The organism is Arthrobacter sp. MMS24-T111 (assembly GCF_054888995.1).
Genome location: NZ_JBTZRO010000001.1, coordinates 1538545 through 1594724, shown reverse-complemented (window position 1 = coordinate 1594724; position 56180 = coordinate 1538545). Strand labels below are relative to the sequence as shown.

At 66.9% G+C, this 56180-nt stretch carries 50 protein-coding genes, 5 pseudogenes and 3 riboswitches (2 of these 58 only partly in view); of the genes and pseudogenes, 26 read left to right on the top strand and 29 right to left on the bottom strand.

All coding sequences use genetic code 11. The features are described from left to right. A pseudogene (locus ACX5I6_RS07415) lies at positions 1-693 on the bottom strand (HNH endonuclease signature motif containing protein); it reaches 788 nt to the left of the window's first position. 171 nt (positions 694-864) lie between these two features. On the opposite strand from ACX5I6_RS07415, the gene ACX5I6_RS07410 reads away from it, so the two are divergent. Then, the gene (locus ACX5I6_RS07410) at positions 865-2355 is read left to right on the top strand and encodes an amino acid permease (protein ID WP_461840029.1); all 1491 of its coding nucleotides are present in this window, start codon (positions 865-867) and stop codon (positions 2353-2355) included. Between the two features lie 81 nt (positions 2356-2436). On the opposite strand, the gene ACX5I6_RS07405 is transcribed toward ACX5I6_RS07410, so the two are convergent. Next, positions 2437-3300 carry an SDR family oxidoreductase gene (locus ACX5I6_RS07405; protein ID WP_461840028.1) on the bottom strand — a complete coding sequence of 288 codons (864 nt, stop codon included), beginning with the start codon at positions 3298-3300 and terminating at the stop codon, positions 2437-2439. Between the two features lie 121 nt (positions 3301-3421). On the opposite strand from ACX5I6_RS07405, the gene ACX5I6_RS07400 reads away from it, so the two are divergent. Together ACX5I6_RS07400 and ACX5I6_RS07395 are read left to right on the top strand one after the other, a co-directional pair. Next, a complete protein-coding gene (locus ACX5I6_RS07400) occupies positions 3422-3799 on the top strand; it encodes a winged helix-turn-helix transcriptional regulator (RefSeq protein WP_461840027.1) in 378 nt (125 codons plus the stop codon). A 213-nt stretch (positions 3800-4012) separates the two neighbouring features. Then, a complete protein-coding gene (locus ACX5I6_RS07395; RefSeq protein ID WP_461840026.1) occupies positions 4013-4276 on the top strand; it encodes a hypothetical protein in 264 nt (87 codons plus the stop codon). A 9-nt stretch (positions 4277-4285) separates the two neighbouring features. On the opposite strand, the gene ACX5I6_RS07390 is transcribed toward ACX5I6_RS07395, so the two are convergent. Further along, on the bottom strand, positions 4286-5035 hold the full coding sequence (locus ACX5I6_RS07390; RefSeq protein WP_461840025.1) for a 3-hydroxybutyrate dehydrogenase: 750 nt from the start codon (positions 5033-5035) through the stop codon (positions 4286-4288). Positions 5036-5083: 48 nt separating this feature from the next. Next, the gene (locus ACX5I6_RS07385; RefSeq protein ID WP_461840024.1) at positions 5084-6463 is read right to left on the bottom strand and encodes an MFS transporter; all 1380 of its coding nucleotides are present in this window, start codon (positions 6461-6463) and stop codon (positions 5084-5086) included. Between the two features lie 127 nt (positions 6464-6590). Between ACX5I6_RS07385 and ACX5I6_RS07380 the strand changes: the two genes are divergently transcribed. Further along, complete coding sequence (locus tag ACX5I6_RS07380; RefSeq protein ID WP_461840023.1) at positions 6591-7487, top strand: LysR family transcriptional regulator; 897 nt, start codon at positions 6591-6593, stop codon at positions 7485-7487. A 1-nt stretch (position 7488) separates the two neighbouring features. Here ACX5I6_RS07380 and ACX5I6_RS07375 read toward each other — a convergent pair. The 3 genes and pseudogenes from ACX5I6_RS07375 to ccmD all read right to left on the bottom strand — a co-directional run bounded on the left by ACX5I6_RS07375 (position 7489) and on the right by ccmD (position 10373). After that, a pseudogene (locus ACX5I6_RS07375) lies at positions 7489-8411 on the bottom strand (spermidine synthase). Between the two features lie 106 nt (positions 8412-8517). Then, positions 8518-9462 carry a sigma-70 family RNA polymerase sigma factor gene (locus tag ACX5I6_RS07370; protein WP_461840022.1) on the bottom strand — a complete coding sequence of 315 codons (945 nt, stop codon included), beginning with the start codon at positions 9460-9462 and terminating at the stop codon, positions 8518-8520. A 161-nt stretch (positions 9463-9623) separates the two neighbouring features. Then, complete coding sequence (gene ccmD / locus ACX5I6_RS07365) at positions 9624-10373, bottom strand: heme exporter protein CcmD (protein ID WP_461840021.1); 750 nt, start codon at positions 10371-10373, stop codon at positions 9624-9626. Between the two features lie 192 nt (positions 10374-10565). Between ccmD and ACX5I6_RS07360 the strand changes: the two genes are divergently transcribed. The 5 genes from ACX5I6_RS07360 to ACX5I6_RS07340 all read left to right on the top strand — a co-directional run bounded on the left by ACX5I6_RS07360 (position 10566) and on the right by ACX5I6_RS07340 (position 14507). Next, positions 10566-11573, top strand: a complete 1008-nt coding sequence (locus tag ACX5I6_RS07360; protein WP_461840020.1) for a hypothetical protein — start codon at positions 10566-10568, stop codon at positions 11571-11573. Next, positions 11573-12004 (top strand): phage holin family protein, encoded by a 432-nt coding sequence (locus ACX5I6_RS07355; RefSeq protein ID WP_461840019.1) that lies wholly within the window; start codon positions 11573-11575, stop codon positions 12002-12004. Before ACX5I6_RS07360 ends, ACX5I6_RS07355 begins: the two co-directional genes overlap by 1 nt. Continuing rightward, positions 12001-12642: a DUF3618 domain-containing protein gene (locus ACX5I6_RS07350; RefSeq protein ID WP_461840018.1), complete on the top strand. Its 642-nt coding sequence runs from the start codon at positions 12001-12003 to the stop codon at positions 12640-12642. The genes ACX5I6_RS07355 and ACX5I6_RS07350 overlap by 4 nt, the downstream gene beginning before the upstream one ends. 110 nt (positions 12643-12752) lie before the next feature. After that, positions 12753-13931, top strand: coding sequence for a YihY/virulence factor BrkB family protein (locus tag ACX5I6_RS07345; protein WP_461840017.1), 1179 nt, complete (start codon positions 12753-12755; stop codon positions 13929-13931). A 318-nt stretch (positions 13932-14249) separates the two neighbouring features. Further along, positions 14250-14507, top strand: a complete 258-nt coding sequence (locus ACX5I6_RS07340) for a hypothetical protein (protein WP_018763046.1) — start codon at positions 14250-14252, stop codon at positions 14505-14507. Positions 14508-14526: 19 nt separating this feature from the next. Here ACX5I6_RS07340 and ACX5I6_RS07335 read toward each other — a convergent pair whose 3' ends face one another. The 5 genes and pseudogenes from ACX5I6_RS07335 to ACX5I6_RS07315 form a co-directional block, all read right to left on the bottom strand. Then, positions 14527-15261, bottom strand: a complete 735-nt coding sequence (locus ACX5I6_RS07335; RefSeq protein ID WP_461840016.1) for a glycosyltransferase family 2 protein — start codon at positions 15259-15261, stop codon at positions 14527-14529. A gap of 44 nt (positions 15262-15305) precedes the next feature. Next, the gene (locus tag ACX5I6_RS07330) at positions 15306-16688 is read right to left on the bottom strand and encodes a PIG-L family deacetylase (RefSeq protein WP_461840015.1); all 1383 of its coding nucleotides are present in this window, start codon (positions 16686-16688) and stop codon (positions 15306-15308) included. Next, a pseudogene (locus ACX5I6_RS07325) lies at positions 16682-17775 on the bottom strand (hypothetical protein). Before ACX5I6_RS07325 ends, ACX5I6_RS07330 begins: the two are co-directional and overlap by 7 nt. Positions 17776-17816: 41 nt before the next feature. After that, positions 17817-18509 carry an O-methyltransferase gene (locus ACX5I6_RS07320; RefSeq protein WP_461840014.1) on the bottom strand — a complete coding sequence of 231 codons (693 nt, stop codon included), beginning with the start codon at positions 18507-18509 and terminating at the stop codon, positions 17817-17819. Positions 18510-18568: 59 nt separating this feature from the next. Beyond that, positions 18569-18892, bottom strand: a complete 324-nt coding sequence (locus ACX5I6_RS07315) for a thiamine-binding protein (RefSeq protein WP_133831177.1) — start codon at positions 18890-18892, stop codon at positions 18569-18571. A gap of 122 nt (positions 18893-19014) precedes the next feature. On the opposite strand from ACX5I6_RS07315, the gene ACX5I6_RS07310 reads away from it, so the two are divergent. Both ACX5I6_RS07310 and ACX5I6_RS07305 read left to right on the top strand, forming a co-directional pair. Continuing rightward, a complete protein-coding gene (locus ACX5I6_RS07310; RefSeq protein ID WP_026264947.1) occupies positions 19015-19632 on the top strand; it encodes a TetR/AcrR family transcriptional regulator in 618 nt (205 codons plus the stop codon). 190 nt (positions 19633-19822) lie between these two features. Further along, on the top strand, positions 19823-20047 hold the full coding sequence (locus tag ACX5I6_RS07305; RefSeq protein ID WP_018763039.1) for a hypothetical protein: 225 nt from the start codon (positions 19823-19825) through the stop codon (positions 20045-20047). A 77-nt stretch (positions 20048-20124) separates the two neighbouring features. Here ACX5I6_RS07305 and ACX5I6_RS07300 read toward each other — a convergent pair whose 3' ends face one another. The 7 genes from ACX5I6_RS07300 to ACX5I6_RS07270 all read right to left on the bottom strand — a co-directional run bounded on the left by ACX5I6_RS07300 (position 20125) and on the right by ACX5I6_RS07270 (position 24865). Beyond that, positions 20125-20469, bottom strand: a complete 345-nt coding sequence (locus tag ACX5I6_RS07300) for a hypothetical protein (RefSeq protein WP_461840013.1) — start codon at positions 20467-20469, stop codon at positions 20125-20127. Positions 20470-20552: 83 nt separating this feature from the next. Next, positions 20553-20810, bottom strand: a complete 258-nt coding sequence (locus ACX5I6_RS07295; RefSeq protein WP_461840012.1) for a hypothetical protein — start codon at positions 20808-20810, stop codon at positions 20553-20555. Positions 20811-20917: 107 nt separating this feature from the next. After that, the gene (locus ACX5I6_RS07290) at positions 20918-21229 is read right to left on the bottom strand and encodes an AzlD domain-containing protein (protein ID WP_461840011.1); all 312 of its coding nucleotides are present in this window, start codon (positions 21227-21229) and stop codon (positions 20918-20920) included. Further along, a complete protein-coding gene (locus ACX5I6_RS07285) occupies positions 21226-22014 on the bottom strand; it encodes an AzlC family ABC transporter permease (protein WP_461841682.1) in 789 nt (262 codons plus the stop codon). Before ACX5I6_RS07285 ends, ACX5I6_RS07290 begins: the two co-directional genes overlap by 4 nt. Beyond that, complete coding sequence (locus ACX5I6_RS07280; protein WP_461841681.1) at positions 22011-22439, bottom strand: DoxX family protein; 429 nt, start codon at positions 22437-22439, stop codon at positions 22011-22013. Before ACX5I6_RS07280 ends, ACX5I6_RS07285 begins: the two co-directional genes overlap by 4 nt. Positions 22440-22626: 187 nt before the next feature. Further along, entirely contained in the window at positions 22627-23958 is a 1332-nt protein-coding gene (locus ACX5I6_RS07275; protein WP_461840010.1) for a CoA transferase, read from the bottom strand. Between the two features lie 7 nt (positions 23959-23965). After that, positions 23966-24865, bottom strand: coding sequence for a glycerophosphodiester phosphodiesterase (locus tag ACX5I6_RS07270; protein WP_461840009.1), 900 nt, complete (start codon positions 24863-24865; stop codon positions 23966-23968). 49 nt (positions 24866-24914) lie between these two features. Between ACX5I6_RS07270 and ACX5I6_RS07265 the strand changes: the two genes are divergently transcribed. Next, complete coding sequence (locus ACX5I6_RS07265) at positions 24915-26276, top strand: DUF445 domain-containing protein (protein ID WP_461840008.1); 1362 nt, start codon at positions 24915-24917, stop codon at positions 26274-26276. 151 nt (positions 26277-26427) lie between these two features. Here ACX5I6_RS07265 and ACX5I6_RS07260 read toward each other — a convergent pair whose 3' ends face one another. The 3 genes from ACX5I6_RS07260 to ACX5I6_RS07250 form a co-directional block, all read right to left on the bottom strand. Beyond that, positions 26428-27177, bottom strand: coding sequence for a LamB/YcsF family protein (locus ACX5I6_RS07260; protein ID WP_461840007.1), 750 nt, complete (start codon positions 27175-27177; stop codon positions 26428-26430). After that, a complete protein-coding gene (locus tag ACX5I6_RS07255; RefSeq protein WP_285247467.1) occupies positions 27161-27964 on the bottom strand; it encodes a hypothetical protein in 804 nt (267 codons plus the stop codon). The genes ACX5I6_RS07260 and ACX5I6_RS07255 overlap by 17 nt, the downstream gene beginning before the upstream one ends. 78 nt (positions 27965-28042) lie before the next feature. After that, a complete protein-coding gene (locus tag ACX5I6_RS07250) occupies positions 28043-29569 on the bottom strand; it encodes an amino acid permease (RefSeq protein WP_461840006.1) in 1527 nt (508 codons plus the stop codon). 48 nt (positions 29570-29617) lie between these two features. After that, positions 29618-29713, bottom strand: a riboswitch (glycine riboswitch). Continuing rightward, a riboswitch (glycine riboswitch) is annotated at positions 29714-29812 on the bottom strand. It abuts the riboswitch before it with no gap. A gap of 291 nt (positions 29813-30103) precedes the next feature. After that, positions 30104-30204: riboswitch (glycine riboswitch) on the top strand. Between the two features lie 158 nt (positions 30205-30362). Here ACX5I6_RS07250 and gcvP point away from each other — a divergent pair. The 6 genes and pseudogenes from gcvP to ACX5I6_RS07220 all read left to right on the top strand — a co-directional run bounded on the left by gcvP (position 30363) and on the right by ACX5I6_RS07220 (position 38622). Next, positions 30363-33244 (top strand): annotated as a pseudogene (gcvP, locus tag ACX5I6_RS07245) (aminomethyl-transferring glycine dehydrogenase). Between the two features lie 5 nt (positions 33245-33249). Continuing rightward, entirely contained in the window at positions 33250-34398 is a 1149-nt protein-coding gene (gene gcvT / locus ACX5I6_RS07240; RefSeq protein ID WP_461840005.1) for a glycine cleavage system aminomethyltransferase GcvT, read from the top strand. A 52-nt stretch (positions 34399-34450) separates the two neighbouring features. Further along, complete coding sequence (gene gcvH, locus ACX5I6_RS07235) at positions 34451-34834, top strand: glycine cleavage system protein GcvH (protein WP_109863887.1); 384 nt, start codon at positions 34451-34453, stop codon at positions 34832-34834. Next, entirely contained in the window at positions 34831-36153 is a 1323-nt protein-coding gene (gene glyA / locus ACX5I6_RS07230) for a serine hydroxymethyltransferase (protein WP_461840004.1), read from the top strand. The genes gcvH and glyA overlap by 4 nt, the downstream gene beginning before the upstream one ends. 75 nt (positions 36154-36228) lie before the next feature. After that, entirely contained in the window at positions 36229-37242 is a 1014-nt protein-coding gene (lipA, locus tag ACX5I6_RS07225) for a lipoyl synthase (RefSeq protein ID WP_461840003.1), read from the top strand. 69 nt (positions 37243-37311) lie between these two features. Beyond that, on the top strand, positions 37312-38622 hold the full coding sequence (locus tag ACX5I6_RS07220) for an MFS transporter (RefSeq protein WP_461840002.1): 1311 nt from the start codon (positions 37312-37314) through the stop codon (positions 38620-38622). Between the two features lie 61 nt (positions 38623-38683). Here the strand turns inward: ACX5I6_RS07220 and ACX5I6_RS07215 are convergent. The 3 genes and pseudogenes from ACX5I6_RS07215 to ACX5I6_RS07205 form a co-directional block, all read right to left on the bottom strand. Next, positions 38684-41030: pseudogene (locus ACX5I6_RS07215) on the bottom strand (glycoside hydrolase family 65 protein). 136 nt (positions 41031-41166) lie between these two features. Further along, a complete protein-coding gene (locus ACX5I6_RS07210; RefSeq protein WP_461840001.1) occupies positions 41167-41904 on the bottom strand; it encodes an HAD family hydrolase in 738 nt (245 codons plus the stop codon). A 195-nt stretch (positions 41905-42099) separates the two neighbouring features. Next, on the bottom strand, positions 42100-42717 hold the full coding sequence (locus tag ACX5I6_RS07205; RefSeq protein WP_461840000.1) for an alpha/beta hydrolase: 618 nt from the start codon (positions 42715-42717) through the stop codon (positions 42100-42102). 173 nt (positions 42718-42890) lie between these two features. On the opposite strand from ACX5I6_RS07205, the gene ACX5I6_RS07200 reads away from it, so the two are divergent. From ACX5I6_RS07200 to ACX5I6_RS07180, 5 genes are all read left to right on the top strand, one after another. Then, entirely contained in the window at positions 42891-43148 is a 258-nt protein-coding gene (locus ACX5I6_RS07200) for a DUF6458 family protein (protein ID WP_285246918.1), read from the top strand. Positions 43149-43374: 226 nt separating this feature from the next. Further along, positions 43375-44181: a DeoR/GlpR family DNA-binding transcription regulator gene (locus ACX5I6_RS07195; protein WP_018763713.1), complete on the top strand. Its 807-nt coding sequence runs from the start codon at positions 43375-43377 to the stop codon at positions 44179-44181. Continuing rightward, a complete protein-coding gene (locus tag ACX5I6_RS07190; protein ID WP_018763714.1) occupies positions 44178-45200 on the top strand; it encodes a 1-phosphofructokinase family hexose kinase in 1023 nt (340 codons plus the stop codon). Before ACX5I6_RS07195 ends, ACX5I6_RS07190 begins: the two co-directional genes overlap by 4 nt. A gap of 2 nt (positions 45201-45202) precedes the next feature. Next, entirely contained in the window at positions 45203-47299 is a 2097-nt protein-coding gene (locus ACX5I6_RS07185) for a PTS fructose transporter subunit IIABC (protein WP_018763715.1), read from the top strand. A gap of 67 nt (positions 47300-47366) precedes the next feature. Continuing rightward, positions 47367-47645 (top strand): HPr family phosphocarrier protein, encoded by a 279-nt coding sequence (locus ACX5I6_RS07180; protein ID WP_285246914.1) that lies wholly within the window; start codon positions 47367-47369, stop codon positions 47643-47645. A gap of 127 nt (positions 47646-47772) precedes the next feature. On the opposite strand, the gene ACX5I6_RS07175 is transcribed toward ACX5I6_RS07180, so the two are convergent. The 3 genes from ACX5I6_RS07175 to ku form a co-directional block, all read right to left on the bottom strand. Next, positions 47773-48204 (bottom strand): SRPBCC domain-containing protein, encoded by a 432-nt coding sequence (locus ACX5I6_RS07175; RefSeq protein ID WP_461839999.1) that lies wholly within the window; start codon positions 48202-48204, stop codon positions 47773-47775. A gap of 2 nt (positions 48205-48206) precedes the next feature. Beyond that, positions 48207-49046 (bottom strand): class I SAM-dependent methyltransferase, encoded by an 840-nt coding sequence (locus ACX5I6_RS07170; protein WP_461839998.1) that lies wholly within the window; start codon positions 49044-49046, stop codon positions 48207-48209. 145 nt (positions 49047-49191) lie between these two features. Continuing rightward, positions 49192-50292, bottom strand: a complete 1101-nt coding sequence (gene ku, locus ACX5I6_RS07165; RefSeq protein ID WP_461839997.1) for a non-homologous end joining protein Ku — start codon at positions 50290-50292, stop codon at positions 49192-49194. 40 nt (positions 50293-50332) lie between these two features. Between ku and ACX5I6_RS07160 the strand changes: the two genes are divergently transcribed. After that, on the top strand, positions 50333-52822 hold the full coding sequence (locus tag ACX5I6_RS07160; RefSeq protein WP_461839996.1) for an ATP-dependent DNA ligase: 2490 nt from the start codon (positions 50333-50335) through the stop codon (positions 52820-52822). 118 nt (positions 52823-52940) lie between these two features. Here ACX5I6_RS07160 and ACX5I6_RS07155 read toward each other — a convergent pair whose 3' ends face one another. Further along, on the bottom strand, positions 52941-53198 hold the full coding sequence (locus ACX5I6_RS07155; RefSeq protein ID WP_461839995.1) for a hypothetical protein: 258 nt from the start codon (positions 53196-53198) through the stop codon (positions 52941-52943). Between the two features lie 433 nt (positions 53199-53631). Between ACX5I6_RS07155 and ACX5I6_RS07150 the strand changes: the two genes are divergently transcribed. Continuing rightward, a complete protein-coding gene (locus tag ACX5I6_RS07150) occupies positions 53632-55218 on the top strand; it encodes an MFS transporter (RefSeq protein WP_461839994.1) in 1587 nt (528 codons plus the stop codon). A 220-nt stretch (positions 55219-55438) separates the two neighbouring features. Then, positions 55439-56180, top strand: the 5' portion of a protein-coding gene (locus tag ACX5I6_RS07145; RefSeq protein ID WP_461839993.1) for an FUSC family protein. Its footprint extends 401 nt past the window's final position; only the first 742 of its 1143 coding nucleotides appear in the window; it begins with the start codon at positions 55439-55441; its stop codon lies off the right edge, out of view.

Sequence of the window (56180 nt, the reverse complement as noted above, 5' to 3'; positions counted from 1 at the left end):
CGGGCAGGTATGCGGACAGCCAGGCCATGCCGTCCCGGTCCGGCCTGTACTCCACCCGCCGTTCTGCCACTCCCTTGGAGTGACGGGCTTCGATACTCCCGGCATGGTGACGCTCCCGCCACGTGCGGGCCTTCACCCTGAACCGGTGCGCCGGCATCTCCCCGGGGGACAGCCCCGCGCCGGATCGGGGGCATCCGGGTCCAGGAAATGCGCCTCCAACGCCGCAGCCCCGTTTACATCCAGGCTCGCCGTCTCATCCGCCATCACCACCGCGTGGCCCCAGGACAGGGTCCCTGCCTGCAGCCCCGCAAGGGTCCGCGGCAACGAGGTAACAACGGCGTGCGAGGTAGCCAGGAATGTCGATGCCGCCCTCGGTCCAACCGCCAGGACGCAGCCAACTTCCGCCGCGACCGCCATCTCATGGGCCTGCACCGGCACGTCGGGCCCCGCAACAGCAGAAGCACTTTCCGCATAAGCGACCGCGGCCTTCGCTTTCAGCCCTGCGATCATGGCCTCCACGGCCCTGACGCCCGCCAGGATGTCGAGGCACCCATCAACTAAGGTGGCCAACGGGTCAGCACACTCCTTCGTGGCGGCAACCGATCCGCGTCCAGCTCTGTCCACCTCGGTGTCCAGCGCGGCAAGGGCAGCCCTGATCTCCTCGAATGCCCTCACCGCCGCCGCTTTCCCCATGACCCAACTATGGCAAGGGGGTACGACATTCAAACCCGGCCAGGTTTCGACTGATCACCTCCCGCACAGTCTGGAACCGAAGACAGCAACCAGCCGTGAGCCTCATCACGATGCCTGCGAAAATGGTCTGCTGGTTAGCGGCTCCCCTCCCAATGACGAGAAGGTATTCGCATGCAACCAGCTCCAACCCCAACCCGGACCGAAACCGCGGCGGAAACGCACAAGCCGGCTGACGCCGTCGGTCGCGTCCTCAACCGCGGCCTGAACGTGCGGCACATCCGCTTCATGGCCCTGGGATCGGCGATCGGCACAGGCCTCTTCTACGGCTCCGCTTCCGCCATCCAGAAAGCCGGACCAGCCGTCCTGCTCGCCTACATCATCGGCGGCGCCGCGGTGTTCATGGTAATGCGCGCCCTCGGCGAGATGGCGGTGAGGCACCCGGTGTCCGGTTCCTTCAGCCAATACGCCGGCCGGTACCTTGGCCCCCTGGCCGGCTTCGTGACCGGCTGGACGTACGTGTTCGAGATGGCCATCGTGGCCATCGCCGACGTCACTGCCTTCAGTATCTACATGGGGTTCTGGTTCCCGCAGGTGGACCGCTGGATCTGGGTCCTGGCCGTCATCTGCTTCCTGGCGGCGTTGAACCTGCTCAGTGTCAAGGTCTTCGGCGAACTCGAATTCTGGTTCTCACTGATCAAGGTCGCCGCCATCATCGCCATGATTGCAGGCGGCGCCGCGATCATCACCTTCGGGTTCCAGGCCGCCGGTTCAACCGTGGCACCGGGCCTTGGCAACCTCGTTGACCACGGCGGCCTGTTCCCGAACGGCTTCGAAGGCCTGCTGGCGTCCTTTGCCGTGGTGATGTTCGCCTTCGGCGGGATCGAGACCCTTGGCATCACCGCCGGTGAAGCGGCCGACCCCAAGAAGGTCATCCCCAAGGCCGTCAACACCGTCCCGGTCCGCGTACTGCTCTTCTACGTCCTGACGCTGGGCGTCCTGATGAGCCTTTTCCCGTGGGACCAGGTGGGCACAGACGGCAGCCCCTTCGTCCAGATCTTCAGCGGCCTGGGCATTCCCGCAGCGCCCCACATCCTCAACGCCGTGGTGATCACCGCCGCACTGTCCGCCATCAACAGCGATATCTTCGGCGCCGGCCGCATCCTCTTCGGACTCTCCAACCAAGGCCACGCACCGGCGGCATTCGGCAAAGTCTCCCGCCACGGCGTCCCCTGGATGACGGTGGTCATGATGGCCGGGATCCTGCTGGTGGGCGTGGTTCTCAACGCGGTCATCCCGGAGGACGTGTTCCTGGTCATCGCGTCGATCGCCACCTTCGCCACGGTGTGGGTGTGGGTGATGATCCTGGCCTCCCACGTGGCAATGGAGCGGGAAATCGCCCGGAAGGGCCTGCCGGAGTCGGAATTCCCCTCACCGTGGTGGCCGGCCGCGTCAGTCCTCACCATTGCCTTCATGGCGCTGGTGATCGCCATTTTGGGCGCTTTCGAGGACACCCGGGTGGCCCTCTACGTGGGTGCCGCCTGGCTTGGCCTGCTGGTCCTGGCCTACCGGCTGTGGGTTAGAGGTGACGGACGACGCCGGGCCCACCTTGAGGACGAAACGTCGCAGCTGCCGGTGGTTGGCACCGCCCGCAACAGCGGGTAGGACGAGCCCACGCGAAAGGTGCCCGGCCCCGCCGGGGCCGGGCACCTTTCGCCGTCCGCTGCCGTACTGCCTTCCGCTGCCTTACGCCGAAGCCGCGGCGGTCCGGACGGCCTGGGCGAGGGACGTCGTCGGGCGTCCAATGAGCCGCCGGAGGTCTCCGGTGCTGACCAGGAGGTCACCGCGGGCGATGCCGAGATCCGAGTCCGCAAGGACCTCGGCGAATGCCTCCGGGACGCCGACGGAGGTGAGCAGGCCGGCGTAGTCCTTGGCGGGGAGGTCGTTGTAGGTGATGGATTTGCCGGTGGCGGAGCTGATCTCGGCGGCGAGGTCAGCCATGCTGAACGCTTCGTCGCCGCCCAGCTCGTACACCTTGCCGGCCTGGTCCTCGGCCACCAGGACCGCCGCGGCGGCATGGGCGTAGTCCACCCGGGCAGCGCCACTGACTTTTCCGTCCCCGGCGCTGCCTGCGACCGCACCCTGGGCGAGGGTACCGGGCAACTGCTCGGTGTAGTTTTCCAGGTACCAGCCGTTGCGGAGCAAGACGAAGGGAATGCCGGACTCGCGCAGGAGGGCCTCCGTGGCCTTGTGCTCCCCGGCCAGCAGCATGCCGGTAGTGTCCGCATTGGCGATGCTCGTGTAGGCCAGCAGCTCCACGCCCTCTGCCCGTGCTGCTTCAATGACGGTGCGGTGCTGTTCGACGCGCTGGCCCACTTCGCTGCCGGAGATCAGCAGCACCCGTGTTGCTCCCTTGAGCGCGGCGGCAACTGACGCCGCGTCGGCGTAGTCCATGGCCTTGACGTTGACACCGCGCGCGGCGAAGTCGGCCAGTTTTTCCACGGAACGTCCGGCGGCCACGATTCCGGTGGCCGGCACCCCACGTTCAAGAAGGGCTTCGATGACGTGCTGGCCCAGCTGTCCGGTGGCGCCTGTAACAACAATGCTCACAATGGATCCTTTCGAAGAATTTCATCTGTCGAAGGGCACAACCATGAGCCATCACGATTACTTCCTCAAAGAGAGTACGCACTTTTAAGTAAGGTACTGACCTTTAGGTAAGCTTGTGGATATGGAAGCTGTTCCGCAGGCCGTACCCCTGCCCCTCGCGTTCGCCGACGGCGTGTTCCCCGCCGGGTGCCCCAGCAGGACCCTGCTGGACCACATCACCAGCAAATGGGGCGTCCTGATCCTGATTGCCCTGTCCGAAGGCGAGCAGCGCTGGAGTGATCTGCGGCGCCGGGCCGAGGGCATCAGCGAGAAGATGCTGGCCCAGACCCTGAAGACCCTTGAGCGGGACGGCCTTGTCAGCAGGAACGCCCAACCGGTCATTCCGCCCCGAGTGGACTACAGCCTCACCGAGCGCGGCTACGAGTTGAGCGGGCTTCTGGTGCCCCTGGTGGCGTGGGCCTTCGAGAACGCGGAGGACATCATCAAAGGAAGCCGCTGATGCTCCGCCGGACTGCGGAGGATGCGCCCGCGCCCACGGCAAGTAGTTCGGCGGGCGCAAGACAAGTACTTGTTACGGGTGTTGCTGATGTGAATAGCGCCTAGCGTAGGCGTACGGTGCCGGCCGGAGCGGGAGGACCATCCTCCGCTGGGAGCGTTCCGCCGACCAACACCGTTAGCAGGCGGCCGGCTGCCGCCTGGAGGAGAGGCTCACATGGCCAAGGGCTACGTACAGGACCTTTCCGGCATGGGCCGGCCCGTCAGCCTGCGCGATGCCGTGGCGACAGTATGGCACCGGGCCACGCGGGCCATCAGCCCACGATGCCCCTACCGGGTGGGCGACACCGTGATTGGCGACGACCCCTTCAGCGGCAGGCGCGAAGGGGTCGTCGTATGGCAGGATCGACGGTCGGTGGGGCTGAAGACCACCCATGGCGTCTTCTTCTACGACCACCGCGTGGTCAAACCGCTGGACTAACGGGGTAACCTACCGGGCAGACCAGCCGCCGTCCATGGTGTAGCTGGCCCCCGTGACCATACCGGCACCGTCCGAGGCCAGCCACGCCACCAGGGACGCCACTTCGTCCGGTTCCACTAAACGCTTGATGGCCGATTCGGTGAGCATCACCTTGGCCAGGACCTCAGACTCGTCGATCCCGTGCACCTGGGCCTGGTCCGCGATCTGCTTCTCCACCAGGGGCGTGCGAACGTAGCCCGGGTTAACGCAGTTGGAGGTGACACCGTGCTCCCCGCCCTCCAGCGCCGTCACCTTGCTCAACCCTTCGAGGCCGTGCTTGGCGGATACGTACGCGCTCTTGAACGGGGAAGCACGGATACCGTGCACCGAGGACACGTTGATGATGCGGCCAAACTTGTTGGCGTACATGTGCGGCAGGGCGGCCCGGACCAGCAGGAACGGCGCCTCCAGCATCAGGCTGATGATCCTGCGGAAGTCCGCCGGGTCAAAGTCCTGGATGGGGCTGATGCGTTGGATTCCCGCGTTGTTCACCAGGATGTCCACATCCAGGCTGAGGGTGGCCAGCGCGTCCACGTCCAGGAGGTCCACGGCCCAGGCGGTGCCGCCCACCTCGTCGGCGAGCTTGGCAGCGGCGGCGGAGTCGACGTCGGCCACCACCACTTTCGCCCCTTGGGCCGCGAGTGCGCGCACGCAGGCGGCACCGATTCCGCTGGCACCGCCGGTGACCAGTGCCTTGCGTCCATTCAACGTGTTATCCATTGCAGTTCTCCTTCATGCGCCCAAAAACGGTCCAGCGGCTCCAGCAGCCTAGCGGCGGCCGGCCGCGAGCAATCCTTCGCGGGTGGCGTCTTTCTTGTCCACGTCCTCCAGGGCGATGCCCTTGGTTTCCTTCAGGCTCAGCACGGCCACAGCGGTGATGGCGCAGGCAATGAGCAGGTAGATGGCCGTCGGCACCCACGAGCCGGTGTCCTTCAGCCACTGGGTGGCCAGGAGCGGCGCCAGCGAGCCGGCGAAGATCGACGTTACCTGCGAACCGAGGGATGCACCGGAGTACCGCATGCGGGTGGGGAACATCTCGGCCATGATGGCAGGCTGTCCGGCGTACATCAGGCCGTGCAGGCACAGGCCGATGGTGACGGCGAGGACGATGACCACGGCGTTGCGGGTGTCGAACATGGGGAAGGCGAAGAACGGCCAGGTGGCCCCGAGGATGGCGCCGGCCAGGTAGACGGGCTTGCGTCCGATCCGGTCCGCCAGGCGGCCGTACTGCGGGATGATCGCGAAGTGGACCACGTGCGCGATCAGCAGTGCCAGCAGCAGCGATGAGGTGTCGTACTTGTGCACGCTCTTGAGGTAGACGATCGCGAAGCTGACCACCAGGTAGTACATGATGTTTTCGGCGAACCGCAGGCCCATGGCCTGGAAGATGCCCTTGGGGTACTTGCGGACAACCTCGAACACTCCGTAGCTGACGGCCTGTTCCTTCTCCACCAGTTCCTTGGCTTCGAGGAAGATGGGTGATTCGCTGACGTTGGTCCGGATGTAGTAGCCCACGAACACGATCACCGCGGAGAGCCAGAAGGCCACGCGCCAACCCCAGCCGAGGAATGCCTCGCTGCTGAGGGTGGTGGACATGATGTAGAGGACCAGGGTGGCCAGCAGGTTGCCCACGGGGACGGCGGCCTGGGGCCAGCTGGACCAGAAGGCGCGGGTCTTGTCCGGGCTGTGTTCGGCCACGAGGAGGACGGCGCCGCCCCACTCACCGCCGAGCGCGAAGCCCTGGATGAACCGCAGCGCCACCAGCAGGGCCGGGGCCAGGTATCCGATGTCGGCGAAACCGGGGAGGCAGCCCATCAGGAACGTGGACACGCCGATGATGACGATCGTCAGCTGCAGCGTGGGCTTGCGGCCGAGCTTGTCGCCGATCTGGCCGAAGACGATGCCACCCAGCGGCCGGGCAATGAAGCCCACCGCGTAGGTCAGGAAGGCTTGGATGATGCCGTCCAGGTCATTGCCGGTGGACGGGAAGAAGTACTTGCCAAAGACCAGGGTGGCGGCGGTGGCGTACAAGAAAAACTCGTACCATTCCACCACTGTGCCCACCATGGAGGCAGCAACGATTTTCTTCAGTCCGGTTCCTTTGGGTGCGTACCTGGCTTCGTTTGCCTGGCTGTGCTCAACGCTCATGGTTCTCCTCAGTGTCCACATTGACACGTGCTGTGATCTCCAGCACAAGTGACTCAGATGAGTATTGCTGCACAAACTTTGCAGTTCAATGCCCAAAGAGGCACCAGGCATGTGCACAATTGCAGATATGAATGCCAATCCCGACGACCTGCTGGTCCTCCTGGCGGTGTCCCGCTCTGCGAAATTCACGACGGCGGCCCAAGCCTTGGGCTTGAACCACACCACCGTCTCGCGCAGGATCGCCGCCCTGGAGAAGTCGCTTGGCGGCCGGGTCCTGTCCCGGGCCGCCGGCGGCTGGGAACTCACCGAACTGGGCGAGCGGGCTGTGCAGGTGGCCGAACAGGTCGAAGAGGTGCTGGGCACGCTGGGACCGGCGGGCCAGGCGCCCGACCCGATTACCGGCGTCGTACGCATGACGGCGACCGACGGCTTCAGCGCCTACATCGCAGCCCCGGCCGTGGCGCGGCTGCGCCGGGACCATCCCGGCCTGAGCGTGGAGGTGGTAACCATGACCCGCCGGGCACTGCAGCAGCGCTCCGGGCTGGACATCGAGGTGGTGGTGGGCGAGCCGCAGGTGCACCGCGCGGAGGCCATCCGGCTGGGCGAATACCGGCTGGGAATGTATGCCTCCCGCACCTACCTTGCAGAGCATGGAACTCCGGCCACCGTGGCCGAACTCAATGAGCATCCCCTGGTCTATTTCGTGGATTCGATGCTCCAGGTGGACGATCTCGATGCGCCGCGGCGGCTGGTGCCGGCCATGCGCGAGGGCCTGACGTCAACCAATGTGTTCGTCCATGTGGAGGCCACCCGGGCAGGCGCCGGGGTGGGATTCCTGCCGTGCTTCATGGGCGATCTCCATGACGACCTGGTCCGGTTGCTGCCTGGCGAAATCGGTGAACTGCTCCCCTACTGGATGGTCCTGCGCCCGGACTCGCTCCGCCGCCCGGCGGTGGCCGCCGTCGTGCAGGCCCTGCGGGAACGGATGGCCGAGCACCGTGGCGCGCTCCTGGGCCGGGGTTAGATCACCGGATGCTTGGCTCAACCGGCTCGTCATGCCGGACCGGCGCACCGGCCGCGAAGGCCCGGACCTGGGCATCGTCCCAGAGATGGGCGGGGACGGCGCCGCCAAGGAGCCGGCGCCGAAGTTGGGGATCGTCGCCGAACGGGACGTCGCTGCCGGCCATCACCATGTTGCCGTAGCGCCGGCCCTTCAGCATGGCGGGGTCGGCGATGATCACCGTGTGTTTGAAGGCAGCGGCGATGGTGGCGGCGTCCTCCCGCGCGTTCTTGAGGTCCGGGGCGTCCCCGAGTTGGCAACGAACAAGCCGCCCGGTGCCAGGACCCGCTTGGCGTGGGCGGTGAATTCGGCGGTGGTGAGCGGCCGCGGGGTGAAGGCCCCGGCAAAGACATCGCGGATGATGAAGTCCCTGGTGTGCTCCGTGAGGGTTTCGGTCACGGCCCGGGCCTCCCCCACGCGGATGCGGAGCAGGGGCGCCTTCGGGAGGTCGAACCAGCCGCGCACGTATTCAGCGAGCTTGCCGTCCAGTTCCACCACCACCTGCCGGGCATCAGGGTAGGCGGCGGCGAAATAGCGTGCCATGGAACACGCACCCCCGCCCAGGTGCAGGCCGCGGAGCTTATGGGCGGTCCCGGCGACGGTGGTGACTCCGGCGGACGGCGGCCATCGGGACTCGATGAGCGCCGCCATCCAGCGCATATATTCAAAGTCCAGGAACAGGGGGTCGGCGAGGTCGATGTGCGAGCTCATGACACCGTTGATCTTCAGCAGCCATCCGGTGGAGTTGTCCTGGTCCGCGATCAGCTCGCAGTCGCCGGTGTCGATGTAGTAGACGCCTTCGACGGGACCGTCCGGCGCGGCGCCCTTGGGCACCTCCACCACGCCTGCGGACCGGCCCCGGCCTCCCGGCTTTCCTCGTTTGGCCATTACCGGCGCCCGCTTTCCCTCATGGTTCAACCCTAGTTGAAGCCGTCGACGCCCGGTCAGCGTGCCTCATGGCGTGAACGCTGCCGCGTGGCCACGCCGGATCCGTTCAACTGGTGCCTGTGCAGCCGAGGCGTCCCCTGCCCGCGACGCCTGGAAGAGCGGTCTTCCTGGGCCGGCGGAACGGAACCACCTGGTTGGCCGAAGAGGCCGTCCGCGCTTCCCGTTCCGTCCTCGCCTTGCGGTCCCCGACCGGACCGTCCATGCCGGCGCCTTCTTCCAGCCGGCGCTGCAATTCCGTCAGCACCCTCGCCAGGCGACGGGAAACCTGCATTTGGGACATACCGAGCCGCTTGCCCAACTGCACCTGCGTTTCCTCGCAAAAATAGCGGCGGTACAGCAGTTCCCGATCCAATTCCGTCAGGTCCTTCATGGCAGCGCGCAGGCCGGCGAGCTCCTCAAGCCTCTCCAGCGGCGTTTCAGGACTGGCCAGCATCTCACCAATGGAGGGGGCCTCGGAGTGGGGACTCACCGCGTCGAGGGAGTCGGGGTGCATGCTGCTGGAGGCCGACATGGCTTCCAGCACGTCCACGGGATCCGTGCCCAGCTCTCCGGCCAATTCGGCCACACTGGGGATCCGGCCCAAGGACTGGGTGAGTTCCGGCTCCGCCCTGAACAGGCGGGTCCTCAAGTCCTGGACCTGGCGTGGGGGGCGGACCACCCATGTCCGGTCGCGGAGATACCTTTTGAGTTCACCGGTGATGGTGGGCGCGGCGTAGGCCGGGAAACTCTCCCCCTTGGCCTCGTCGAATCCGCGGGCGGCTTTCACCAGTCCCAGGTAGGCGACCTGGTTGAGGTCCGCCCGTTCCCTGCCGCGCGCTTCAAACCGTGCGGCCAAGGCCTCGGCGAGGTCCAGGTACCTCAAAACCATGTCGTTTTCGGATGCTCCCTGCGAACGCTCCGAGGCGGCCGGTGGAGATGGCGGATCAGGTGTTTCGGCCTGCTGATGGGACAGGGCAGTGTTCGCGGCCAAGGCGGCAAAGGATTCGGGCATGGGTGCTGTTTCCCTCGGTCTGGTTCCGAAAGCCTGCGGCAAGACTTAGAAGCAGGAAATCATAAGGCTGCTTATAAAACAATCCTTGTCCGCCCGCGCGGGCGTGGGAACGGAAGAAGGAACCTCCTTCCGTTCCCACGCCGCAGCGGAAGCAAACCAGCTTAGAGGCCCGCGTGCGGGTTCTTCACGTCGCGCACATCGCGGTCCGCGTCGTCGTTGGTGTTCCGCCGACCGGCCTCAGTCCGCGGATCCACAGTTGGGGAATCAGGGCGCTCTGCGTCAATGCGCCGCGCATCACTGGACTCCGCGTCAGCGCCCGCAGCGTCGCTGCCCACAGAGTCATGGTGCCGAGTATCAGAGTGCGGCAGGTCGTTGCCCGCAGCGTCACGGTGCCCAGCCCCGGCCTGCGGCAGGTCGTTGCCTACAGTACCGTGGCGCCCAGTTTCGCGATGCACGGCCGGGTCATGCCCGACGTCGGCCGCATTGCCGCCATGGTTGGCAGCCCCGGCCTGTACCTGCCTGTCCCGGCCCGTCTCGTGCACGCCGCGGCGGGTGCCGTCACGGCCGACGTCGGGATCCAACTCGTCCGCCTCGCGGGCGTGGCCGGCAACGTCACTGCGGAGGGACTGCGCTTCCCGGCTGCGTTCCTCGGCTTCCTGCCGCAGCCGGGCCGCGTCCACCTGGGCCTGCTCGGCGTCGGCGCGCGCACGGATGGCCTTGGCTTCCCGTTCGCGGGCGTCGAGTTCCATGTTTTCAGCCTTGCGGCGGATCTCGGCCGCTTTTTCCCGATTCTCCTGGTCCCGTTTCTCCTGCATCGCCTTGCGGCGCCGTCCGCCGGAGAGGAGCAGCACCACAATCAGGGCCACGACGACAACCGCAACCACTACCCATACCCATGGAGCTGTGTCCATGTTTCCCACCACTTCCCACTTCGTTGTGACCGGGCAGGCCAGAGCCATTCCGGCTGACATTTTTACTCGAACGGTTAGAACCCAATTAGCAAGGGTACTTACCTTTCATTAGTAAACATGCTTACTATTTTACGGCCAGTACCGCTGGTTCTTGATCAGCAACCAGCCTTCTTTCTGAAAGGAAGAGCGAAGATGACGGAGAACCAATGGCCCGAGGACACCGCAAACACGGCTCCTCAGGCCCATACAGGAATCCCCGGCGAGCGCCGGCCCGCAACCTTTCCGTCTCCGGCAGCCAGCTATGGCGCTGAGAGCGGAAACGGGTACGCACCCGCCGATTACGAACAAACCCGGACCATGCCGGAGAGTGCCGGCACCGGTTCTGCGTCCTCACGCACCGAAGCTGCCAAGGACGAGGCGGCAGGCGTAGCCAGGACAGCAGCGGGTTCCGCACAGAACGTGGCACAGACTGCCAAGGAAGAGGCAGCCAACGTGGCCTCGGAGGCAAAGTCCAACGCGCAGGACCTGTTGTACCAGGCCAAGTCAGGCCTCACGAGCGAGGCCGCAACGCAGCAGCAGAAGGCTGCGGAAGGCATCCGCAACATTTCCGGCCAGCTGCACAGCATGGCCAGCGCCCCGGACCAGCAAGGCATGGCCAGCGACCTGGTCCGGCAGGCGGCCGAGCGGACATCCTCGATCGCCACTTGGTTGGAGAACCGGGAACCCGGAGACCTCCTGAACGAGGTCCAGCGGTTCGCCCGCAACCGGCCCGGCACGTTCCTGCTCCTCGCCGCCGGAGCCGGCGTCCTCGCCGGACGCCTCACCAGGGGCCTCACAGCGGGTGCCCCGGAGTCACCCGCAGGTACCACCGGCCTTTCCGGCCAGCACGCAGGCACGGCATCCCCGGACCAATACGGCCAGCCGCCGGCCGCCGGTGGAGTAGTGCCTCCGCCGCCAGTCCAGCTGCCCGGTCCGGCCACCACCACGGCCGGATACGACGGCGGCGCGCCGGGCAGCAGCTACCCCGAGTCCATATCGACTGCCAGCGGCCTCGACAGCCCGCAATTGGTGGAGGAACCGTGGTCCGGAAACCAGGTTTCCGATGACGCCCTGCGCGACCGCGAATTGGCCGATGACCCAATGGCGGATGACCTCTTGACCCGGGACCGCTCCAGGGGCGGCCAGGCTGGCGGACTCTGATGAGCAGCTTCATACCTGAGCCGCCGCCAAGCGCAGCGCACGTGAAAGCGGACAACGCCTCCCTCGGGGAGTTGCTCGGCGACGTAACCCGGGACTTGTCCACCCTGATGCGCCAGGAAGTCGATCTGGCCAAGGCTGAACTGAAACAGACCGCCACCCGCGCAGGAAAAGGATCCGGCATGCTGGCCGGCGCCGGGATTGGCGGACACTTTGTCCTGCTTTTCCTTTCCTTGGCCCTGATGTTCGCCCTCGGCGCCGTCATGCCGCTGGGCTGGTCCGCCCTGATCACTGCCGTGGTCTGGGCCATCATTGCAGCTGTCCTGGCCTCCATGGGCCGCAAGGAACTGAAGCAAATCAAGGGCATGCCCCAGACCGGCGAAACCCTTTCTGAGATACCCCCAACCCTTAAACCAGGTGAGGTAAACCGATGAGCGAAAACCCTGACGTCATCCGCGCAGACATCGAAGCCACCCGGGCACGCCTGGGAACAAACGTGGACGCCGTGGCCGACAAAGTCACGCCGTCCAACATCGTCCACCGGCAGACCGACAAGCTCAAGGATGCGGCCACCGGGATGAAGGAGAAAATCATGGGTGCAGCAGACACCGCCACCACCAACGTCCACAACAACGCGGGCGCCGGCGCGCACTCCGCGGCGGACAGCCTGCACCAGGCTGGCGACACCGTCTCGGCGAAGCTTTCCGATGCCGGCCACGCCGTCTCCCAAACCCCGGGCCAGGTGAAGTCAAAGACCGCTGGCAACCCGCTGGCTGCAGGCCTCATCGCGTTCGGGGCCGGACTCCTGGTCTCGTCGCTGATTCCTCCAAGCCAGAAAGAGCGGGAAGCGGCCGATCAGCTCAAGACGGCAGCCCAACCACTGGCCGCCGAACTTACTGACGCCGCTAAAAACATGGCCCAAGACCTCAAGGAGCCGGCACAGGAAGCCATGGAAAACGTCAAGGCCACGGCAACCGACGCCGCCCAGAACGTCAAAGCTGAGGGCCAGCACGCAGCCGACGACGTCAAAGACCGTGCCGCAGATGCGAAGGACACCGTCCAAAGCAGCTGACGCTCCGCTTACCGCGGCTCCCTAAAGGCAACACCTAAGACGACAGGCCGGCACCGCCACCCGCGGGGTCGGCCTGTCGTCTTAGCCCCAAGATCGAGAGGACTCCCTCAATGGCCACTCACAACACGTCCGAGACCAGTACCGCGAAGGCGGGCCAGGCCCCCGATCCGAACGATTCGCGAAAACCCGGGAGCCCCCGGGACTTGGAGAAGCCCTCCTGGAAGTACATCGCCAGGAAGACGTTGCGGGAATTCAGCAAAGACCAGTGCCCGGACCTGGCAGCGGCCCTGACCTACTACTCCGTACTTTCGATCTTTCCGGCGCTGCTGGCGCTGGTATCCCTCCTGGGAATCTTCGGCGACCCGCAAAAGACCACCTCCGCCCTGCTGGATATCGTCCAAGGTTTCGCCCCCGGGCAGACCGTGGAGACGATCCGGCCGGTGGTCCAGGACCTCGCGAGTTCCTCGGCCGCCGGCTTCACCCTTGTCCTGGGCCTCCTCACGGCACTCTGGTCCGCGTCCGGCTACGTCGGTGCCTTCGGCAGGGCCATGAACCGTGTCTACGAAGTCGATGAAGGCCGTGCCTTCGTGAAGCTGCGGGGCACCATGCTCGGCGTCACCGTCGTGAACCTGCTGATCGTCGTCGTCATCGCGGCGATGCTCGTGCTGAGCGGCCCTGTGGCAGAATCCGTCGGGAACCTGATCGGGCTTGGAGGCGCCTTCCTGACGGTGTGGAACATCGCCAAGTGGCCGGTCATGCTGGTGCTGATCACCGTGGCGATCGCCATCCTCTACTACGCCACACCAAACGTGAAACAGCCGAAATTCCGGTGGATGAGCATGGGTTCGGCCATCGCCCTGGTGGTGTTCCTGCTGGCTTCGCTGGCCTTCGGCTTCTACGTGGCGTACTCCAACAGCTACAACAAGACCTACGGCGCCATTGGCGGTGTCATCGTCGCGCTGCTCTGGCTGTGGATCCTGAACATGTCCTTGTTGTTCGGAGCCGAATTCGACGCCGAAGTGGAGCGCGGCCGCGAACTCCAGGCCGGCATCAAGGCCGAGGAAACCATTCAGTTGCCGCCCCGGGACACCAAAAAGAGCGAAAAACTGCAGCAGCAGATCGAGGAAGACATCAAGCACGGCCGGGAACTCCGGGAGAAGCACGGCCAGGAGGGCAATGACGTGCAGAACCGTGGCGAACGGCACCGGGACAAGGTTCGCGAGAAGGTCCGGGCCCGCGCCGAAGAGGGAGAGTCCGACGGCGGGGGCCGGCCGGGCAGCAACATGTAACGGTCCGGGCCGGCCAGGGAGGAAGGGACTAGGCAGGACCTTCGAGAAAGAGGAAAATTCATGGTGAAGGTCCTGTCGAAGTTTCCCGGGCTGTGGGGTCCGGGGTGAAGCGGGGCCGGCGGTGAGATGGCCTCTTCTGAGACCGAGGCCAGTCCCCCCAGTCGCCGTCGGCCCCCCCAGGGGCCTGCCCCCTTTCGGCGTGACTGGACAAGCCGCGCCTCCTGCAATAGTTTCGTGAATACCTTGCCGGGGCCTTTTGGGAACCGGCGTGGCCGCTGAAGCAGACGGCGGATACAAGCTCCAACCAAATGAGCGAACATGACTGCTACACATTTTGACCAGTTCCTAGCCGAGGCAGTTGTCCCGGACAGGGAGCCCGGACTGGGCCTTGGACGGGACGAGCTCTATGGCCTTTACACCAGCTGGTGCCTCCTGAATAAGGCCGAGCCCCACACCCCGTCCTCCCTGTGGGAGGCGTTGCAGCAGGCAGGCATCGATCCCGACAGCAACAACCTTTCCATGACCGGACCGGCGGCGGCGGACTACATCGTGGCGAGCGCTCCGGACCTCGTGTGACCGCCGGACGCACGCGCCGTCAGGGTTGTGCCAGCGCCAGGAGGTAAGCGGCGAACCCGCCGGGCGCGCGGCCGCTGGTCCGCCCGGAGGTAAGGACGCGCGTGGTGTCAGTGGAAACGATTGCTGCCCCGCCCGCGCGAAGCCGCTCCACCAGGATCCTGTCTTCGTCGCGGTCAATCCCAGGGAAGCCTCCGGCCGCAAGATAGGCCGAAGCGCGGACACCCAGGTTGGCCCCATGGACGTGCGGGTGGTCCTCGGCCAAGGCATGCCGGGCGTGCCAGCGGGCCAACAGCTCGTGGTGTGTCCCATGGGCATCGGGCTCCACGGAGCCAAGGACAAGGTCGGCTCCGGCGGCTGCCAGTTCCAGCTGCCGGAGCAGCCAGTCTTCCGGTACCTGTGAATCGGCGTCGGTGTTGGCCAACCACAGGCGACGTGCCGGAATACCCGCCGCGCCGGTACCGCCCAGGCTTTCCAGCACCGCCCCGCAACCTGCCCGGCGGCTCTTTCCCACACTGTGGAAACCGACGGGCAGGACGCGGAAGCGGAGGTCACGGGCTGCGAAGCCGGCGGCTATCTCCAGCGACCGGTCCGTGCAGGCGTCGAGGACAATAACAACCTCCGCCTCAGTTCCGGGACTGTCCACGGCCAGCCGGTCCGCGGCGGTGCCGGCTGAAGTGAGCGCCCGCTCCAGGGCCTGTTCCTCGTTGTGCGCCGGGATCACGACGGCCACTTTGTCGATCCGCGTTGCCCCCATGCCGTGCCGAAACCCTGCGGCTGGTCCCCCCGAGGCCGCCAGCGTCATGCCACGCCCGTCCCGCGGGCCGGGCATACCAGGACTTCCAGGACGAAGTCGCGCTCCCGGTACAGCCCCGTGGTTGGCCAGCGCAACCGTTGGCGGGCGAGCGCGTGGACGGTGTCGCCGTCGAGCTGCCAGCCGTCGATCGGGTGCCGCCAGTGGCACAGGACCAGGACCCCGCCCGGTTCCAGTGAGGCCTCCACCCGGTCCCACAGGTCAGCGAGCTCGCCGGGGGCCAGGTAGTAGCCGACCTCGGACACCACCAGCAGGTCGAATGTTCCGCCGGGCCAGGAGCCGGGGACCACTCGCTGCTCGACGCGGACCCCGTGGTTGCCGTCAAGCCGTTGCGTGGCTCGGCGAACCGCGGTCCCACTGGCATCAACGGCCAGCAGGCTGCGGCAGCGGCCCGCGAGGTCCTCCGTGAGGGTACCGATGGAGCAGCCCACTTCCAGGCCGCGCTCATAGGTCTCATCCGGGAGGGCCGCGAGGGTGATCGCCCGCTTGCGCCGCTCATACCAGTTCGAGGCGTAATTCCAGGGGTCGGCGGAGCCGTTGTGGACGGCGTCGAAAACCTCCTCGGCATCCTGGCTGGAGTGCCCCGGGCCGGACGCGTCCCTGGGCGGTGTCCAGGCAAACACTTCGTAGTTGCGGGCGAAATGGCCCAGGAACTCGGGGCTCAGCAGGGTTTCGTCCCCCGGGGCCGGGGACAGCGGCATGACTTGGGTGGCGTGGGCGGCCATGGCACGTTCCTTGGCCGCGCCGGACGCGCCGTCCAGCGGGAACCGGACCCATGACCGCCAGTGCTGGTCCCCGGGCGTGGCCCAGTGCCAGTACCAGATGGGGTACTCCAGCAGTGCGTAGCCGTCCTTCCTGGCGGTTTCCGCCGCCACGGCACCGAGGGCGTCGTGGTCGGAGTGGCCGTCGGAACGGTAGGGCGCAACCAGGACCAGCTGGTCGGGCCGCCCGGGCAGCCGTGCCGCTGCATCCCTGACGGCGGCGGCGATGGCGTCCGCGTGGGAGCCGAGGCCGCGGTCCGGTAAACCGAGGAAGCGCCACCGGTCCCGCATTCCCAGGACGGACAGTGCCGCGGCGAATTCCGCCAACCGGGCCTGCGCCAACTCCTCGGGTGATGTGGTGGGCGAATCCGGGTGGGATCCCTCCCCCGCCGTGCACAGGAGGACTTCCACTTGCGCGCCCAGCGCGGCCAGCCGCGCCATGAGTCCGCCCGCGCCGAGGGTCTCGTCGTCAGGATGGGCGGCCAGGACCACGAAGCGCAGCGCAGCGAGTTCAGCGGGGCCGAGCGGCAGTTCCGGCGCGACCGCCAGTTCGCTTCCGGCCCAGGCTGATTCGGCGGTGCCTTGGTCCGCGTGCGAGAAAATCACCACGGGCAGTCTCCCTTGAGCGTGAGGCGGCCCAGCTGGGCGTCGTCCCGCGCCCCGTGGTGCTGGCGCACGTACAGTCCCAGGTCCGCCGTCCGTTTGGCATAGCGTTCGTCGAAGGCGAGTGGGCCGGGGCCCCGGTTGGAAAGCACCAGGTGCAGGACGCGTTCGACGGCGGCCGCGACGGTTCCGCGGACACGCTGGGCTTCGCTCCAGGTACTTTGGCCGGCGGCGCCCAGGCTGCCGTCGTCGATGCGTGCCGCGGTGCGGGCAAGGTATTGCATGGCGGCAGTGAGGGTGCGGTCCACCTCGCCGAGGGCGGCGAACGCCACTTGGTCCGGTTCCCTCCCTGCGTCGGCGCCGGCCAGCAGGCCGGCGCGGAAATCGCGGGCCACGCCCACCGCACCGCCCAACCAGCAGGCGGCCACGCCCATGCCTCCCCACGCGAAGCCGGGGCGGCTGTGATACCAACCGGTTCCGCCCAGGGCCACTGCCGGAACCTGGTCGAAATGCACGGTTCCGCTGGGGATTTCCCGGAGGCCGCGCGCCACCCAGGCGGGCTCTTCGCACCGGACCCCGGCGTTGTGGAGGTCGACGGCGAAAGCCGCCCTGCCGCCGTCGTCCGTGTGGGCGGTGATGACGGCACGGTCCAGGCTTGCAGCCAAGGAGCACCACGGTTTGGCCCCGTCCAGGACCACCGTGCCGCCGTCGCGCCTGGCCTGCAGGCTGACGCCGGGGGCCTCCGCCGCGAAGACGCCCCATGACGCTCCGACGCCGTCCCCGGCCGGCTGGTCAGCGGTAGCCGTGCCGGCGGCCTGGGAAAGAATGGCAATGGCGTCCAAATGCGGCTCAAATACCCGGGCTGCCGCCACGTCGATGGCGGCGACGGAGGCCAAGCTTCCCACAAGAGCAGCGTCCGGCCTGCACCGGGACGCGGCCAGGTTTCGCCCGCTTCCACGGCAATGGCCAGCAGGGCAGTGACGTCGCCCGCAGCGTCCGGAACTGCGCGGAGGATTGGGCTCCACGGGGAGATGCCGGCGGCAGTGGAGCCAAGGAGGACAGGAGTGGTTTCCGCTGGCAAACGTTCCTCCATCGTCGCTGTGAGCGTCCGGCCCCCGGACGCATCTACACAGCTTACTTACTATTTGGCGGGAGGATGCGGGCAAGGGCGAATCCGTCCCAGCCTTTGGTGCCCACGGTCTGGATCACGGTGGCGTCCAGGCGCGGATGATTGCCCAGAAGCGTGAGGGCGTCAATGATTCCGGGCGCATTGACCGGATCCATGCCCGGGTCCAGGACTGCCCCCTCCCAAATGGTGTTGTCCAGCACCACGGTTGCACCCGACTTGCCCAGCCTGACGGCCCACTCAAGGTAGCGGCTGTTGTTCTGCTTGTCGGCGTCAATGAAGATGAAATCGAACGGTTCCCGGTCTTCTTCCTCGAGGGCTGCAAGGGTGTCGAGCGCCGGCCCGAGCCGGATCTCCACCTTCTCCCCCAGGCCGGCGGCGTCAATGTTCGCCCACGCCACCTCGGCGTGCTGGGGCAGGTATTCGCATGTGACCAGCGTGCCACTGGGCGGAAGGCCCCGGCCCAGCCAGATGGTGCTGTAGCCGGCCAGCGTTCCGATTTCCAGGATGCGGCGGGCCCCTGACATCTGGACCAGCAGCTTCAGCAGCTTCCCGGCGTTGGGTGCCACCTCGATGGCGGGCATCCCGGCGTCCGCCGCCGCCCGGATGGCCTGCTGGAGGGCCGCGTCCGGATGCACCACGGTTCGGGACAGGAACTCTTCGGTGGCTATCCACTCCGGCCGGGGCTTGTGCTCGAACATGGGCACAGTTTGGCACGGGGCGCCGTGGGGGTCCAGATGCGTCCGGCCCTCCCGCCGGCTCAGGATTCCTGGGCCAGCGCGCCTTCCAGGCGGTCCACTTTCGCTGTAAGTTCGCCCGAGTAGCCGGGCCGGATATCAGCCTTGATCACCAGCGACACGCGGCTGCCGTAACGTCCAACGGCCTCGGTGGCACGCTTGACGACGTCGAACACCTCGTCCCATTCACCCTCGATGGTGGTGAACATGGAATCCGTCCGGTTGGGCAGCCCCGATTCCCGGACGATCTTTACCGCGGCGGCAACGGCGTCGTGCACTGATGCGTCGTCGGGCCTGGCGCCCTCGCTGGGAACACCTGAGGGAGCCACGGAAAATGCAAGCAACATGCCCCCAGTGTCCCACGCGGATCCTGCCCGCCGCAGGCCGGACCACCGGCAGCGGCCGTCACATAAGCGCCTACCGTGCGGTAACCATGCTGGCCCGAGCCTCCGTTGCTAACCTTTTGGCCATGAGCCTCGCAGTCGCCCGAAAGCCCCTCCGTGCGGACGCAGCGCGGAACGTGGACAAGATCATCACGGCGGCGCGCCAGTGTTTCCGGGAATTCGGCCCCGAAGTGCCGCTCCAAACCATCGCAACAACTGCCGGGGTGGGCCCGGCGACCCTGTTCCGGAACTTCGCGGACAAGGAAGAACTGGTCCTCGCCGCCCTCAACCGGCAACTCCGCCTTACCGTGGACCCCGTCATGGACGGCGCCCTTGCCGATATCGACGCCACAGCCGGGCTGCTGCGCGTACTCGAAGCACTGATGGCGGCCGCCAGCGCCGACGCCAACCTGCTGTGCGCCGTCGCCGGGCGGCGGGAACTCCTCACCGGGATCACCGGTTCGCTCATGGAGTCCATCAGTGTGCTGCTGGTCCGGGGACAAGGACAGGGCACGCTGCGTGCCGACATTTCCATGACCGACATGTTCCGGCTGCTTGCCATGCTGATCGGCGTGGTGGACACCATGGAGCCCGGCTCCGATGCGTGGCGGCGGCCCCTGGCGCTGGTGGAGGATGCCATCCGCGCCGACCGGCCGGCGCGTCCGCTTCCCGCGCACGTGCCTGTCCCGGCCCCCACAGCCTGAACCAGCGCTGGCCCACTGGCCATCCGGCGCGGAGCCGCCGTGCCGGGTCCACTTCGGTGCGGGGTCATTGTGGGGGCCTTGTCCAGTGCCATAGAATCTGGAGAGGTTAAGCAGCCAGCCGCGGGAATTTCAGCTGGAGGCGACCCATGAGCAATTTTGCGCCCTTCCGCCGCGCAATGGCAGCACTGCAATGAACAGTTCACACCTTGTCCGCTACCTCACGGACCCCCGTGGGCCCGAGGAAGTCCTCCCGGCCCTGGAGCCTGCGGAACTCGCGGAGCTGCTGGACGCCCTCTACCAGAACCTTGATACGCCCGAGCCCGAGTTCGGCGCCGAGGCGTGGTACGAGATGGCAGTCGAGGAAAGCTGCCGCAGGGCCGCTTCGCCCGATGGAGCCAGCCAAAGACTGGCTTAGCCAGCGAGCCCCGCCCGGGGCTCATCCCGGACAGCACGGAAATACAACCCGCCCCTGTTCGATGCCGGGCACGGCAGTCAGGATTCTTCCGGGGCCTTTTCTGCAGCATCGCCTTTGCCCTCGGGCCGGCCCGGTTCGGTGTCGTGGGCATGCGGGTGGTGTTCGTGGAACTCGTTGGGAATGTGTTCCTTCGCTTCCATCAGGTGCTGCTGCAGCTTTTCTTCCGCATCCCGGCGCCGCCTGGCGGTGTCCCGCAATTCCCGGGTTCCTTCCGAGCCGCGGGGATCGAGATAGGCGGATCGCTGCTTCGCGGGCTGCTCCGCTGCCGAACTCCCGGCGGAGTAATCGTCCGGCCTGTTCTTCCCGGCGTCTTCGGTGCCCTGGCTGTCTTCCGGCCCGGCGGGCCGTGACTGTTCGTCCATTTCGGTTCCTCCTTTGTGGCGGCGCCCATGAGGGCCGCCTCTGTTCCAGTGCACCATACGCGGCACCCGGAATGCTGGGGGCGTTAGGCCCTGCCGCCCTCAGCCCGTTTGCGGAGCTCCCGGCGCACCAGGGCTTGCAAGGCAGGGGCGGACGACGACGGGTCCACGTCGAGTGCCGCCTGGAACCGCTGCGACAGGATTTCGAGGTCCTCCGGCGGCACGTCCGACAAGCCCGCAAAGCGCTTGAAGAACCGTTTCTCGGGAAGTCCTGCCCGGCGTCGAGCATTTTTGTGCGGGCGACCGCCCGCCACGTCCCTTGCCACCTGCAGCTTGTTTTCCATGGGTGCCGTTCATCGCGAATGCCGTGGCCAGCTGCATAAGCCGATTTCATAGTACAACCGGCAAACCGCACAGGGCGTGATCTATATCACTCCGTGGATGGTGGTGGTCAGTTCCAGCCCAGCAACCTCAGCAGCGCCGCCGTTCCTGCCCCGGCGATAACCACCACCAGGAAAGGCGCGCGGAACGCCAAGGCCACCGCGGCCGCCGCCAGCGCACCCAGCCGTGCGTCGGCCGCCAGCGCCTGCCCGGATGCCACGGCGTTGACCACGGTCAGCGAGGCGAGCAGCCCGATGGTCATGGTGCCGGCAATACGCGAAGCCCGCGGGTCCGCCAGGAGCTTGGCAGGAACGAAATACCCCACCAGTTTCCACGCGTAGGCAAGGACGCACGCGATCAACACCCAGATCCACAGGCTCATGGGGCTGCCGCCGGGCCTGTGGTGTCGCCGCGCTCCGCCCCCGCATTCGGTGCACTCCCGCGCGCATGGCGGCCGGCGGGGTGCCCGTATGGCTCGATGTCCGGTTCAAGTCCTTCGTCACGCCGGCCGTGGCTCAGCCATCCCGCCAGCGCCGCCACCACAGCTGCCACCAGGATAGGGACCCCTGGCGGCACGAACGGCACGGCACTCACGGTGGCTACGGCGCACGCCACCGCGATCGCAACGGGCTCCCGGCCTTTGAGCCGCGGCCAGAGCAGCGCGAGGAACGCTGCCACGGCGGCGCCATCGAGTCCCCACTGTTTGGGATCGCCCAGTCCGCTCCCGGCCAGCGCGCCGACGAGCGTGAAGACGTTCCACAGCACATAAATGCCAATCCCGGCGGTCCAGAATCCGCGGCGCTGCTCGGCCGGATCCGTCTGTCCGGTGCTGGTGGCGGTGGACTCGTCGATGGTCAGCTGCGCCCCCACGTACTTGCGCCAGCCACTGGGCCTCAGCAGCGCGTTCAACTGCATGCCGTAGATGCCGTTGCGCATGCCCAACAAGGTGGCGGCGCTCATGGCCGCGATACCCGAGCCTCCTCCGGCCACAACACCGATGAACGCGAACTGCGAGCCGCCGCTGAACAGGAGCAGGCTCAGCGCCATGGTCTGCCACAGGTTGAGGCCGGAGGTCACTGACAACGCCCCAAAGGAGATTCCATACAGGCCGGTGGCGATGCTGATGGAGATTCCCACCTTCACCGCCGGCGAGCCCGTCAGTTTCACGGCCGGCGTCCCGGCGGGCACCTTGGCGAGGCCGGCTTTCGCAGGCTCCAGGCCCACAGGATCAGTGGCGCCTGCAGCGGGAGCCGCAGCGAGTGGATCTTCCGGCGGCGGGGTGAGCCCTCCGGACCGTACGCCCGCACCAGGGCGTCGACGTGCCCTGCCAGGAATGCGGTGAACATCCCGGTGAGGGCGGTGGCAGTCAGCTTCCGGGTGGGCGGGAGGAGGATGCCGACGGCGGCAGCCAGTTCCAGCAGCCCGCTTACCGCGATCCATTCGTCCCGGGAAAGGAGCGCCAGCGGGTGCTGGGGCACCCGGGACAGGCCGGGTTGCGGGTCCACTCGGCAGAGGTATTCCGGAACAACGTCACGGAAGAAACCAGGGTCCCGGAAATGCTTTCCGGCGCTGGCCAGCAGGAGGGCGCCCATGGCCGCGGCGGACAAGCCTTGGAGCGGACGGCCGTGCAACGGCGGGACGTTCAAGGGCAGGTCCTGGGCAGCGGGGCCGGACCGGGGAAAAGACATGGAACCACTCAACCACAGCAGGAGCCGGCGCTCGAAACCCGGCTGGGCCGGCCGCGGCGGGGCGGAAAAGAGGCGACGCGGGGCCTTTCCTTCAGGCCCAGGTCAGCGTGGAGCTGCCGTAGGCCGGGGGCGGAGACGGATAGTCCAGGGGCCGCCCCCCGGAAAGCAGCGGCGGCCCAACGTAGCGGAGCACGCCGTAGGGGCTGTCCATGGTGCGGTACTCCGGTGCTGCCAGCTCCCCGCGGCCTGCCTCGGTGTCCGGCAACGCAAACAGTTCCTCCGCCGTCCGGGCCAGTGACAGGTGCGCGGCGCCACCCGCCCCCGCCTGCCTGCGGCTGTCGAGCAGGTGGATCACTGCCGCCACCACGCCGTACCCCGTGGCGTGGTCCAGAGCCTGGACCGGAAGGGCACCCGGGCGCCACCCGTCGTCGTCGTTCTTCCCGTACGCGTGGGCAATCCCGCAGGCGGCCTGGACAATGCTGTCGAAGCCGCGCAGGCCGCTCCAGGGCCCGGTCCTGCCCCAACTGTTGAGGGTAACCACCACCAGGCCCGGGTGTTCCGCCAGCAGTTCACGGGGGTTGAGCCCAAAACGGTCCAGGGCGGCGTGCCGGTAGCCGGTGACCACTACATCCGCACCGGCCAGCAGCTGCCGCAGGCTGTGCTGGTTCGCCGGGAGACCAAGATCGGCTTCCGCACTGCGCTTGCCGAACGCCGTGTCCACGAACTGGTCCGCGATCTCGGGGAAAGCCGGCGGGTCGATCCGGAGGACATCCGCTCCGAGCGCGGCCAGCAAACGGGTAGCGACGGGCCCTGCGATGACCCTGGTCAGGTCCAGGACACGGATGCCGTCCAAGGGCCGGCCACCAGTGTGCCGACGACCCGGGGTTGTTGCCGCGAAGTCACCCAGGCCCAGGCCGGCCGTCCCGCCCGCGGCAAACTCCACCGCGACCCAGGGTCCCTGGCCGGCGGCCCGGCCCATCTCCGTCGCCAGCCATTCGCTGCGGGTCCTGACCGCCGCGGCGATACCGCCGTTGCCTTGAATGGCAGCTTCGGCCTGCAGCGACGGCATGCCGCGGAGTGCCTGGTCCGCGGCATCGGCGGAGGACGCCCCCAGCGCCTGCAGCAGCCGCTGCTCATGGTGCGGGTAGTTGGCGTGCAGCCGGATCCAGCCGTCCGCGGTGCGCCGGAAGCCCGACAGCGGCGCGAAGCCCTGCAGCTGGCGCCCGTCGATCTGCAAGTGCCCGAAGGAGTCGAAGGCTGCCGCCGTCATGGCAGCGGTGGTGCTGAACCGGCCCGCGTCACCCGTGTACCGGTTCAGCGCGTCCGCCGCTGCCCCCACCGAGTGCAGGGCCAGGCCCTCCACGTCCAGCGGACCGGCCCACCACCTGCGCGGGAAGGATCCGTCGACGCCGCCCTCCGCCACGGCCGTTCTACTTCGCCTGCGGTGACGCCACGCGGAGCTGGCCCAGGACCCGGGCCGGCACATTGGTGGTGATCTCCTGGATGCCCAGGTCCTGGCACAGGTCAACATCCTCGGGAGCGTCGACCGTCCAGACCCTGAAGCGCCGGCCGGAGTCCAGCCAGCGGCGGACGGTGTCCCGGCGTTCGCGGACGTAGTCGATGCCGGGACCCGCCATGCCCACCAGGCAGTCGTCCAGGATTTGTTCGCCCTCGAGTTGGGTGGCCTTCATCAGGTTGGCGATCGCTCCGCCGGTAATCGGACCCACGCCCAGTCCGCCGCGTATCTCGTGGACGGTGAGATCGTCCACGAGCTGGCAAATGTACCGGGGCGGGACGGATTCCAGGAGGTGGCGGACGGAATCGGGGCTGAAACTCATGAAGGTCACGGCCACGTTGTCCAGCGTGGAGCTTTCCGGATCCCAGCCTTCGCTGCGGAGCACTTCCAGTACCCGGTCCTCCAGCTTGAGCTGGTAAGGGCTTGGATGCTTGAGCTCAATGGCCAGGCCCACGGGTCGCCCCGCACCGCGAAGGATGTCCAGGAGCTCCGGAAGGGTCAGGAACTGCTCGGAACGGGCGCCGTAGGCTTCGGGGATACGCGCCCCCTTCCAGGACGAAAAGTCCAGCTGCCGCAGTTCGTGCAGTGTCCGGTCCCCCACCGGCCCCGTGCCGTCAGAGGTCCGGTCCAGGTTGGCGTCGTGGAGCAGTACCACGTGCTGGTCCCGGGTCAGGTGGACATCGCACTCCACCCCGTCGGCCCCGTCAGTCAGGGCCTGCAGGTAGGCGGCGCGGGTATGTTCAGCGTAGGTGCCGCTGGAGCCCCGGTGGGCGTAGACCAACGGCCGTTGCGGCACAGACTCGTCAGTTGTCATGCTCACACGGTAGCGGACCGGCTTCCGCCTTCGGGGCTAGGCTTGGCACATGCAGGTGAACTCTGAGGCAACTACCGGGCACGCCGCGCAGGATGCACCAGCGGAGGCGACGCGGCAGGTGCCTCAGGGCACCCGGGTGGCGGGCGCCGTCGTCGCTCGTGATCCTGGTGCCGGTGACGCCGAAAAAGCGGCAGCGCTGCGGAAGATGAAGCTGCTGGCGCTGAGCCTGCTCATTGCCATGGCCGTGATCTTCGTCTTCGCGTTTGCCCTCCAGAAGGACTACCCGTGGCTGCAGTACGTGCGCGCGGCGGCCGAGGGCGGCATGGTGGGCGCACTCGCCGACTGGTTCGCCGTCACGGCCCTGTTCAAGTACCCCATGGGCATCAAGATTCCGCACACCGCGATCATTCCCCGCCGGAAAGACCAGATCGGCGCCTCCCTGGGCGAGTTCGTCGAGACGAATTTCCTGTCCGAACAGGTGGTCCAGGACAAGCTGGCCAGCGTCAACATCGCCGGCCGTGCCGGCCAGTGGCTGGCCGCGCCGGGCGGTGCGGAGCGGGTGGCCAAGGAAGGCGCCGCCGTGATCCGCGGCGCCTTCAAGGTTTTGAATGACGACGACGTCCAGGCCGTCATCGAGGGCATGGTGCGCAAGCACCTGCTCACCCCGCCGTGGGGGCCGCCGGTGGGCAGGCTCGCCGAGCGGATCTTCCATGACGGGCACCACCACACGCTGGTGGACCTGATGGTGGACCGCGCCGCGGACTGGGTGGACGACAACCACGAGACGGTCAGCCGCCTGGTGTCCGACCGCTCCCCCACCTGGGTGCCGCAGTTCGTGGACGGGCTGGTGGGCGACAAGGTGTACGTCGAGATCTTGAAGTTCGTCCGGGCGGTCCAGGCCGACCCCAACCACCAGGTGCGGCAGTCGATCGACAAGTGCCTGAACGACCTCGCGCAGGACCTTCAGCACGACCCGGCCATGATTGCCCGGGCCGAGGACATCAAGGCCCAGGTCCTGGGTGATCCCGAGGTGCGCGAACTCGCGTCCCGCACGTGGGGCACCGTCAAGAATGCGCTGCTCGGTGCCGTGGACGATCCCGACAGCGAACTCACCATCAAGTTCAAGGCAGCTGTGCGGGATTTCGGGACCAGGCTGGTGGGCGACCCCGAACTGGCGGGGAAGGTCAACGCCTGGATCGGGGACGCCGCGGCCTACTTGGTGAAGACTTACCGCTCGGACATCGCCGGGGTCATCACGGACACGGTGGCCCGCTGGGATGCCGAGGAGACCTCGCAGAAGATCGAACTGCAGGTGGGCAAGGACCTGCAGTTCATCCGCATCAACGGCACGGTGGTTGGTTCCTTGGCGGGGCTTGCGATCTTCACGGTGGCGCAACTCATCTTTGGCTAATTGATCGGTCCACCACGAACAGTTTTCTGTGCGGCGCACATCCGATCTCGACGCGACCCGTCCTCCACGCAGCGCATATTCCTTTGCGCTCCGGATATTTGGGGTGCGCCAATGCCTTTGGGCCGCGCCACCAAATACCTGGGTCGAAGACTTACGCGAACGGCTCGAACTGGACGCCTGCTGCCTCAAGTCCTGCCCTGATCCGGACCGCCATCTCCACGGCTTCAGGTGTCCCACCGTGAATGCACAGGGAGTCCGGCCGGACCGCAATGACAGTTCCGTCCACGGCCGCCACTTCGCCTCGCGTGGCCAGGCGGACGGCCCGTTCCACAACCGCATCGACGTCGTACAGGACGGCATCGTCCTCGGAAAGCGGCACCGGGCTGCCATCGGCGCGGTAGGCACGGTCGGCGAAGGCCTCGACGAACACCGGGTGCCCCGCTTCCTTGGCCTGCTTCAGCAGCTCCGAGCCGGGGAGGCCCAGGATGGGCAGGCCGGGATCGTAGGCGTTGATGGCCGCCACCACGGCGGAGGCCTGCTCGGCCTCGCGGACAGTGGTGTCGTACAGCGCACCATGCGCCTTCACGTAGTCAACGGAGGCACCCACCGCATGCGCGACGCCGTCGAGCGCCCCCAGCTGGTACAGCACGTCGCCGAACAGCTCATCAAAACTCATATCCAGCGAGCGGCGGCCGTAGCCGGCCAGATCGCGGTAGCCGAGGTGGGCCCCGACGGTGACATCCAGTTCGTAGGCGGCCCTGCAGCTGTCCAACATGGTGATGGGGTCACCGGCGTGCAGGCCGCACGCCACATTTACGCTGGTGGCCACCTGGAACATAGCCGGATCGCCTCCTGCGGTCCAGGAGCCGAATGATTGCCCTACGTCAGCGTTGAGATCCAAGTGTGTTGCCTTCCAGCGTCAGGTTGTCCGGCGCGGCAGCGGCGGTCAGCTCGCCGGGAATGGTGTCCGGCATCGGCCCAAAAGCCTCGCGGGCGTTCCTGGCCACTGCGCGGCCCATCATGAGGTTACCGGCCCCACCCACAACAGCGCCTATCCCGAAGGGCAGGGCGCGGCCAAACAACGCCGTGCCCTGCCGCTTCAGGAGATTCTTCAGGAAGGCCGACTGGATCCGCTTGCGGACGCTCCCGAATCCCGGCACCACCATCGACTTGGACAGGACGCTCCCCCAGGCATTGCCGGCGCTGTTGCCGGCTGCCTGGCCGCTGAGGGTCCCCAGCAGCGCGGTGCCCTCTTCGCCGAGCATGATGGCCATGACCATGGTGCCGGCTTTCTCCGGGTTGGTCAGCCTGATGCCGTGCAGTTCAGCCAGTGAGGTTGCATAAAGGGCTGTGGCTTCGAGGAAGCCAACGGTGGCGGCCGCGGAAAGTCCCAGCGACGCCACGGTTCCAACGCCGGGGACGACGGCGGTGGCACCCACCAGGGCGCCTCCGCCGGCAACAGCGCGGAGGTAGTCGCGTTCTGCGATGTCCGCCAACTGCGCGGCCGTGGCCCGCGGATGCTTCTTTTGGAGCCTCCGGATGTAGCCCACCACCAAAGGCCGCTGGATCTGCACCGCTTTCAGGAGCATGTTGTGGACGCCGGGCTTGGGCTTGCCCTGGGCGTCAAACAACGCGTTATGGGCGGTTTCCTGTGCGATACGGAGTGCGGGGTTGCTGCGCCGGGCCATGGTCACCTTCATTCAAATCGACCTGCAGCGCGTGGCTGCCGTGTCATCCCATCCTAAGTGGATAAACACTAAGCATGCTTACACTTTTTGGGCCGGCTCTTCAGCGTCCGCGCGTTCGCCGCTGCGACCGGCGGCCTCGTCGGCCCGAAGCTCCGCCCGGAAGACCTCGAAGCGGGTCAGGTGCGCGGGACGGCGCCGAAGAATGGCCCACGCCACGCCAAGGATGACGAACCAGATGGGGGTCACCAGCAGAGCAGCGAGCGTATCGGGCTGGGTGGTCAGGGCCCAGAGGACGAAGGCGAAGAACGCGTACACCACCCACACGGCGGGGATGCCACCGGGCATTTTGAACTTCGAGGCCGCATGCAGGTGCGGGCGGCGGCGGCGGAAGGAGATGTAGCTGGCGAGGATGATCGACCAGACGAAGACGAAGCAGACCGCAGACACGGTGGTCACCATTTCAAAAGCCATGCCAACATCCTGGCCGGCATACATGAGGACGACGCCGGACAGCAGCAGGACGCACGACAGGAACAGCGCGTTGCTGGGCACCTTCCGTGAGGAGAGCCGGCTGAAGACACCGGGGGCGTCGCCTTCCTGGGCCAGGCCGAAGACCATACGGGACGTGGAGTAGATGCCGGAGTTCGCAGAGGACATCGCCGAAGTGAGGACCACCAGGTTGACCACTGTAGCCGCGGCACCGAGACCGGCCAGGGAGAACATCCCAATGAAGGGGCTGTGGCCTGCGGCGAACTGGGTCCACGGGGTGACTGACATCAGGATGACCAGCGCGCCGACATAGAAGAGCAAAACGCGGACGGGGATGGCGTTGATGGCCCTGGGCAGCGTGCGCTCGGGATTCTTGGCCTCGGCGGCGGTGGTGCCCACCAGTTCGATGCCCACGAAGGCGAATACTGCAATCTGGAATCCGGCCACGAAGCCCATGAACTCATTGGGGAAGAACCCGCCGTGGCTCCACAGGTTGGTGAAGCTTGCGGTGCCCGCGTCGCTCTGGAAACCGGTGAAGATCATGAAGAGCCCCACAATAAACAGGGCCGCTATGGCGACGATCTTGATGAGGGCGAACCAGAACTCGGTCTCGCCGAAGGCCTTGACCGTTGCGAGGTTCAGCAGCAGCAGGATGCCCACCGTGGCCAGGCCCGGGATCCAAAGCGGCAGCGCCGGCCAAAGTTCCTTCGAGTACCCTGCGATGGCGATGACGTCCGCGATTCCGGTGATCACCCAGCAGAACCAGTATGTCCACCCGGTGAAGAAGCCTGCCCACGGACCCAGGAGGTCGGCGGCGAAATCACTGAAGGACTTGTAGTTCAGGTTGCTCAGCAGCAACTCGCCCATGGCACGCATGACGAAGAAAAGCATGAAGCCGATGATCATGTACACGAAGATCACGGAAGGTCCGGCGGCGGAAATGGTCTTGCCGGAACCCATGAACAGGCCCGTGCCGATCGCGCCACCAATGGCGATGAGCTGGATATGCCGGTTGGTGAGTTGCCGTTCCAGGTGGGGAGGCCCGCTGCGGGCTGCCGTGCCAGCGCCCTGGCCGCGGGCTGGTTCGCTGTTGGACGTGGGGGGATGAATCGCCATGAGGAACTCCATCGATAAAGCGGCTTTTGGGGCCGCAAAGATTTGGTTCCTCCCCGCTCTGTTGTGGACCTGAGAGTTTCCGCGGCCAAAGCCGCTTGCACCGTCGGTGAGCCAAGGCCATGCCTGGCTGCTTTCCAGAGTTGCCTGTCCGCGGCGGTACGTGGGCCTGAGAGTTTCCTGGGGAGGGTTTGCTCCTACGGCGCCTGCTGGGTGTACCCGGCAGGACTCTCCCGCCGCAGGTCGAAGGCGTATTCAGTTGGGGGCCGCCGGCCTTTTAGGCCGAGGCCGGCCATGCAACGGGACAGGCGCCGACTGGTGGACTGCTCCGGATACGCTGAGCCAGCCACCGGCGGCGCCAATCCCGGGTTCAGTGTGGTGTCCGTCACGATCGAATGTCAAACCCCTCCCGACACAAGCGGGGAATGAAGGCGTCACGTGCCCACTCAAGCCCCTCACCGAACCCTGCCGATTTGCCATGGACGGGTCCGGCCCGGTACCTTGTGAGCCGAATCACCCACATTTGAATAAGCCTTTCGAGCTGTGACGGGAGAGTCCTCCCGGCGAATCACCGGACAGGCGCCGTAGGAGCAAATCCTCCCCAGGAATCTCTCAGGCCCATGTACCGTCACGGCGAGGCGACTCTGGAAAGCAACCAGGCTTCTGCCGGGTTCACCGACGGTGCAAGCGGCCCCTGCCACCAGCAGGCAACGCGGAATCTCTCAGGTCCAATACAGAGCGGGGAGGGACCCATCCCACGCCGTGCCACCCTGGCCGGCCAGATCCGGAGTTCCTCATGACGATTCATTCGCATCCAACATCGTTTGTTGACCGCCATATCGGCGCACGCCGCCAGGCCGACGTCGACACCATGCTCAAGGCCGTGGGCTACGACAGCCTTGATGGCCTGGTTGACGTGGCCGTCCCTGCGTCCATCCGCCAGGAAACTGCGCTGAACCTGACCGAAGCCCTCAGTGAGGTGGAGGTCCTCGCCGAGCTGCGCCGGATCGCCGGCCGGAACAAGACCGCCATCCAGATGATCGGCCAGGGCTACTACGACACCGTGACCCCGCCGGTGATCCGCCGCAACATCCTGGAATCCCCGGCCTGGTATACCGCCTACACCCCATACCAGCCGGAAATCTCGCAGGGCCGGCTCGAGGCACTGCTGAACTTCCAGACCATGGTGCAGGACCTCACTGCACTCCCCGTGGCCAACGCCTCGTTGCTGGACGAGGCCACCGCCGTGGCCGAGGCCGTGCTCTAATGCGCAGGGCAAATAAGGACAAGAATGCCAAGGATGGCAGGACCGTGCTCGACGCCGACTGCCTGCCGCAGACCATCGCCATCGTGCAGGGTCGCGCCGAGGCGCTCGGCTTCGAGGTGGAGGTCGCGGACCTGTCCACGGGCCTGCCGGAGGGTGCCATCAACGGCGTCGTGCTGCAGCAACCTGGGGTGTCCGGCCGCGTGTGGGACCACTCCGCCGTGATCGCCGCTGCCAAGGACCGGGGCGCGCTGGTCACGGTCGCGGCCGACCTGCTGGCGCTGGCCCTGATCACCCCTCCCGGTGAGCAGGGCGCGGACATCGCCGTCGGCTCCACCCAGCGTTTTGGCGTGCCGTTGTTCTTTGGGGGGCCGCACGCCGCCTACATGGCGGTCCGGAAGGGGATGGAACGTACCCTTCCGGGCAGGATCGTAGGAGTGTCCAAGGACAACGCCGGCACCCCTGCCTACCGCCTGGCTTTGCAGACCCGCGAGCAGCACATCCGCCGCGAGAAGGCCACGTCCAATATCTGCACGGCCCAGGCGCTGCTGGCCATCGTTGCGTCCATGTATGCCGTGTACCACGGCCCCGACGGCCTGAAGGCGATTGCCGAGACCGTCCACCACAAGGCCAGGGTCCTGGCCACCGCCCTTAGGGCCATGGGCCGCGAACTGGTTAGCGATTCCTTCTTCGACACCGTGACGGTGCGCGTTCCGGGCAAGGCTGCCAAGGTGGTCACCGCTGCCGAGGCGCGCGGCATCAACCTGCGCTTCGTTGACCAGGACACCGTCGGCGTCTCCGTCGATGAGACGACGACGGCGGCAACACTATCCGCCGTCGCCGTCGCCTTTGGTGCCGGTCCGGTGGGTGACGCCCAAGGTTTCGAACTGCCCGACGCCATCTTGCGCACCTCGGCCTATCTGCAGCATCCGGTGTTCAACACGCACCGGTCTGAAACCCAGCTGCTGCGTTACATCCGCAAGCTCTCTGACCGTGACCTGGCCCTGGACCGGACCATGATCCCGTTGGGTTCGTGCACCATGAAGTTGAACGCGACGGCTGAGATGGAAGCGATTTCCTGGCCGGAGTTCGCCTCGATCCACCCGTTCGCCCCGGATACCCAGACCGAGGGCTGGCGCGAACTCATTTCCGGCCTGGAAGCGGACCTTGCCGAGATCACCGGGTATGACCAGGTCTCCATCCAGCCCAACGCCGGCTCCCAGGGCGAACTCGCCGGCCTGCTGGCGATCCGCGGCTACCACCACTCCCGCGGTGAGCAGCAGCGTAACGTCTGCCTGATCCCGGCCTCGGCGCACGGCACCAACGCCGCCTCCGCCGTCCTCGCCGGCATGAAGGTCGTGGTCGTGGCCACCGCCGCTGACGGGACGATCGACCACGAGGACCTGACGGCCAAGATCGAGGCGAACAAGGATGTCCTGTCGGCCATCATGATCACCTACCCCTCCACCCACGGCGTGTTCGACGGGGATGTCCGGGAGGTCTGCGACGCCGTCCACGCCGCGGGGGGCCAGGTCTACATTGACGGGGCGAACCTGAACGCCCTGGTGGGGCTGGCCCAGCCGGGCCGGTTCGGCGGGGACGTCTCGCACCTGAACCTGCATAAGACCTTCTGCATCCCGCACGGTGGCGGGGGACCCGGTGTGGGCCCGGTCGCTGCGAAGGCGCACCTGGCACCGTTCATGCCCGGCGATGCGAACAAGGCCGCGCACGAGCCCGGGCACGGGGTGGCGATTTCGGCGTCCAGGTTCGGTTCGGCCGGGGTGCTGCCGATCTCGTGGGCGTACGTGAAGCTGATGGGCGGGCAAGGCCTGACCGAGGCCACCAAGTCCGCGCTGCTGGCCGCGAACTATGTCGCGTCCCGCCTGAACGAGTACTTCCCGGTCCTCTACACCGGTGAGGGCGGGCTGGTGGCGCACGAGTGCATCCTGGACCTGCGCGAACTCACGGCGAAGACCGGGGTCACGGCCGAGGACGTGGCCAAACGGCTGATCGACTTCGGGTTCCACGCCCCCACCCTGTCCTTCCCCGTCGCGGGCACCCTCATGGTGGAACCCACCGAGTCCGAGGACCTCGCCGAGATCGACCGCTTCATCGAAGCCATGATCACCATCCGCCAGGAAATCGACCAGGTAGCCAACGGCGACATCACCCTGGAGGCATCCCCGGTGCGCAACGCACCCCACACGGCTGCCGCCGTCGTCTCCTCTGACTGGGACCGCGCCTACCCGCGGGAGCAAGCCGCGTTCCCCGTTGCCTCGCTCCGCCAGGACAAGTACTTCCCACCCGTCGGCCGGATCGACGGCGCCGCCGGCGACCGGAACCTGGTCTGCTCCTGCCCGCCCCTCGAAGCGTTCGAGACTTCGACAAGCTCAATCACCGGATTGGAAGACTGATTCCCATGACCGAGAACTACACCGCTCTTTTCGAGCAGCACAAGAAGGCCGGGGCCTCGTTCACGGACTTCGGCGGCTGGCAGATGCCGCTCAAGTACGAGTCTGAACTCGCGGAACACCACGCTGTCCGCAAGGCCGCCGGGCTGTTCGACCTCTCCCACATGGGAGAAGTCTGGGTCACCGGCCCCGACGCCGCCGCGTTCCTGGACTACGCCCTGGTGGGCAAGATCTCCGCGGTCGCCATCGGCAAGGCAAAGTACTCGCTGATCTGCAACGAAGACGGCGGCATCATCGACGACCTCATCACCTACCGCCGGCCATCCCCCGAAGAGGGCGTTGACAGGTACCTGGTGGTGCCCAACGCGGGCAACGCCGCAGTGGTGGCCAAGGAACTCCTGGAACGCTCCGCCGCCTTCGACGTCACTGTGGAGGACGCCTCCGCCAACACCTCGCTGATCGCCGTCCAGGGACCGAATTCCGAAGCGATCCTCCTGACGCTGGTCCCGGCCGAACAGCACGCACTACTCACCGGGCTCAAGTACTACGCCGCCGTGGAGGTGGGCATCGCCGTCAACGGCACGGTCCAAGACCTGCTCGTGGCCCGGACCGGCTACACCGGCGAGGACGGGTTCGAGATCTACGTTCCCAACCTGGACGCGCCCGCGCTGTGGGAGGCACTGCTCCAGGCCGGCGAAGGCTCCGGCCTGGTGCCCGCCGGCCTCGCCGCCCGCGACTCGCTACGCCTCGAAGCCGGGATGCCGCTCTACGGCAACGAACTCTCCCGCTACGTCAACGCTTACGCGGCAGGCCTGGGCCCCGTGGTGTCGCTGGCCAAGGAGAGCGACTTCGTGGGCAAGGACGCCCTGGCAGCCATCAAGGCCGCCGGAGTCGGATCAACCATCGGGCAGAAGCTGGTGGGCCTCAAGGGGGCCGGACGCCGTGCCGCCCGCGCCCACTACCCCGTCCTTAAGGACGGCACCCTGGTGGGCGAAGTAACCTCGGGCCAGCCCTCCCCCACGCTCGGATACCCCATCGCCATGGCCTACGTCGAGGTCGAATTTGCTGAAGTCGGCACCGTCCTGGACATCGACCTCCGCGGCAAGCCCGAGCGCTTCGAAGTGGTGCCCCTCCCCTTCTATAAGCGCCAGAAGTAACCCCTTTTCGCCCGACCACGACTTGTTTTTGATAAAGAAGGAAAAATAGGCAATGAGCAAAGTTGTAGCTGAACTGAAATACTCCGCCGAGCACGAATGGGTTGCTGTGGACGGATCCGGGCCTGCGGGGATCGGGATTTCCGCCGTGGCGGCCGACGCCCTGGGCGACATCGTCTACGTGGATCTGCCCGAGGTCGGCTCCATCGTCACGGCCGGCGAAACCTGCGGCGAGGTGGAATCCACCAAGTCCGTCTCCGACCTCTACGCCCCGGTCACCGGCGAGGTCACCGAGATCAACGACGGCGTGGTCTCGGACCCCGCCCTGATCAACAGCGATCCCTACGGTGCAGGCTGGCTCTTCAAGGTGTCCGTCACCGAGGAAGGCCCGCTCATGTCCGCCGAGGAATACGCCGCAGCAAACGGCGGCGAGCTGTGAGCGCCCCGGCAGAAGTGGGCGCCTTCGAGCAGGTGGCCTCCCCCAGCCTGAACGCCGACCTGTCCGTCCTGGACCCTGAGGTTGCCGCCAGGATCGACGACGAGCTTGGCCGCCAGCGCGACGGCCTGGAAATGATCGCCTCCGAGAACCACACGGCCGCCGCCGTCATGCAGGCCCAAGGCTCAGTCCTGACCAACAAGTACGCCGAGGGCTACCCGGGCAAGCGCTACTACGGCGGCTGCGAACACGTCGACGTGATCGAGCAACTGGCGATCGACCGGGTGAAGGCCCTGTTCGGCGCGGAATACGCCAACGTCCAGCCGCACTCCGGAGCCCAAGCCAACGCCTCCGTGATGCACGCCCTGATCAAGCCCGGCGACACCATCATGGGCCTGAACCTGGCGCACGGCGGCCACCTCACGCACGGCATGCGCATCAACTTCTCCGGCAAGCTCTACAACGTGGTGCCGTACCAGGTCCGGGAGGACACCCACACCATCGACATGGCCGAGGTGGAACGCCTGGCCCAGGAGCACAAGCCGCAGCTCATCGTGGCCGGCTGGTCCGCCTACGCCCGCCAGCTGGATTTCGCCGAGTTCCGCCGGATCGCCGATTCCGTGGGCGCGTACCTGATGGTGGACATGGCGCACTTCGCCGGGCTGGTCGCAGCAGGCCTGCACCCGAGCCCGGTGCCGCACGCGCACGTCACCACCTCCACCACGCACAAGACCCTCGCCGGTCCGCGCGGCGGGATCATCCTGAGCAACGACGCCGACATCGCCAAGAAGATCAACTCGGCAGTGTTCCCGGGACAGCAGGGCGGCCCGCTGGAACACGTCATCGCCGGCAAGGCGGTGGCCTTCAAGATCGCCGCCACCGAAGAGTTCCGCGAACGCCAGGAACGTGTGCTCGCCGGCGCGCGCCTGCTGGCAGAACGCCTGGTCCAGCCGGACGTTGTGGCAAAGGGCATCAGTGTGGTCTCCGGCGGCACCGACGTGCACCTGGTCCTCGTCGACCTGCGCAACTGCGAACTTGACGGACAGCAGGCCGAGGACCGGCTCGCCGCGATCGACATCACCGTCAACCGCAACGCCGTGCCCTTCGACCCGCGCCCGCCCATGGTCACCTCAGGCCTGCGCATCGGCACCCCGGCGCTGGCCACCCGCGGCTTCGGCGAGGACGCCTTCCGGGAGGTTGCGGACATCATCGCCGAGGCATTGACGGCCGACGCCGGCGCGGACCTTTCCGGGCTCCGTCACCGCGTCGAGGCCCTCGCCACAGCCCACCCGCTTTACCCAGGCATCGCGCCCCTGTCCTGACCCTGGTTCCGACAGGCTCAACGTACAGTCGTTGAGCCTGTCGGAGCGCCTTTCGAGCAAACAAAGGAAACTACCATGACATTGGCACCTGAAGGCCGGAAGATGCTGCGGATCGAGCAGCGCAATGCTGCCGTTCCGGTGGAGCGGAAGCCGGAATGGATCAAGGCCAAGGTCCAGATGGGCCCGGAGTTCGTCGGGCTGAAGAACCTGGTCAAAAAGGAAGGCCTGCACACCGTCTGTGAAGAGGCCGGCTGCCCGAACATCTTCGAATGCTGGGAAGACAAGGAAGCGACCTTCCTGATCGGCGGGTCCGAATGCACCCGCCGCTGCGACTTCTGCCAGATCGACACCGGCAAACCCTCCCCCGTGGACATGTTCGAACCCACCAAGGTGGCCCGCTCCGTCCAGTCCATGCAACTGCGCTACGCCACCGTCACCGGCGTGGCCCGCGACGACCTCGAAGACGAAGGCGTCTGGCTCTACGCCGAAACCGTCCGCAAGATCCACGAACTGAACCCCGGCACCGGCGTGGAACTGCTCATCCCCGACTTCTCCGGCAACCCCGACCACATCAAGGCGATCTGCGACTCCGCCCCCGAAGTCTTCGCCCACAACGTCGAAACCGTGCCCCGGATCTTCAAACGGATCCGGCCCGCGTTCCGCTACGACCGCTCCCTGGACGTCATCACCCAGGGCCGCAACCTGGGCATGGTCACCAAATCCAACCTCATCCTGGGCATGGGCGAAACCCGCGAGGAAATCTCCGAAGCCCTCCGCGACCTCCACGAAGCCGGCTGCGACCTGATCACCATCACCCAATACCTCCGCCCCTCCGAACGCCACCTCCCCGTGGACCGCTGGGTCAAACCCCAGGAATTCGTGGACCTCCAGCACGAAGCCCAGGACATCGGCTTCCTCGGCGTCATGTCCGGCCCCCTGGTCCGCTCCTCCTACCGCGCCGGCCGCCTCTGGGCCACCGCCATGCGCAAAAAAGGCCGCGACATCCCCGCCGAACTCGCCCACATCGCCGACGGCATCCAAGACTCCGGCACCACCCGCCAGGAAGCCAGCACCCTCCTGGCCGGGTAATCCAGGACGGGGTTCGGCCGGCCCTGCCCAGGGTGGTTGTCCCGGCCGGAACGCCCCTAGACTTGGCCTATGCCCACGCCCAAAGCTTTGCGGCCGTTTGCCCATCGCGAGTACCGTGTGCTGATTGGGGCCCTGGCCATCTCGATTTTCGGGTCCGGGATGTGGGCCGTGGCCATGGTCTACCAGGTGATCCACCTGGGTGGCGGCCCATTGGACCTCTCCCTGGTGGCAGCGGCGGGCAGCGTTGGCCTGGTGGCCTTCGTCCTGGCCGGCGGGATCGCGGCCGACCGGGTCCCCCAGCGCCGCCTCATCATCGCCGTGGAAGGCGCCAACCTTGCAGTGATCGCCGCCATCAGCGGGCTGGCGATCGCCGGTTGGCTGGAATTGTGGCACGTGGCGGTGGGCGCGTTCGTGCTGGGGGTGGGTGCGGCGTTCTTCTTCCCGGCGTACTCAGCCATCCTGCCGCGCATCCTGCCACCGGAGGACCTGCTGGCGGCCAACGGCATGGAAGGGTCCATGCGGCCGGTTTTGCAACAGGCGGCCGGGCCCGCGGCGGCCGGCGTCCTGGTGGCAGCGCTCTCGCCGTCGCACGCAGTAACCGCGGTTGCCGGTTGCCACTTCGCGGCTTTCGTCATCCTGAACTTCCTGCGCCCCCAGGAACGCCCGGACACCCGCGGCGAAGGCGGGGAAGCGGCGGAAGGCGCGGAACGCCGTCGGCAATCCTTCATCCGGGACTTGCGTGAGGGCGTCAGCTACACCGTGCGCACCCCTTGGCTCCTGTGGACACTCCTGTGGGCCTGCATCTCGGTGCTGTTCCTGATCGGCCCCATCGAGGTGCTGCTCCCGTTTGTGGTCCGCGACCAGCTCGGCGGGGATTCAAGCGCGTTCGGGTTCCTGCTCGCCATCATGGGCGTCGGCGCTGCCCTGGGCTCGCTGCTCACCGCGTCCTTCCGGCTGCCGCGGCGGTACCTCACGGTCATGATGGTGTCCTGGGGTGCCGGCAGCCTTCCCCTGGCCGCGATCGGCGTGATGGACAACTTCTGGGCGGTCGGCGCGGCCCTCTTCGTGTTCGGTGCCACCGGCAGCGTCGGCATGGTCATCTGGGGCACCCTGCTCCAGAGACGCGTGCCGCCGCACCTGCTGGGAAGGATTTCCAGCCTGGACTTTTTTGTGTCGCTGGCCCTGATGCCGGTCTCCATGGCGCTGGCAGGACCGGCGGCGGAGGTACTGCCCATCTGGCTGATCTTCCTCGTGGCCGGCGGCGTGTGCCCCGTCGTGGCGGTGGTGGCCATGGCAGCCGCCGACATGTCCCGCGATGAACGCGCGCACCCGCTGGACGCGGCACTCCAGGTGGAAGGGGCGACGACGGCAGGAGACTAGGGCGGCGGGCGCACCACCGTCTCCTCCCGCCGTCGGACCCACCCGGGTGCCCGGCAGGGGCCTAGCTGTGGCCGCGGACCACCGGGATGCTCGCCGTCGGAAGGCCGCTGGGGAAGACCGTCGGTTCAGGAATGGCCACCGGCTCCAGCGGGACCTGCACGCCCTGCGCCGCTGCGAGGACCCGCTGGCCCCGGACGTCAATTTCCAGGGGTTCACCTTCCTGCACGGTGAGAGTGATGGAACCGGACGCGAGCTGGACCAGCAACAGCCGGCCTCTGACCTTCAGGTGGAAGGCCAGCGAATCCCACTCCGCGGGCAGGCGCGGATCGAAGAACGGGACCGGCCCTTGGTCCCGCAAGCCTGCGAAGCCGCACACCAGGGAGGACCACACGCCGCCCGTGGAGGCGATGTGGACGCCGTCGATCGTATTGCCGTGGGTGTCGTCCAGGTCGATGAACGCGGCACTGGTGAAGTGGTCCAGGGCTTCCTTTGAATACCCCACCTCGGCCGCCATGATCCCCTGCACGCAGGCGGACAGGGTGGAGTCGCCGGTGGTGATGGGATCGTAGAAGTCGAAGGCCCGCTGCTTCTCCCGTGCCGTGAAGTCCTGCCACTGGAGGAACATGGCCAGGACCGTGTCCGCCTGCTTGAGGACCTGGTGGCGGTAGATCACCAGCGGGTGGAAGTGCAGCAGCAGGGGGTACTTGGACCGCGGGGTGGTCCAGTCCCAGGCTTCCAGGGTCATGAAGTCGTTGTCCTGGGAGTGCACCTGCAGGTCCTCATCGAAGGGCAGCTGCATCCGGTTGGCGGCCTGCTCCCAGAGCTTCCCGCTCGGCGTCGTCGATCCCGGGGTGGTCCAGCGCCGCGGCGACCCGCAGGTTGAAGCGGGCCATCACGTTCGTATAGAGGTTGTCATTCACCACGGCCGTGTATTCGTCGGGCCCGGTGACGCCATGGATGTGGAAAAGGCCGTCCTTGCCGAAGAAGCCCAGGGAGATCCACATCCGGGCCGTCTCGATGAGCAGTTGGGCACCCATTCCGTCCCGGAAGGCGGCATCGCCGGTGGCCCAGAGGTACCTGTTGGTGGCGAAGGCGATCGCGGCCGCGATGTGGAACTGGGCCGTTCCGGCAGCGTAATAGGCACTTGCTTCGAGTCCGTTGATGGTGCGCCACGGGAAGAGTGCACCGTCAACGCTCAGTTCCTTGGCGCGGATCTTGGCCTCTGGCAGCATGCCGTGGCGGAACTCCAGGACCTGCCGCGCGCCGTCGGGGTTGGTGTAGGTGAGGTAGGGCAGCAGGTACACCTCCTGGTCCCAGAAGTAGTGCCCCTCGTAGCCGGAGCCGGTTACTCCCTTGGCGGGAATGCCGGCAACATCGGCGCGGGCCGTCGCCTGGGCCAGCTGGAAGAGGTTCCACCGGATGGCCTGCTGAAGCCCCGGGCTGCCGCCGCCCACCACAATGTCGGACGTGGCCCAGTAGCCGCGGTAGTGGGCCATGCTCTCGGCGAAGATCTCGTTCACCGGACGAAGGGCTTCCTCGGCCACCGCGGCTGCATCGACGTTCGGGTCCTGGACGCGGCGGCCGGCGGCGTAGCTGACGCTCTTTTCCAGCCGGAAGGGTTCGTCCGGCTCCACTGCCAGGACATACCGGACGCTGCTGTCATCCTGGTCCACCAGGGTTTCGAAAGGCTGGTGCCCCGCAGAGGTCCAGTGGTCCACGGCCAGGCCCACCCGTTGCTTTGATTCTGCGGCCTCCCACGAGAGGCGCAGCGAACCGTCGCCGCCGTCAAGGTTTACGGGCAGCAGTACCCGTCCGGCGTGGCGGCCGGACCGGCGCGGATCGTGCACGGAGTGGTCCTCCACCGGCTGGTCCTGGCGGTTGATCACCTGGGAGGTGACGTCCAGCGAAACCAGCCGGTCCGTGGCCACTTCCAGCGAGATGCCGAGGCAGCCGCGGGACTCGAAGCCGACGGCGCGCCGTTCAGTGGTGGTCACGGCGGCCCCGGACCGGCACTGCCAGGTGATGCGGCATTCGTAGATTCCGGTGGAAAAGTCCACGGCGCGCCGGTATTCCAGGACCTCGGACTCGGCGAGGCTGAGGCTTTCGCCGTCCACCACCACCGCGAAGTTGTTGGCATCCGGAACGTAGATGATGCGTTGCCCGGTCCGGGCAAAGCCAAAGGCGTTTTCCGCGTGCTTGATGTCCCAAATTTCATGCAGCCCGTTGATGAAGCTGCCGGGCAGGCCGCCATCCGCCGCCGCCCAGTGGGCGCCGCGGATACCCAGGTGCCCGTTTCCCAGGGCAAAGAGTGTTTCGAGGGTGCCTGCGCCACCAGCCTCGTGGCGGGTTTCGACGAGTTGCCAGGGGGTGTCGGGGAACCGTTCGCGGTCCGCGGTAATGACTGCCATGGTGGGGATCCTTTTGGCCTTGCTGGGTGCCGCCGGGGGGCGGGCACGAGGTATTCGGGGAGAATGCGCTGCTCGGATGGGTGCCACTTGGGGGGGTAGCGGCACCGGTAGCCCGGGGGGAACGGGCATCACCGGCTTAGGGGATGAGTTCCTGAAGGTCATTGACCACCAAGGTGGCACCGGCGTCCAGGAGCGTCTGCCGGCCGGCGCCCCGGTCCACCCCAACGACGGAGTGGAACGACCCGGCCCGTCCGGCCTGCACCCCGGACACGGCGTCTTCAACCACCACGCACTCGGCGCTGGAGAGATCCAGCAGTTTCGCGGCGTATTCGTAGGTGGCAGGGCTCGGCTTGCCGGGCAGGCCCTGTTCCGCGGCAACCACCCCGTCCACCACGACCGGGAAGTGGTGGCTGAGCCCGGCCGCCTGCAGGACGGCGGGCGCGTTCCGGGAGGACGAGACGACGGCGACTTTGAGTCCCTGCGCCAGCACCGCTTCGAGGAACCGCACCGAGCCGTCGAAAGGTTCGACGCCGGCGCTGACGATGTCGTTGAAGATCCCGTTCTTCCGGTTGCCCAGGCCCTGGACCGTTTCGTGGGCGGGGTCGTCGTCGAGCGGGCCTTCGGGCAGGGTGATACCGCGGGACGAAAGGAAGTCCCGCACCCCGTCGAAGCGGGGTTTGCCGTCAATATGGTCGAAGTAGTCGCTTTCGCGGTACCCGGGAACGTCCGGATGCGAGGCCAGGTAGCCGTCGAAGAGTTCCTGCCACGCGCGCTCATGCACTGTGGCTGTGGGCGTCAGTACTCCGTCGAGGTCGAACAGGATTGCGGCGGCGCCGGTCCAGTCGGTAGTCCCGGGTGACGTGAGGTGTGTCATCAGCGGTGCGGTGTCCTTTCAGTCTGCGGACAGCCGGCCCCGCCGGTGCGGCCACAGGAGGCTCCCGTGCGCACGCGCACAGCAGCATCTCCGTGTCCGCCCACTGCAGGACCGATCATGGCCACAGACGAGTGTAAGCGCTTGCAAATTTGACTGGCAACTGTTTTTTCCCGGCCCGGCAGCACCGGGCGGAGTTCAGCGCAGCACGTAGTGGCGCAGGAATGCGCTGATGTCCACCATCTCGGCTTTGGACATGGCGTGCCCCATGCCCGGGTAGGTCCGGGCCGTCAGCAATGTGTTGGCAGCCAGCCACTCGGCGGTGTAGCCGGTGGCATCCTCATTGATCACCAGGTCCGCCTTGTCCCGCCCCCAGAAGAACGGCGGCTTGGTGTCGAAGGAGTCCATCGTGGACAGGAGTTCGTGGTTGAGCACGAAGCCGGACAGCCCCACCACGGCCTTGTAGTCATCGGGGTGCAGCCGCAGGAGCGTGCTCGCCATCGCCATCCCCTGGGAATACCCCATCAGGGTGACGCTGCTGTGCTGGTCCTTGACCGCTCCGATCCAGGCCCGCACGGAGGTGGCCGCGGAGATGACGTCCGCGAAGTCGTTGGCCAGGAAGTAGTCGAGCAGGAACCACCCCCAGTGGTCCCCGATGGGCATGGGAGCGCGCAGCGCGGCGAAGGTGAACTCCTGGGGCAGGTACTCGAAGAGGCGCACCATCCGGGACTCGTCCGTGCCGTAGCCGTGCATCATCACCAGCAAGGGGGTGCCGGCGCGCAACTCCTCCGGCTTGGACCACACAACTGTTTCCACCGGACCAGCCTAGCGAGGCATGCACGCCGCCCCGGCGCGGTGATTGAATCCGGAATCGCGGGGAGGTAGCGTGTCGCCTGACAGACAGCATGCTTATCAGTGGCACCACACGCACCACCATCACCGCAATGCCCTACCAGCGCCGCACAGGACGCGGCTATAAGGAGCACGTCATGAGAATTGGCTCGTCTATCTTCCTCATCGCCCTCGGCGCCATTCTTGCCTGGGCCGTGGCTCCAGGGCTGATCCCGTTCGTGGACCAGCAGCTGGTGGGCTACATCCTGATCGCCGTGGGCGTGATTGGCTTGATCGCCTCGCTGATCCTGGCCTCCCCGGGCCGGAGCCGCCGCGTCAGCGAGTCCCGCTCGGTCGTCGATCCCAACACGGGCGAGCGCATCACCCGGCACGAAACCCGCGACGGCGGCATCTAGCCACAGCGGATCCCGGAACGAGAGTCCGGAGCAAGCCATGAACCCGGAAAGCCGGGCTGGACCACCACAGGTCCGGCCCGGCTTTCCCGCGTCCAAAGGGCTTCTTCCCACCCGATTTTGTTTCGTGTGGGTTTCCATTGACAAACCAACATAAGCAAAGATAAAGTCAAGTAACTCAACATCAATGTGATGCCAGTCACGCAGGAACCTACGCAACGGAGGGTACGTGTTCGCCGAAGAGCGCCAGCAAAAGATTGCCGAGCTTGTCGCCGGCAACGGCCGGGTCAGCGTGACCCTGCTGGCAGAGCGCTTCCGCATCACCACCGAAACCGTGCGCAGGGACCTTGCCGCTCTGGAGAACGCGGGCACCGTCCGCCGGGTCCACGGCGGCGCCGTGGCTGCCGACCGCTTCAGCACCACCGAAGAAAGCGTCACCGAGCGTGCCATCCAGCGGCCGGACCAGAAGATCCGCATCGCGGAGGCCGCACTCGCGCTCATTCCACGGAACTCGCCGGCCAGCGTCCTCATGGACGGCGGCACCACCACCGAGGTCCTGGCGGACCTGCTGGCGCGCCGTACCGCCATCGAACCGACCGACGGGACCGGGCCGCACCACGAACTGGTGGTCATCACCCACGCTGTCCCTATCGCCAGCAAACTCTCCAACGTTCCCGGCGTAGCCCTGCAGATCCTGGGCGGACGCGTCCGCGGCATTACCCAGGTTGCCGTGGGGCAGGCGACGGTGGACGCCGCCGCCCGCATTCGCCCGGACATAGCGTTCATCGGCACCAACGGCATCCACGCCACCTTCGGCGTCAGCACTCCCGATCCTGAAGAAGCGGCCGTCAAGGCAGCCTTCGTCCAGTCGGCACGCCGCATTGTGGTGTTGGCCGACTCCTCCAAGCTGGACACGGAAACCCTGGTCCAGTTCGCCTCCCTGAAAGACCTGGACACCTTGATCACAGACAGTGAACCCGGGCCGGAACTCGCGGCCGCCCTGGAAGACGCCGGCGTCGACGTGGTGATCGCATGATCGTCACCTTCACGGCCAACCCCAGCCTTGACCGGACCGTTGCCCTGCCCGGCCCGCTGGCCCGCGGTGAGGTGCAGCGCGCCGTCTCCGTCCGCCAGGAGTCCGGCGGCAAAGGAGTCAACGTCTCCCGCGCCCTGGTGGCGTCCGGCCTCGATTCCCTGGCGGTCCTGCCCGGAGCGGACGGCGATCCCGTCCTGGCCGGACTGCGCGAGCAGGGGGTGCCTTTCGTCTCCCTGCCCATCGACGAGCCGCTGCGGACCAATGTGGCGCTCACCGAACCCGGCGGCGTCACCACGAAGATCAACGAACCCGGGCCGGTCCTGGCCGCAGACCAGCAGGAAGCGCTCATCAAGTTGCTGCTGGAAAGCTCGCGCGGCGCCAACTGGGTGGTCCTGGCCGGCTCGCTGCCACCCGGGTTCCCGGACAACTTCTACGCCATGGTGGCCCGGCGGATCCGGGAGGCGGGCAATGGCACAGCGCCCCTGATCGCCGTCGACTCCTCCGGGGCGCCCCTGGCCGCCTCCCTGACCGACGCCGGAAGCTTTGACGACGGTACGGGCAGCGGCGCAACAACCCCAGGTTCCGGGAAACCGGACCTCCTCAAACCCAACGCCGAAGAACTGGCTGAGCTGGCCGCAGCCGCCGGTTTTGCCCCGGCCACCGGAGACGAGCTGGAAGCGGACCCGGCTGCAGCCGCAGCCGCCGCGGCCGCCGTCGTTCGTTCCGGTGTGGGTGCTGTGCTGGCAACTCTCGGTTCCAAGGGAGCTGTCCTTGTAACGGCCGACGGCGCGTGGCTGGCCACGCACCCGCCGGTCGCCGCAGTGAGCACGGTGGGTGCGGGCGACTCCGCGCTGGCCGGCTACCTGCTCGCCCACGGCCGGGGATCCGCCCCGGCCGACTGCCTTCGTCAGGCGGTGGCCCACGGTGCCGCCGCCGCCTCCCTGCCGGGTTCCACTGTTCCGGCAGTACACCAAACAACCCCGGATGCCGTAACCATCACGGCCCTTCGAAAGGATTGACAGTGACTCAGCTCATCACCACGGAACTGGTCGAGCTCGACCAGAACCTGGGTAACGCGCCCGAAGCGGTGATCCGGCATCTGGCAAGCAAGGTAGCTGCCACCGGACGTGCCTCAGAAGTCGAGGGCCTCTTCGCCGACGCCTTCGCCCGCGAGCAGAAGACCGCCACCGGCATCCCCGGCGGCATCGCCATCCCGCACTGCCGCTCGGCCGCCGTCACGGTACCCACCCTGGCCATGGCCCGCCTGAACCCCAAGGTGGACTTCGGCGCCAAGGACGGCCCGGCGGACCTGGTCTTCTTCATCGCCGCCCCGGACGGCGCGGACCAGGAACACCTGAAGCTGCTCTCCAAACTGGCCCGCTCCCTGATCAAGAAGGACTTCACCGCAGCGCTGCGCAACGCCTCCTCCGAGGCCGAGATCGTGGAACTCGTTGAAGGGGCCTTGGCGGACAAGCCCGCCGCGCACGCTGCCACCGCCCCCGCGGACGCGGTACCGGTTGGTGCCAGCGTTGGCGCAGGTGCCGCCGGCTCCGCCGCCGGTGCCCCGGCCGCCGGTGCGGCCGGGTCCGGCGGGCGCGGCCCCAAGCGCCTGGTAGCCGTCACGGCCTGCCCCACCGGGATCGCACACACCTACATGGCGGCCGATTCCCTCGTGGCAGCCGCCCGGGAAATGGGCGTGGACCTCCAGGTGGAAACCCAAGGCTCGTCCGGCGCCAAGGCACTGGACCCCGCCGTCATCGCCGCCGCGGACGCCGTCATCTTCGCGGTGGACGTGGATGTGCGCGGCAAGGAGCGCTTTGCCGGCAAGCCCGTGATCAACGCCCCCGTGAAGCGCGGCATCGACGAGCCGGACAAGATGGTCCAGGAAGCACTCGCCGCAGCCGACAACCCCCACGCCCGCCGCGTCCCGCACTTCGGTGCCGAGGAGCAGGCCGAGCACGAGGCTGAGGAGAAGGGCGAGCACATCGGGCAGAAGCTGAAGAAGGCCCTGCTCACCGGTGTCAGCTACATGATTCCGTTCGTGGCAGGTGGCGGCCTCCTGATCGCCCTCGGCTTCCTCATGGGCGGCTACCTGATCACCAAGTACGCGGACAACATCGTGGTCCAGAACAGCCTGTTCAACCTGCCCACCGAGTTCCCTGACAACGCGTGGGGTCCGCTGGGCGCCTACCTGGGGGCCGTACTGTTCAAGATCGGTGCGCTCTCGCTGGGCTTCCTGGTCCCGGCGCTGGCCGGCTACATCGCCTACGCGATCGCCGACCGTCCGGGCATCGCCCCCGGCTTCGTCGCCGGTGCCGTGGCCGGATTCATGGGAGCCGGCTTCCTCGGCGGCATCGTCGGCGGCCTGCTCGCCGGCTACATCGCCCACGTGGTGGGCCGCCTGCAGGTAGCCCGCTGGCTGCGTGGCCTGATGCCCGTGGTGATCATCCCGCTGCTGGCATCGCTGGTGGCGTCCGGCCTGATGTTCCTGATCCTGGGCGGCCCGATCGTGGCCATCACCAAGGGCCTGAATGCCTGGCTGTCCGGCCTGACCGGTGCCGGTGCCATCGCGCTCGGCGTGATCCTGGGCCTGATGATGTGCTTCGACCTCGGCGGTCCCGTCAACAAGGTTGCCTACTCCTTCGCCGTCGCCGGCCTGGGGGCCGCAACCATCGACAACCAGGCGCCCTGGCAGATCATGGCCGCGGTCATGGCCTCCGGCATGGTTCCCCCGCTGGCCATGGCGCTGGCCTCCACCGTCCTGAACAAGAAGCTGTTCAGCCTCGCGGAGCAGGAAAACGGCAAGGCTGCCTGGCTGCTTGGGGCGTCCTTCATCTCCGAAGGTGCCATCCCGTTCGCCGCGGCAGACCCGCTGCGCGTCATCCCTGCCAGCATGCTGGGCGGCGCGGTGACCGGCGCCATCTCGATGGCGGCGGGCGTCGGATCCAAGGCACCGCACGGCGGCATCTTCGTCTTCTTCGCCATCGACAACTTCCTGATGTTCGTTGTCTCGATCGTGGTCGGTACGGTAGTTACGGCCCTGTCCGTGATCGCCCTCAAACGCTGGGCAGTCAAGAAGACCGTTGATACGGTTGAACCGGTTCCCGTAACCGTCTAAGCCGGCCCCGACCCACCTATCCTCCCGGCGCTGAAACGTCAGCACGCCGAACGACAAAGGAGCAACAATGCCAGAACGCACCGCAACCGTCGCCAGCCGAGTGGGCCTGCACGCACGCCCCGCCGCCATCTTCGCTGAAGCGGCAGGCGAATTCGACCTGGAGATCACCATCGCCCGTGAGGGAGAGCCGGCAGAGGAAGCAATGGATGCCGCCAGCATCCTGTCCCTCATGAGCCTGGGCGCCTCGCACGGCGACGTGGTGGTCCTCCGCGCCGAGGGCGCGGGTGCGGACGACGCCCTGGAGCGCCTGGTGCAGATCCTGGAAACGGATCACGACGCCGAGTAGCAGCCACGCTGCCTGGCAGCACACAGCCGGCGGCCGCCGTCGGGCTTCCCCTGAAGAGGGACGCCCGACGGCGGCCGCTTGGCTTTAAGCGCCACACCACCCAAGCAGGTCGCAGTGGGGGCGGGAATCAGCCGCGTTCGGCGATGGCCTTCACGTCCGCCACCAGCTTGTCCCACATCGCCTGGGAGTGGGCGGCAGCTTCTTCGCTGGGGTTGTTGTCCTGGGCCAGGGCCAGGCGGGTGGTGCCGCCTTGGTCCTCCAGGGTCCATTCGAGCGTGTGGTAGTTTCCGGGCTCGTCAGGTTGGCCGGACAGCGGACTGAAGTGGGTGTGGACCAATTTCCGCCCAGGTTCCACGGCCAGGATCTCGCCCTTGTCCTGGTACGGCTTCCCTTCCCACTCGCCCTGCCAAATGATGGGGCTGCCAACTTTCCAGTCCGTCTGCATGGTGGCTCCGAACATGAACTCCTTCACCGCCGCGGGGTCGGTGATCACCTCCCATACACGGTCCGGCGGGGCGTCGATGGTGGTGACTGACGTTGCCACGTGGTTTCCGGTCATGCTCAATCCTTCCTCGCGGTGAAGACCAGGTATTCCCATTCCATTTGGAACGGGATGTCGCCGTGCGCATCCCCGTAGGAGTCCGCCAGGTCCGTGAGCGCCCGGTCCAGGGCTTTGACCTTGTCCGGGTCATCGGCCAGTGATTTGTACACGGAGATCATGGGCCCATAATGCGATTTGAAGTACCTGACGAAGTCTGCCGGCTGGTGGAAGCTCCGAACGGCCAGGTTCTGCTTCCGGGTGCGGATACCGGCCACCCTGTCCCCCAGGAGTCCGCGGAGGTGTTCCTCGCTCCCCCACAGCGTGGCGGGCTGCGCACCGGGCGGGGGCGGCGGCGCGAAGGGTCCCAAGGCGGCAAACAGTTCCCCGATGAACCCTTCCGGCGTCCAGCAGAGCAGCCCGATGGTGCCACCCCGTTTGCAGACGCGGAGCAGTTCATCGGCGGCGGCCTGGTGGTGCGGCGCGAACATCACTCCGATGCAGCTCATTACAGTGTCGAACTCCTCATCGGCAAAGGGCAGGGCTTCGGCGTCGGCCTCCCTCCAGTCGAGGGTGACGCCCCGGTTCGCTGCCTCTTTGCGGCCTGCGTCGAAGAGTTCGGGGGTGAGGTCGCCGGCCACTACTTTGGCGCCCATCATGGCAGCGGGAATTGCTGCGTTGCCGGTCCCTGCCGCAACATCGAGGACGCGCTGCCGCGGGTTGATGCCGCACGCCTCCACCAGCACGGCACCCAGTTCCAGGAGCAGTTCGGCCGCGAGCGCCGGGTAGTCCCCCGACGCCCACATGGCCCGGTGCTTTGCCTTGAGTTGCCGGTCCGCCTCCGCTGCTGCCTGGTCGTTCATGTCCGCGCCCCTTTACGTGCCCGTTCCCACGGGTCCGTTCCCATTGGACAGCACGCTGTTCGCACAGCGGAGGCTGCGATGCGACTCATTGTGGACGCCATGGCAGCCCCTGTAAAGGCGCAGGAACAGTTCCGGCCGGGCAGGATCAGGCAGGCTTGCGGGTCCTGGTGCTGGACTTCGCGGCTGGTTTGCCATCGGCTGCGCCGGTGGATTTGGTGCCGGCGGACTTGGTGCCCGAGGTCTTGGCGGCGGTTTTGGCCGCCGGCTTCGCGGCCGCTTTGGTGGCAGCGGCTTTACCGGCCTGCCTCGCGGTGGCGGGCTTTGCGTCGTCGGTACCCGTCTTGGCAGCCGCTGTCCTGGCGCCGGAGGCTGTGGTGCCGGAGGCCTTGCGTGCGGGCTTGGCAGGTTCTTCGTCCCCCGCGTCCGCGCCGCCGTCGGAATCCCCGCCCGCAGCAGCACCGCCGCGCTTCCGGTCCAGGCTCCGCTTCAGGGCTTCCATCAGGTCGATGACCTCGCCCTTGCCGCCCTCACCGGACTCGACGCCGAAAGTCTCCTCCGTATCCAGCGATTCACCCTGTTCGAGTTTCGCTTCGATGAGCTGGCGGAGCTGCACCTGGTACTCGTCGGTGAAGGAGGTGGGGTCGAAGTCAGCGGCCATGGACTCCACCAGGGCCGCGGACATGTCCCGTTCCTGCGCCGAGATCCTGATGTCGGCTTCGAGGGACGGGAAGCTGGCCTCCCGCACCTCGTCCGGCCAGAGGAGGGACTGCAGCACCAGCACGTCGTCCTTGATCCGCAGGGCCCCCAGCCGGGTCTTCTCCCGCAGCGCGAATTGGACCACCGCCAACCGGTCCGTATCCTCCAGTGCCCGCCGGAGCAGGACGTACGCCTTGGGCGACTTGGAATCCGGTTCCAGGTAGTAGCTCTTCTCGAACATCATGGGGTCAAGCTGCTCGGACGGCACGAACTGCACCACTTCGATCTCGTGGCTGTTCTCCGCCGGAATGGACTTGAGTTCCTCCTTGGACAGCACCACGGTCCGGCCGTCCTCCTCGAACGCCTTCTCAATGTCCGAGTAGTCCACCACCTCCCCGCAAACCTCGCAGCGGCGCTGGTAGCGGATCCTTCCGCCGTCGGCGTTGTGCACCTGGTGCAGACTGATGTCATGATCCTCAGTGGCGCTGTAGACCTTCACGGGCACGTTGACCAGCCCGAACGCGATGGCACCCTTCCAGATGGCTCTCATTCATACAGTCAACATCAGAGCGGGCCGGAGGTGAAGACCTGTGGCCGGCACTAGGGAACGTGTCCGGGTGGCGGGACGCGAATTGACGCTCACCAACCTGGACAAAATCATCTATCCCGAGACCGGCACCACCAAGGCTGACGTGCTGGCCTACTACGCCGCCGTGGCCCACGTCCTGATACCCGCCGCGGCCAACCGGCCGGCCACCCGCAAGCGGTGGGTCAACGGGGTGGGCACGGCAGGCAAACCAGGTGAGGTGTTCTTCCAAAAGGACCTGGAGGACTCCGCCCCCGGCTGGCTGCCCCGGGCCGCGATCACCCACAAGGACCGGACCATCCACTACCCCTTGGTCAATGACGCCGCCACGCTGGCCTGGTTCGGGCAGATCAACTCACTCGAAATCCACGTGCCGCAGTGGCGGGTGGACGCGCACGGCAACCAGCTGAACCCGGACCGGCTGGTACTGGACCTTGACCCGGGCGAAGGCGCGGGCCTGCCGGAATGCCGCGAGGTGGCACTGCTGGCGAGGTCCATCCTGGAGGACGTTGGCTTGGAACCGGTGCCGGTGACCAGCGGCAGCAAGGGCATCCACCTGTATGCCGCGCTGGACGGGAGCCAGACCTCCGAACAGATCTCGGCGTTTGCCCGGGAACTGGCCCGGGCGCTTGAGGCGGACCACCCTGACCTCGCCGTCAGCGACATGAAGAAGACGCTCCGCAGGGGCAAGGTGCTGGTGGACTGGAGCCAGAACAACGCGGCGAAAACCACGGTGGTTCCCTACTCGCTGCGCGGCCGGCCCACGCCCATGGTGGCAGCCCCGCGGACGTGGCGGGAAATCGGGTCTCCCGGGCTGAAGCACCTGGACTATAGGGAAGTGCTGCGCCGGGTGCGGGACGGCAAGGACCCGTTCGCCGTCGTCGTCAATGCTGCGGCCCGCGGGGAGGAACCGGAGGACGGGCACGACGGCGACCCCCGCCTGGGCGCGTACCGCTCCATGCGGGATCCCAAGGCCACGCCGGAGCCTTTCGCGGGCATCCCGACGGGCGGGAACGCGTTCGTCATCCAGGAACACCACGCCAGCCGGCTGCACTGGGACCTGCGCCTGGAGCACGAGGGCGTCATGGTGTCCTGGGCGTTGCCCAAAGGGGTCCCCGAAACCGGCGGCAAGAACCATCTGGCCGTCCAAACCGAGGACCATCCCATGGACTACCTCACCTTCCACGGGACCATCCCCAAGGGACAGTACGGGGCCGGCGAAATGACTATTTGGGACACCGGCACCTACGAGCTGCACAAGTGGATCAATGGCAAGGAAGTCATCGTCACCCTGACCGGATCGGAGGGTGGCGGCCTGGGAGGGCCCACGAAACTGGCGCTCATCCACACCGGCCGCGGCCGGGACAAGGACGGGGAGAAGCAGTGGCTCATCCACTTCATGGACCCGGAACGCCCAAGCGGGAGGCCGCAGCACGCAACGCAGGGAGCAGCAGGGCCGTCGCAGGAACTGGGCGACGCCGGCCCTGGTGGCACGGCGGCTGCTGCAGTGCCTGCCCGGACCGCTGCCACCGCGCCGGAGCCTGCCGAATACCGCCCCATGATGGCCACGGCGGGCACCGAACCCGACCTGCGCGGCAGCGCGTGGCAATTTGAACTCAAATGGGACGGGGTCCGGGCAATCCTGGTGGCCGACAGGGAAAAAATCCGGATCTTGAGCCGCAACGGCAACGACGTGACCAAGACCTACCCGGAGCTTACGGACCGCGCCTGCTGGCCGGAGCAGCCGTTCGTGGCCGATGGCGAGATCATCGCCGTCGGGCCCGGCGGCAGGCCCGACTTTGGGCTCCTGCAGGGCCGGATGAAACTCACCCGGGCCGCCGACGTCGCCAAAGCCCGCACCGCCATCCCTGTGCAACTGATGCTGTTCGACCTGCTCTTCGACGACGGGAAGGACCTGCGGCGCCTGCCGCTCAACACCCGCCGGCGGCGGCTCGAGGAGTTCTTCAGGCCGTCGGACTGTCCGGTTGACCTGTCCATGGTGCTCGACGAGCCAGTGGGGTTGCTGTTGGAAAGCGCGCGCGAGCTTGGCCTGGAAGGAATCATGGCCAAACGGACGGACAGCCGGTACGTCAGCGGCCAACGGACCCGGACCTGGATCAAACTCAAGCTTGAGCAAACCCAGGAAGTGGTGGTGGGCGGTTGGCGGCCGGGGAAGGGCGGCCGGGAGGAAACGGTGGGCTCATTGCTGGTGGGGATTCCCGACGGCGACAAGCTGCAGTACGTGGGCCGGGTGGGCAGTGGTTTCAGCATGCGCGAACTCACGGAACTGCGGCAAACCGTGGAACGGCTGGGCCGGAAGGCATCCCCGTTCCACGATGTCCCCCGTTTGGACGCAGCAGACGCCCATTGGGTGGCCCCGGAACTGGTGGGAGAGGTGACCTACAGCGAATGGACCGGGCCGGGCAGGCTGCGGCACCCGCGGTGGCGGGGCTGGCGCGTGGACAAGGACCCGGCTGAAGTGGTCCGGGAATGACGCCCCGGTTTGCAACGTACCGGGCAGGCGGCGAGCCGGAAATTACCTGGCGCCCAGGACATTTCCGGGGCGCCAGGTAATTTGCGTTTCGATCGGTGCGGTGGCCGTCGCCAGGCGGCTACGAGGAGTGCGGCATCTGCGGCCGGCCAGTCCGGTGGACGGCGGTTACTGCCGCTTCGTGGCCCATGCGGCCGTGGCCGGCAGCCCGGTCCTTCGGATGCCGGCGTTTGCCGCCACCGTCCGGCCATGCATTCTGCGCGGCCGGCGGGACAGCCCCGGTTGCTGCGGGTCCCGGCGTGACCGGGGCATCCATGGCTGCAGCAAGGTGGTCCGCCACCTCCGGCCTGATGTGGAACTGGTTGGACTCTTCACCCATGTTTCTTCCCTTCTTTCCGTCGTTCTTCGTTGAAACGAGGCGCCGGCTGGGGCGCCCGGGCGTGCGCGGGCAGTCAGCCGAAAAGAAGTGTGTTCATCGCTCTACCATAGGCACCCCGGAGGCTCCTGTGAACCCCTCCGGAGGCCGTGACCGCGCTCACTTCGGAGGCCCGCGACTACCCAATAAAACGGCTTGAAACGGTTCCCGGCAGAAAATTTTTGGTAACGGCGCCGTTGATCAGCCTGCTTCCCAGTAGTAGCGCGGGAATCTGCGGTCAAAAAAGGTACCAAATGCGGTGCCCCAGGGGTAGAAAAGGGAGCATGCTACGCCATTGAACCGAGCAAACGCCATAGACATCCCGTAAAATTGAAGGCCTGCCCGGAGCGGGGCAGCTACAAGTCGCAAGCAAATGACCTCCACAGGAGTTGCCCAAATGCCCACAGACCGAAGCAGTAACCACTCTCCAGCAGGCGCCAAGAGCGCCCGCGGAACCGACCCGGCGGCCCCCATGGCTGCCAAGAAGCCCCGGCTGCTGCCACGCCGCCGGCTCAAGGAATCCGACGTCAACGTGGTTGACCAGCCCATGCTCAAAAAAGCACTCGGCGGCACCATCGTTGGGAACACGATGGAATGGTACGACGTCGGCGTTTTCGGCTACCTCATCACCACCATGGGGCCGGTGTTCCTGCCGGAATCCGATCCCACGACGCAGAATCTCTTCCTGCTGGGCACGTTCGCGGCGACCTTTATCGCCCGCCCCCTTGGTGGCGTCATCTTCGGCTGGCTCGGCGACAAAGTGGGCCGGCAAAAGATCCTGGCCACCACGCTGATGATCATGGCGGCCAGCACGTTCGCCGTCGGCCTGCTGCCCGGATACGCCCAGATTGGATTGTGGGCGGCGGCACTGCTGGTGCTCCTCAAGGTCATCCAGGGTTTCTCCACCGGCGGTGAATACGCCGGTGCCACCACATTCGTCAGCGAGTATGCCGCCGACAAGCGGCGTGGCTTCTTTGCCAGCTTCCTGGACCTGGGCAGCTACATGGGCTTCGCTATCGGCGCGGCCTTGGTCTCGGTCCTGCAGTTGACCCTGGGCCAAGCCACCATGGAGGACTGGGGCTGGCGCATCCCGTTCCTGATCGCGGGTCCGCTGGGCCTGATCGCCGTGTACTTCCGGAGCAAGATCGAGGAGTCGCCGCAGTTCCAGGCCACCCTGGACGCCCAGGAGGAAAACGCCAAGAACGCCTCCGAAGGCACCGCTACGGCCAAGGGACCTGTCGGCATCGTCAAGGCCTACTGGCGTCAGATCATCGTGGCCATGGTTGTGGTTGCGGCCGCCAACACGGCTGGTTACGCCCTGACCTCCTACATGCCCACCTACCTGACCGACGCAAAGGGTTACGACGAGCTCCACGGCACGCTGTTGACCATCCCCGTGCTGGTGGTCATGAGCCTTTGCATCCCGCTGACCGGCAAGCTGTCTGACCGGATCGGCCGCCGCCCCGTGTTGTGGATCGGCGCCGTGAGCACCATCGTCCTGGCCGTCCCGGCGTTCCTGCTGATCGGTATCGGTGCCGTTTGGTCCACCCTGGCAGGCCTGGCCCTGGTGGCCTTCCCCGTCACCTTCTACGTGGCCAACCTCGCCTCGGCCCTGCCGGCACAGTTCCCCACGTCCAGCCGCTACGGAGCCATGGGTATTGCCTACAACTTCGCTGTGGCGATCTTCGGCGGAACCACCCCCTTCATCGTGGAGCTGCTGATCAAGTCGACCGGCAACGACATGATGCCGGCGTACTACCTGATGGCAACTTCCCTGGTTGGTGCCGTGGCCATCTACTTCCTGAAGGAATCCGCCAACCGCCCCCTCCCGGGATCAATGCCCAGCGTTGACACCCAGGCGGAGGCCAGGGAACTGGTGGAAACCCAGGACCAGAACCCGCTGATCAACCTGGACGAACTGCCGTTCGACACCCAGGACGGGACGGATCCGCACTCCCACCGCGGTGTTCCGGCAGGAGCGTAAGCTTCCGCCTGCCGCCCGGGCATTCTTGTAGCCCACGCTCACAGGCCCGCTCCTGTGCTTCCTGCGGGAAGTACGGAAGCGGGCCTTCGCGTGCCTGCCGGATGTCCTGGTGTGTCACGAGCCCAGCCGGCAACATATGGCTCTGCGGGATGCCTGGTGATACGTTCCCAAGGGCCGTATCAGGCGCCGGCATGGCAATAGCAGGGAATGGATTCGGGATATGAAGCGGGTAGTGGACCAGGTGCGCGCGCTGCACCGCCTGGAACCGGCCACCAACGACCATCTTGCGGCGCTCCGGGTTGCCCTTGGCGTCGCAGCCCCCTCCCTGGTCCTGTTGGCCTTGGGCCGGACTGACCTGATCATCTACGCCGTATTCGGGGCCCTCACCGGGATGTACGGCCGCTCGGAGCCCCACCAGTTGCGGCTCCGGCACCAGGGCCAGGGCGCCTTGGTACTGCTCAGCGGAGTGGCCGTGGGAATCACGCTGTCCAGCAACCACCTCCACTCCTGGTGGCTGGTAGCCGTGGAAGCCATCCTTGCCGGGGTGGGCTCGGTCTACTCGGACCGGGTGCGGCTGAAACCCAACGGACCCTTCTTCGGCATCCTGGCGCTCGGAGCCTGCGCTTCCGTTCCTGTCGCCGTCCCCTGGCATGTGGCGATGCTCATCGCCGGCGGATCGGCCGTGTTCTCCATTGCGGTGGGCTTCAGCGGCTGGGTGCGGCGCAGGTCCTGGGAACCCGGCGCCACCAGGGCCGTGCCCTCCCCCTCACCGGCAGGCCGCCGTGAACTGTTGGTCCACGCCGCACGGTATGTGCTTGCCGTGGGCGCCGCGGGAACAGTGGGCGTCATCAGCGGCAGCGGCCACCCGCACTGGGCCATGGCTGCCGCGGCAGTGCCGCTCGCCGGAGCCGACCTTCCCAGCCGCGTCCGGCGCGGCATCCACCGCATCGTGGGGACGTTCC

Excerpts from the sequence above, each read along its gene's own strand:
- ACX5I6_RS07410 (WP_461840029.1), top strand. The coding sequence starts at position 865 with ATGCAACCAGCTCCAACCCCAACCCGGACCGAAACCGCGGCGGAAACG.
- ACX5I6_RS07400 (WP_461840027.1), top strand. The coding sequence starts at position 3,422 with ATGGAAGCTGTTCCGCAGGCCGTACCCCTGCCCCTCGCGTTCGCCGAC.
- ACX5I6_RS07395 (WP_461840026.1), top strand. The coding sequence starts at position 4,013 with ATGGCCAAGGGCTACGTACAGGACCTTTCCGGCATGGGCCGGCCCGTC.
- ACX5I6_RS07390 (WP_461840025.1), bottom strand. The coding sequence starts at position 5,035 with ATGGATAACACGTTGAATGGACGCAAGGCACTGGTCACCGGCGGTGCC.
- ACX5I6_RS07385 (WP_461840024.1), bottom strand. The coding sequence starts at position 6,463 with ATGAGCGTTGAGCACAGCCAGGCAAACGAAGCCAGGTACGCACCCAAA.
- ACX5I6_RS07380 (WP_461840023.1), top strand. The coding sequence starts at position 6,591 with ATGAATGCCAATCCCGACGACCTGCTGGTCCTCCTGGCGGTGTCCCGC.
- ACX5I6_RS07370 (WP_461840022.1), bottom strand. The coding sequence starts at position 9,462 with ATGCCCGAATCCTTTGCCGCCTTGGCCGCGAACACTGCCCTGTCCCAT.
- ccmD (WP_461840021.1), bottom strand. The coding sequence starts at position 10,373 with ATGGACACAGCTCCATGGGTATGGGTAGTGGTTGCGGTTGTCGTCGTG.
- ACX5I6_RS07360 (WP_461840020.1), top strand. The coding sequence starts at position 10,566 with ATGACGGAGAACCAATGGCCCGAGGACACCGCAAACACGGCTCCTCAG.
- ACX5I6_RS07355 (WP_461840019.1), top strand. The coding sequence starts at position 11,573 with ATGAGCAGCTTCATACCTGAGCCGCCGCCAAGCGCAGCGCACGTGAAA.
- ACX5I6_RS07350 (WP_461840018.1), top strand. The coding sequence starts at position 12,001 with ATGAGCGAAAACCCTGACGTCATCCGCGCAGACATCGAAGCCACCCGG.
- ACX5I6_RS07345 (WP_461840017.1), top strand. The coding sequence starts at position 12,753 with ATGGCCACTCACAACACGTCCGAGACCAGTACCGCGAAGGCGGGCCAG.
- ACX5I6_RS07340 (WP_018763046.1), top strand. The coding sequence starts at position 14,250 with ATGACTGCTACACATTTTGACCAGTTCCTAGCCGAGGCAGTTGTCCCG.
- ACX5I6_RS07335 (WP_461840016.1), bottom strand. The coding sequence starts at position 15,261 with ATGGGGGCAACGCGGATCGACAAAGTGGCCGTCGTGATCCCGGCGCAC.
- ACX5I6_RS07320 (WP_461840014.1), bottom strand. The coding sequence starts at position 18,509 with ATGTTCGAGCACAAGCCCCGGCCGGAGTGGATAGCCACCGAAGAGTTC.
- ACX5I6_RS07315 (WP_133831177.1), bottom strand. The coding sequence starts at position 18,892 with ATGTTGCTTGCATTTTCCGTGGCTCCCTCAGGTGTTCCCAGCGAGGGC.
- ACX5I6_RS07310 (WP_026264947.1), top strand. The coding sequence starts at position 19,015 with ATGAGCCTCGCAGTCGCCCGAAAGCCCCTCCGTGCGGACGCAGCGCGG.
- ACX5I6_RS07305 (WP_018763039.1), top strand. The coding sequence starts at position 19,823 with ATGAACAGTTCACACCTTGTCCGCTACCTCACGGACCCCCGTGGGCCC.
- ACX5I6_RS07300 (WP_461840013.1), bottom strand. The coding sequence starts at position 20,469 with ATGGACGAACAGTCACGGCCCGCCGGGCCGGAAGACAGCCAGGGCACC.
- ACX5I6_RS07295 (WP_461840012.1), bottom strand. The coding sequence starts at position 20,810 with ATGGAAAACAAGCTGCAGGTGGCAAGGGACGTGGCGGGCGGTCGCCCG.
- ACX5I6_RS07290 (WP_461840011.1), bottom strand. The coding sequence starts at position 21,229 with ATGAGCCTGTGGATCTGGGTGTTGATCGCGTGCGTCCTTGCCTACGCG.
- ACX5I6_RS07280 (WP_461841681.1), bottom strand. The coding sequence starts at position 22,439 with ATGGGCGCCCTCCTGCTGGCCAGCGCCGGAAAGCATTTCCGGGACCCT.
- ACX5I6_RS07270 (WP_461840009.1), bottom strand. The coding sequence starts at position 24,865 with ATGACAACTGACGAGTCTGTGCCGCAACGGCCGTTGGTCTACGCCCAC.
- ACX5I6_RS07265 (WP_461840008.1), top strand. The coding sequence starts at position 24,915 with ATGCAGGTGAACTCTGAGGCAACTACCGGGCACGCCGCGCAGGATGCA.
- ACX5I6_RS07255 (WP_285247467.1), bottom strand. The coding sequence starts at position 27,964 with ATGGCCCGGCGCAGCAACCCCGCACTCCGTATCGCACAGGAAACCGCC.
- ACX5I6_RS07250 (WP_461840006.1), bottom strand. The coding sequence starts at position 29,569 with ATGGCGATTCATCCCCCCACGTCCAACAGCGAACCAGCCCGCGGCCAG.
- gcvT (WP_461840005.1), top strand. The coding sequence starts at position 33,250 with ATGACCGAGAACTACACCGCTCTTTTCGAGCAGCACAAGAAGGCCGGG.
- gcvH (WP_109863887.1), top strand. The coding sequence starts at position 34,451 with ATGAGCAAAGTTGTAGCTGAACTGAAATACTCCGCCGAGCACGAATGG.
- lipA (WP_461840003.1), top strand. The coding sequence starts at position 36,229 with ATGACATTGGCACCTGAAGGCCGGAAGATGCTGCGGATCGAGCAGCGC.
- ACX5I6_RS07220 (WP_461840002.1), top strand. The coding sequence starts at position 37,312 with ATGCCCACGCCCAAAGCTTTGCGGCCGTTTGCCCATCGCGAGTACCGT.
- ACX5I6_RS07210 (WP_461840001.1), bottom strand. The coding sequence starts at position 41,904 with ATGACACACCTCACGTCACCCGGGACTACCGACTGGACCGGCGCCGCC.
- ACX5I6_RS07200 (WP_285246918.1), top strand. The coding sequence starts at position 42,891 with ATGAGAATTGGCTCGTCTATCTTCCTCATCGCCCTCGGCGCCATTCTT.
- ACX5I6_RS07190 (WP_018763714.1), top strand. The coding sequence starts at position 44,178 with ATGATCGTCACCTTCACGGCCAACCCCAGCCTTGACCGGACCGTTGCC.
- ACX5I6_RS07180 (WP_285246914.1), top strand. The coding sequence starts at position 47,367 with ATGCCAGAACGCACCGCAACCGTCGCCAGCCGAGTGGGCCTGCACGCA.
- ACX5I6_RS07175 (WP_461839999.1), bottom strand. The coding sequence starts at position 48,204 with ATGACCGGAAACCACGTGGCAACGTCAGTCACCACCATCGACGCCCCG.
- ACX5I6_RS07170 (WP_461839998.1), bottom strand. The coding sequence starts at position 49,046 with ATGAACGACCAGGCAGCAGCGGAGGCGGACCGGCAACTCAAGGCAAAG.
- ku (WP_461839997.1), bottom strand. The coding sequence starts at position 50,292 with ATGAGAGCCATCTGGAAGGGTGCCATCGCGTTCGGGCTGGTCAACGTG.
- ACX5I6_RS07155 (WP_461839995.1), bottom strand. The coding sequence starts at position 53,198 with ATGGGTGAAGAGTCCAACCAGTTCCACATCAGGCCGGAGGTGGCGGAC.
- ACX5I6_RS07150 (WP_461839994.1), top strand. The coding sequence starts at position 53,632 with ATGCCCACAGACCGAAGCAGTAACCACTCTCCAGCAGGCGCCAAGAGC.